This window comes from Streptomyces sp. NPDC041108, assembly GCF_055592645.1.
In genome coordinates this window covers 1-57671 of sequence record NZ_JBVIYK010000024.1, presented here as the reverse complement: position 1 = coordinate 57671, position 57671 = coordinate 1, and the positions used below count along the sequence as shown (strand labels likewise).

The 57671-nt window shown below is 71.7% G+C and carries 45 protein-coding genes and 2 pseudogenes (1 of these 47 running past the window's edge); 20 read left to right on the top strand and 27 right to left on the bottom strand.

Features of this window, described 5'->3' with window-relative positions:
• A protein-coding gene (locus tag ACZ6BB_RS38490; protein ID WP_471619758.1) for an ABC transporter ATP-binding protein crosses the window boundary here: on the bottom strand, positions 1 to 1782 show its 5' portion. Its footprint begins 141 nt before the window's first position; 1782 of the gene's 1923 nt are visible here — the first part of the coding sequence; it begins with the start codon at positions 1780 to 1782; the stop codon falls past the left edge of the window.
• A complete protein-coding gene (locus tag ACZ6BB_RS38485) occupies positions 1779 to 3764 on the bottom strand; it encodes an ABC transporter ATP-binding protein (RefSeq protein WP_471619757.1) in 1986 nt (661 codons plus the stop codon). Before ACZ6BB_RS38485 ends, ACZ6BB_RS38490 begins: the two co-directional genes overlap by 4 nt.
• A 206-nt stretch (positions 3765 to 3970) precedes the next feature.
• Here ACZ6BB_RS38485 and ACZ6BB_RS38480 point away from each other — a divergent pair.
• Both ACZ6BB_RS38480 and ACZ6BB_RS38475 read left to right on the top strand, forming a co-directional pair.
• A pseudogene (locus ACZ6BB_RS38480) lies at positions 3971 to 4243 on the top strand (ATP-binding cassette domain-containing protein); the annotation flags it as partial.
• A 242-nt stretch (positions 4244 to 4485) separates the two neighbouring features.
• Positions 4486 to 4788, top strand: a pseudogene (locus tag ACZ6BB_RS38475) (response regulator transcription factor); the annotation flags it as partial.
• Positions 4789 to 4806: 18 nt separating this feature from the next.
• On the opposite strand, the gene glgX reads toward ACZ6BB_RS38475, so the two are convergent.
• The gene (glgX, locus tag ACZ6BB_RS38470) at positions 4807 to 7071 is read right to left on the bottom strand and encodes a glycogen debranching protein GlgX (protein ID WP_471619756.1); all 2265 of its coding nucleotides are present in this window, start codon (positions 7069 to 7071) and stop codon (positions 4807 to 4809) included.
• A gap of 149 nt (positions 7072 to 7220) precedes the next feature.
• Between glgX and ACZ6BB_RS38465 the strand changes: the two genes are divergently transcribed.
• The 6 genes from ACZ6BB_RS38465 to ACZ6BB_RS38440 all read left to right on the top strand — a co-directional run bounded on the left by ACZ6BB_RS38465 (position 7221) and on the right by ACZ6BB_RS38440 (position 13681).
• Entirely contained in the window at positions 7221 to 8447 is a 1227-nt protein-coding gene (locus ACZ6BB_RS38465) for a L,D-transpeptidase (protein ID WP_471619755.1), read from the top strand.
• Positions 8448 to 8619: 172 nt separating this feature from the next.
• Positions 8620 to 9876 (top strand): L,D-transpeptidase, encoded by a 1257-nt coding sequence (locus ACZ6BB_RS38460; protein WP_471619754.1) that lies wholly within the window; start codon positions 8620 to 8622, stop codon positions 9874 to 9876.
• A 95-nt stretch (positions 9877 to 9971) separates the two neighbouring features.
• A complete protein-coding gene (locus ACZ6BB_RS38455; RefSeq protein WP_471619753.1) occupies positions 9972 to 10739 on the top strand; it encodes an enoyl-CoA hydratase/isomerase family protein in 768 nt (255 codons plus the stop codon).
• A gap of 355 nt (positions 10740 to 11094) precedes the next feature.
• Positions 11095 to 11598 carry an ATP-binding protein gene (locus ACZ6BB_RS38450; protein WP_471619752.1) on the top strand — a complete coding sequence of 168 codons (504 nt, stop codon included), beginning with the start codon at positions 11095 to 11097 and terminating at the stop codon, positions 11596 to 11598.
• A gap of 122 nt (positions 11599 to 11720) precedes the next feature.
• Positions 11721 to 12947, top strand: a complete 1227-nt coding sequence (locus tag ACZ6BB_RS38445) for a YncE family protein (protein WP_471619751.1) — start codon at positions 11721 to 11723, stop codon at positions 12945 to 12947.
• 122 nt (positions 12948 to 13069) lie between these two features.
• Positions 13070 to 13681, top strand: coding sequence for an ADP-ribosyltransferase (locus ACZ6BB_RS38440; RefSeq protein ID WP_471619750.1), 612 nt, complete (start codon positions 13070 to 13072; stop codon positions 13679 to 13681).
• Between the two features lie 36 nt (positions 13682 to 13717).
• Here the strand turns inward: ACZ6BB_RS38440 and ACZ6BB_RS38435 are convergent, their stop codons facing one another.
• Complete coding sequence (locus ACZ6BB_RS38435) at positions 13718 to 14353, bottom strand: GNAT family N-acetyltransferase (protein ID WP_471619749.1); 636 nt, start codon at positions 14351 to 14353, stop codon at positions 13718 to 13720.
• Positions 14354 to 14412: 59 nt separating this feature from the next.
• Here ACZ6BB_RS38435 and ACZ6BB_RS38430 point away from each other — a divergent pair, with 59 nt between their 5' ends.
• The 4 genes from ACZ6BB_RS38430 to ACZ6BB_RS38415 all read left to right on the top strand — a co-directional run bounded on the left by ACZ6BB_RS38430 (position 14413) and on the right by ACZ6BB_RS38415 (position 16132).
• Positions 14413 to 14505: a MerR family DNA-binding transcriptional regulator gene (locus tag ACZ6BB_RS38430; RefSeq protein ID WP_471619748.1), complete on the top strand. Its 93-nt coding sequence runs from the start codon at positions 14413 to 14415 to the stop codon at positions 14503 to 14505.
• An 11-nt stretch (positions 14506 to 14516) separates the two neighbouring features.
• Complete coding sequence (locus ACZ6BB_RS38425) at positions 14517 to 14939, top strand: hypothetical protein (protein WP_471619747.1); 423 nt, start codon at positions 14517 to 14519, stop codon at positions 14937 to 14939.
• Positions 14940 to 15070: 131 nt separating this feature from the next.
• A complete protein-coding gene (locus tag ACZ6BB_RS38420) occupies positions 15071 to 15283 on the top strand; it encodes an EF-hand domain-containing protein (RefSeq protein ID WP_013000557.1) in 213 nt (70 codons plus the stop codon).
• A 186-nt stretch (positions 15284 to 15469) separates the two neighbouring features.
• Entirely contained in the window at positions 15470 to 16132 is a 663-nt protein-coding gene (locus ACZ6BB_RS38415; RefSeq protein WP_471619746.1) for an NADPH-dependent F420 reductase, read from the top strand.
• A gap of 28 nt (positions 16133 to 16160) precedes the next feature.
• Here ACZ6BB_RS38415 and ACZ6BB_RS38410 read toward each other — a convergent pair whose 3' ends face one another.
• The 13 genes from ACZ6BB_RS38410 to ACZ6BB_RS38350 all read right to left on the bottom strand — a co-directional run bounded on the left by ACZ6BB_RS38410 (position 16161) and on the right by ACZ6BB_RS38350 (position 31099).
• The gene (locus ACZ6BB_RS38410; protein ID WP_471619745.1) at positions 16161 to 16718 is read right to left on the bottom strand and encodes a GH25 family lysozyme; all 558 of its coding nucleotides are present in this window, start codon (positions 16716 to 16718) and stop codon (positions 16161 to 16163) included.
• 96 nt (positions 16719 to 16814) lie between these two features.
• Positions 16815 to 18287: an NADase-type glycan-binding domain-containing protein gene (locus ACZ6BB_RS38405; RefSeq protein WP_471619744.1), complete on the bottom strand. Its 1473-nt coding sequence runs from the start codon at positions 18285 to 18287 to the stop codon at positions 16815 to 16817.
• Positions 18284 to 18841, bottom strand: a complete 558-nt coding sequence (locus ACZ6BB_RS38400; protein WP_005480077.1) for a phage tail protein — start codon at positions 18839 to 18841, stop codon at positions 18284 to 18286. The genes ACZ6BB_RS38405 and ACZ6BB_RS38400 overlap by 4 nt, the downstream gene beginning before the upstream one ends.
• Before the next feature lie 34 nt (positions 18842 to 18875).
• Positions 18876 to 20834: a putative baseplate assembly protein gene (locus ACZ6BB_RS38395; protein WP_471619743.1), complete on the bottom strand. Its 1959-nt coding sequence runs from the start codon at positions 20832 to 20834 to the stop codon at positions 18876 to 18878.
• Positions 20834 to 21277 (bottom strand): GPW/gp25 family protein, encoded by a 444-nt coding sequence (locus tag ACZ6BB_RS38390; RefSeq protein WP_046916642.1) that lies wholly within the window; start codon positions 21275 to 21277, stop codon positions 20834 to 20836. Before ACZ6BB_RS38390 ends, ACZ6BB_RS38395 begins: the two co-directional genes overlap by 1 nt.
• A gap of 199 nt (positions 21278 to 21476) precedes the next feature.
• On the bottom strand, positions 21477 to 23393 hold the full coding sequence (locus ACZ6BB_RS38385; protein ID WP_471619742.1) for a VgrG-related protein: 1917 nt from the start codon (positions 23391 to 23393) through the stop codon (positions 21477 to 21479).
• The gene (locus tag ACZ6BB_RS38380) at positions 23393 to 24121 is read right to left on the bottom strand and encodes a CIS tube protein (protein WP_471619741.1); all 729 of its coding nucleotides are present in this window, start codon (positions 24119 to 24121) and stop codon (positions 23393 to 23395) included. The genes ACZ6BB_RS38385 and ACZ6BB_RS38380 overlap by 1 nt, the downstream gene beginning before the upstream one ends.
• Before the next feature lie 16 nt (positions 24122 to 24137).
• A complete protein-coding gene (locus ACZ6BB_RS38375; RefSeq protein ID WP_046916645.1) occupies positions 24138 to 24563 on the bottom strand; it encodes a phage tail protein in 426 nt (141 codons plus the stop codon).
• Between the two features lie 42 nt (positions 24564 to 24605).
• The gene (locus ACZ6BB_RS38370) at positions 24606 to 26987 is read right to left on the bottom strand and encodes a DNA polymerase III subunit gamma/tau domain-containing protein (RefSeq protein WP_471619740.1); all 2382 of its coding nucleotides are present in this window, start codon (positions 26985 to 26987) and stop codon (positions 24606 to 24608) included.
• A gap of 1296 nt (positions 26988 to 28283) precedes the next feature.
• A complete protein-coding gene (locus ACZ6BB_RS38365; RefSeq protein ID WP_471619739.1) occupies positions 28284 to 28442 on the bottom strand; it encodes a DUF6760 family protein in 159 nt (52 codons plus the stop codon).
• On the bottom strand, positions 28439 to 28987 hold the full coding sequence (locus tag ACZ6BB_RS38360) for a hypothetical protein (protein WP_471619738.1): 549 nt from the start codon (positions 28985 to 28987) through the stop codon (positions 28439 to 28441). The genes ACZ6BB_RS38365 and ACZ6BB_RS38360 overlap by 4 nt, the downstream gene beginning before the upstream one ends.
• The gene (locus ACZ6BB_RS38355; RefSeq protein WP_005480063.1) at positions 28987 to 29430 is read right to left on the bottom strand and encodes a phage tail protein; all 444 of its coding nucleotides are present in this window, start codon (positions 29428 to 29430) and stop codon (positions 28987 to 28989) included. Before ACZ6BB_RS38355 ends, ACZ6BB_RS38360 begins: the two co-directional genes overlap by 1 nt.
• A gap of 91 nt (positions 29431 to 29521) precedes the next feature.
• On the bottom strand, positions 29522 to 31099 hold the full coding sequence (locus ACZ6BB_RS38350) for a phage tail sheath family protein (protein WP_471619737.1): 1578 nt from the start codon (positions 31097 to 31099) through the stop codon (positions 29522 to 29524).
• A 279-nt stretch (positions 31100 to 31378) separates the two neighbouring features.
• Here ACZ6BB_RS38350 and ACZ6BB_RS38345 point away from each other — a divergent pair, with 279 nt between their 5' ends.
• Positions 31379 to 32839, top strand: a complete 1461-nt coding sequence (locus ACZ6BB_RS38345) for a hydrolase (protein WP_471619736.1) — start codon at positions 31379 to 31381, stop codon at positions 32837 to 32839.
• Between the two features lie 95 nt (positions 32840 to 32934).
• Entirely contained in the window at positions 32935 to 34335 is a 1401-nt protein-coding gene (locus ACZ6BB_RS38340; RefSeq protein ID WP_471619735.1) for a ricin-type beta-trefoil lectin domain protein, read from the top strand.
• 69 nt (positions 34336 to 34404) lie between these two features.
• Here ACZ6BB_RS38340 and ACZ6BB_RS38335 read toward each other — a convergent pair whose 3' ends face one another.
• From ACZ6BB_RS38335 to ACZ6BB_RS38325, 3 genes are all read right to left on the bottom strand, one after another.
• On the bottom strand, positions 34405 to 36543 hold the full coding sequence (locus tag ACZ6BB_RS38335) for an ATP-binding protein (protein ID WP_471619734.1): 2139 nt from the start codon (positions 36541 to 36543) through the stop codon (positions 34405 to 34407).
• Positions 36540 to 37196 (bottom strand): Pvc16 family protein, encoded by a 657-nt coding sequence (locus ACZ6BB_RS38330; protein WP_471619733.1) that lies wholly within the window; start codon positions 37194 to 37196, stop codon positions 36540 to 36542. The genes ACZ6BB_RS38335 and ACZ6BB_RS38330 overlap by 4 nt, the downstream gene beginning before the upstream one ends.
• 134 nt (positions 37197 to 37330) lie before the next feature.
• On the bottom strand, positions 37331 to 38056 hold the full coding sequence (locus ACZ6BB_RS38325) for a helix-turn-helix transcriptional regulator (RefSeq protein ID WP_471619732.1): 726 nt from the start codon (positions 38054 to 38056) through the stop codon (positions 37331 to 37333).
• 329 nt (positions 38057 to 38385) lie between these two features.
• Between ACZ6BB_RS38325 and ACZ6BB_RS38320 the strand changes: the two genes are divergently transcribed.
• The 4 genes from ACZ6BB_RS38320 to ACZ6BB_RS38305 all read left to right on the top strand — a co-directional run bounded on the left by ACZ6BB_RS38320 (position 38386) and on the right by ACZ6BB_RS38305 (position 44501).
• Positions 38386 to 41478, top strand: coding sequence for a helix-turn-helix transcriptional regulator (locus ACZ6BB_RS38320; RefSeq protein ID WP_471619731.1), 3093 nt, complete (start codon positions 38386 to 38388; stop codon positions 41476 to 41478).
• A 91-nt stretch (positions 41479 to 41569) separates the two neighbouring features.
• A complete protein-coding gene (locus ACZ6BB_RS38315) occupies positions 41570 to 42007 on the top strand; it encodes a DoxX family protein (RefSeq protein ID WP_471619730.1) in 438 nt (145 codons plus the stop codon).
• A 91-nt stretch (positions 42008 to 42098) separates the two neighbouring features.
• Positions 42099 to 44282 (top strand): AIPR family protein, encoded by a 2184-nt coding sequence (locus tag ACZ6BB_RS38310; RefSeq protein ID WP_471619729.1) that lies wholly within the window; start codon positions 42099 to 42101, stop codon positions 44280 to 44282.
• Positions 44283 to 44306: 24 nt separating this feature from the next.
• Complete coding sequence (locus tag ACZ6BB_RS38305) at positions 44307 to 44501, top strand: hypothetical protein (protein WP_471619728.1); 195 nt, start codon at positions 44307 to 44309, stop codon at positions 44499 to 44501.
• Positions 44502 to 44678: 177 nt separating this feature from the next.
• On the opposite strand, the gene ACZ6BB_RS38300 is transcribed toward ACZ6BB_RS38305, so the two are convergent.
• Together ACZ6BB_RS38300 and ACZ6BB_RS38295 are read right to left on the bottom strand one after the other, a co-directional pair.
• Positions 44679 to 44882 (bottom strand): DUF397 domain-containing protein, encoded by a 204-nt coding sequence (locus ACZ6BB_RS38300; protein ID WP_471619727.1) that lies wholly within the window; start codon positions 44880 to 44882, stop codon positions 44679 to 44681.
• Positions 44879 to 45751 (bottom strand): helix-turn-helix domain-containing protein, encoded by an 873-nt coding sequence (locus ACZ6BB_RS38295; protein WP_471619726.1) that lies wholly within the window; start codon positions 45749 to 45751, stop codon positions 44879 to 44881. The genes ACZ6BB_RS38300 and ACZ6BB_RS38295 overlap by 4 nt, the downstream gene beginning before the upstream one ends.
• Before the next feature lie 187 nt (positions 45752 to 45938).
• On the opposite strand from ACZ6BB_RS38295, the gene ACZ6BB_RS38290 reads away from it, so the two are divergent.
• A complete protein-coding gene (locus tag ACZ6BB_RS38290) occupies positions 45939 to 46571 on the top strand; it encodes an ATP-binding protein (protein ID WP_471619725.1) in 633 nt (210 codons plus the stop codon).
• A 72-nt stretch (positions 46572 to 46643) separates the two neighbouring features.
• Entirely contained in the window at positions 46644 to 47291 is a 648-nt protein-coding gene (locus ACZ6BB_RS38285) for a Uma2 family endonuclease (protein ID WP_471619724.1), read from the top strand.
• Between the two features lie 141 nt (positions 47292 to 47432).
• Here ACZ6BB_RS38285 and ACZ6BB_RS38280 read toward each other — a convergent pair whose 3' ends face one another.
• The 5 genes from ACZ6BB_RS38280 to ACZ6BB_RS38260 form a co-directional block, all read right to left on the bottom strand.
• Positions 47433 to 48962 carry an HsdM family class I SAM-dependent methyltransferase gene (locus tag ACZ6BB_RS38280; protein WP_471619723.1) on the bottom strand — a complete coding sequence of 510 codons (1530 nt, stop codon included), beginning with the start codon at positions 48960 to 48962 and terminating at the stop codon, positions 47433 to 47435.
• A gap of 158 nt (positions 48963 to 49120) precedes the next feature.
• Positions 49121 to 50737 (bottom strand): type I restriction-modification system subunit M, encoded by a 1617-nt coding sequence (locus ACZ6BB_RS38275; RefSeq protein ID WP_471619722.1) that lies wholly within the window; start codon positions 50735 to 50737, stop codon positions 49121 to 49123.
• Positions 50734 to 52149: a restriction endonuclease subunit S gene (locus ACZ6BB_RS38270; protein WP_471619721.1), complete on the bottom strand. Its 1416-nt coding sequence runs from the start codon at positions 52147 to 52149 to the stop codon at positions 50734 to 50736. Before ACZ6BB_RS38270 ends, ACZ6BB_RS38275 begins: the two co-directional genes overlap by 4 nt.
• Positions 52146 to 55826, bottom strand: a complete 3681-nt coding sequence (locus ACZ6BB_RS38265; RefSeq protein ID WP_471619720.1) for a type I restriction endonuclease subunit R — start codon at positions 55824 to 55826, stop codon at positions 52146 to 52148. Before ACZ6BB_RS38265 ends, ACZ6BB_RS38270 begins: the two co-directional genes overlap by 4 nt.
• A 249-nt stretch (positions 55827 to 56075) precedes the next feature.
• The gene (locus tag ACZ6BB_RS38260; protein WP_471619719.1) at positions 56076 to 57443 is read right to left on the bottom strand and encodes an L-serine ammonia-lyase; all 1368 of its coding nucleotides are present in this window, start codon (positions 57441 to 57443) and stop codon (positions 56076 to 56078) included.
• Positions 57444 to 57671 lie beyond the last annotated feature (228 nt).

Below are 57671 nucleotides of genomic sequence, written 5' to 3'. Positions count from 1 at the left end.
CCGGTGGGCGATCACCACGGCCGTACGGCCGCGCAGGACCGTGGACATGGCCCGCTGGACCGCCCGCTCGCCCGGGACGTCGAGCGAGCTGGTCGCCTCGTCCAGGATGAGGACGGCCGGGTCGGCCAGCAACGCCCGTGCGAACGCCACGAGCTGGCGCTGTCCGGCGGAGATTCGGCCACCGCGCTTGCGTACGTCGGTGTCGTAGCCGTCGGGCAGGGCGGCGATGAAGTCATGGGCGCCGATGGCCTTGGCCGCCCGCTCGATGTCCTCGCGGCCGGCGTCGGGGCGGCCGAGGGAGATGTTCTCGGCGACCGTGCCGGAGAACAGGAACGACTCCTGCGTCACCATGATCACCCCGCGCCGCAGCTCGGGCACCGAGAGGTCGCGCAGGTCGACGCCGTCGAGGAGGACCCGCCCCGAGGAGGGGTCGTAGAACCGGGCCACCAGTTTGGCCAGGGTCGACTTGCCGGCGCCGGTGGACCCGACGACCGCCACCGTGCTGCCCGCCGCGAGCGTGAGGTCGAAGCGGGGCAGGATCTCGCCGCCGGTGCGGTAGGCGAACCGCACGTCGTCGAACACGACCTCGCGGCCCGGCATGTCGCGGGCCGCCGTCGGCAGCTCCTTCGGTGCGGCGGGCTCGGGCACCGACGGGGCCTGGGCCAGCAGACCGGCGATCTTCTCCAGCGAGGCCGCCGCCGACTGGTAGGAGTTGAGGAACATGCCGAGCCGGTCGATCGGGTCGTACAGCCGCCGCAGATACAGCACGGCCGCCGCCAGCACACCCAGCGCCAGCGTCTGCGAGGCCACCCGGTACGCGCCCCACAGCACGATCGCCGCGACCGTGATGTTGGCGACGACACGGGAGCAGACCACATAGCGGGCCATCTCCAGGATGGCGTCGCCGTTCCTGCGCTCGTGGAGCCGGTTCAGGGCGGCGAACTCCGTGTCGTTCGCGGCCTCGCGGCGGAACGCCCGCACCGGCCTGATGCCGTTCATCGTCTCCGCGAACTTCACGATCACCGCGGCGATCGCGGTGGACCGGGCCGTGTAGACGCCGGCCGCGCGCCGCCGGTACGTCCGCACGAACCCGTACAGCGGCACGAACGACGCCAGCGCGGCCGCGCCCAGCCCGAGGTCCAGCCAGAGCAGCATGGCCGAGATGTAGACGAAGGCGAGGATCACGCCGATGAGTTCCTGCAGACCCTCGTCGAGGAGTTCGCGCAGCGACTCGACGTCCGTGGTGGAGCGGGAGATGAGCCGGCCCGAGGTGTACCGCTCGTGGAAGTCGATGCTCAGGGCCTGCGCGTGGCGGAAGATCCGGCCGCGCAGATCCAGCAGCACGTCCTGGTTGACCCGCGCGGACGCCCCGATGAACGCGAACTGCAGCCCGCCGGCCGCCAGCGCGCACGCCAGATACCCGGCCGCCACCGCGATCAGCGGCCCGTGCCGGCCGTCCCGGAGCGCGGGTACGGCACTGTCGATGGCGTACGCCACCAGCAGCGGGCCCGCCTGCACCGCCGCCTGCTGGAGCAGGAGCAGCACGCTCGCGACGACCACCCGGGTGCGCATCGGCGCGAGCAGGGAGCGCAGCAGCGCGAGGGTGGCGCCCGGGGGAGTGGGCAGATCGTCGTGGTCGAACGGGTCGTCGGCGGACGCCTCGCGAGGGGCGGCGGACAGGCCGCCGCCGGCCGGCTTCTCCGGGGCGGCGGCCTGGACGGCCGTGCCCTCGGGTTCCTCGTTCGGTTCCTTGTCCGGCGCGGTGGTCATGGGCGCCGTCATCGCTCGTCCTCCTCGGTCCCGGACATCAGATGGGCGTACTCGGCGTTCGTGCGCAGCAGTTCCTGGTGGGTGCCCACCGCGGCGATCCGGCCCCCGGAGAGCAGGGCCACGCGGTCGGCGAGCAGCACCGTCGACGGGCGGTGCGCCACGATCAGCGCGGTCGTCTCCGCGAGCACGCGGCGCAGCGCCGCCTCCACCGCGGCCTCCGTGTGCACGTCGAGCGCCGACAACGGGTCGTCCAGCACCAGGAAGCGGGGACGGCCGACCACGGCCCGCGCCAGCGCGAGGCGCTGCCGCTGGCCGCCCGAGAGGCTCAGGCCCTGCTCGCCGACCTGCGTGGCGGTGCCCTGGGGGAGCGCGTGCGCGAACTCCGCCTGGGCGATGGCGAGGGCGCGGTCCAGCTCGGCCTCGCCCGCGTCCGGCCGGGCACCCATCAGGACGTTCTCACCGACGGTCGCCGAGAAGAGGGTGGGCTCCTCGAAGGCGACGGCGACCTTCGCGCGCAGTTCCTCGCGGGACATCCCGGTGATGTCCTCGCCGTCCAGCGTGATGCGGCCGGAGGTGACCTCGTGGAGGCGGGGGACGAGCGCGGTCAGGGTGGTCTTGCCGGAGCCGGTGGCGCCGACCAGGGCCATCGACTCGCCGGGGCGGATGTGGAGGTCGACGCGGTCGAGGGTCGGGGTGGTGCCGGGGGCGGCGTCGGGATACCGGAAGGTGACGTGGTGGAACCGCAGCCCGCCGCCGCCCCCGGATCCGGCGGTGACAGCGATGTCGGCGGAGGCGGAGGTGGCGGCGGAAGCGGAAGCGGAGTTGGAGACGGAGGCTGAGTTGGAGACGGACGTGGAGTTGGAGACGGACGTGGAGTTGGAGACGGACGTGGAGGCGTTACGCGCGGCGTCGGCCGACGACTCCGGCTCCTCGTCCATCACCTCGAAATACCGTTCCGTCGCCGTCGCCGCCTCCTGGCTCATCGCCAGCAGGAAGCCGATCGAGTCGACGGGCCAGCGCAGCGCGAGGGCGGTCGACAGGAACGCCACCAGCGTGCCCGCCGACAGGACACCGTCCGCGACCTGCACGACACCGAGGACGAGGGCCGCCCCGATCGCCAGCTCGGGGAGCGTGATGATGACGCCCCAGATCACCGACAGCAGACGGGCCTTGCGCAGCTCGGTGCCGCGCAGGGTCCGGGACAGCTCCCGGAAGGCCAGGGCCTGGCTGCGATGGCGTCCGAACCCCTTGATGATGCGGATCCCGAGGACGCTCTCCTCGACGACCGTGGTCAGGTCGCCCACCTGGTCCTGGGCCAGACGCGCGACCTTGGCGTACTTCCGCTCGAAGATCACGCAGGTGACCATCACGGGAATCGCCGGACCCAGGATGACCAGCCCGAGCGTCCAGTCCTGGAGCAGCATGATGATGACGCCGACCACGATGGTCACCGCGTTGACCAGCAGGAACGTCAGCGGGAAGGCGAGGAACATCCGCAGCAGCATCAGATCCGTCGTGCCGCGCGAGAGCAGCTGCCCGGAGGCCCAGCGGTCGTGGAACGCGACCGGCAGGCGCTGCAGATGACGGTAGAGATCCGCGCGCATGGACGCCTCCACCCCGGCGAGGGGCCGCGCCACCAGCCAGCGCCGTAACCCGAACAGCAGCGCCTCGGCCAGACCGAGCAGCAACAGGTACAGCGCCCCGAGCCACACACCCGCCGGGTCCCGGTCCGCGACCGGCCCGTCGACCATCCACTTCAGCACCAGCGGGATGAACAGGCCCACGCAGGAGGCGACTATCGCGACGAGCGCGGCCACGGACAGCCGCGCCCGCACGGGCCGCACATACGGCCACAACCGCAGCAGCGTGCGTACGGCGGACCGGCCCTCGGCCTTCTCGGGCGCCTGCGCCCTGTCGCAGTCCTCGGGCTCGGGGGCCGTCTCGGGTTCCAGGGTCCGGTCGGGTTCCTCGGGGGTTGCACGTGTCGTGGCCATCAGCAGCGAGCCTACGGATCGCCACTGACAACGCCCACCGAGTTTTGGCCGGACCGCTCTCGGCCGTCAGTCCTACGACCTCGCGCGGCCACGGACGCGTACGGAGAGACCGGCGAGGTCGTACCGGCACATCGACCGATCGGCTGATGCCCGTTCGAGCGCGATGGACGATGTGCGCACCCGCGCGCGGCCGGGATTCTCGACACATGCCACACACGTCGTCCGCATCCGTCATCGAGGTCACCGGCCTGACCAAGGCCTACGGCGGCCGCAACGTCGTCGACGGTGTCTCCTTCAGCGTCGCGGAGGGCGAGATCTTCGGGATCCTCGGCCCCAACGGCGCCGGCAAGACCACCACCGTCGAATGCGTCGAGGGCCTCCGGGTGCCCGACGCGGGCCGGGTCCGGATCGTCGGCCTCGACCCCGTAGCCGAGCACGAGGCCACCCGCCGGGTGCTCGGCGCGCAGCTCCAGTCCTCGCCCGCACGCACATCACCGCCCACCAACTCCGCGTCGCCGACGCCACGTTGGACGACGCGTTCCTCGACCTGACGAAGGCGGACCCGAAGGCCGCCGCGCAGGCCGACAGCAAGCCGGGCACCCAGGAGGCCGCCGCATGAGCACCACCCTCGTCAACACCGCCGTCCTGCGGACCGAGGCCCGCCTCCTCCGCAGGGAACCCGGCAGCCTCTTCTGGATGCTGGGATTCCCTACCCTCCTGCTGGTGCTTCACGGCGGTCCGCGCGGCGGCCGAGGGCCGCACCGTGCTCTCCCCGGCCGTCGCCTCCCGGCTGGTGACGGCCGTCCGCACCCCGCGCGCCCCCGGCGGCGAACCCCTCTCCGCCCGCGAGCGCGAAGTCCTCGCCCTGGTGGCCAGGGGCACCGCCAACCGCGAGATCGCCCGTGAACTCTTCATCAGCGAGGCGACGGTCAAGACCCCTCTCACCCATCTCTACGCCGAGCTGGGGGTCAAGGACCGGGCCGCCGCGGTGGCCACCGCCTACGAACGGGGCATCCTCGGCTGACCCGGGACACCGGACCGCTCACCCCAGCACCCGCAGCAGCAGCACACACCGTGCCGGGACGATCACCTCCGCCCCCGCCTCGTGCACCTCCCCCACCGGCTCCCCCTGCTCCTCCCGCGAGGTGTCGACCACCACCTCGTACCGCTGCGCCCACGGCGTGCCCGGCAGGACGAAGCCGGCCGGCCGGTCGCCGGCGTGCAGGACGATGAGGAAGCTGTCGTCGAGGATCGGTGCGCCCCGGGCGTCGCGGCCGGGGATGTCGCGGCCGGAGAGGTACATACCGAGGGTCGCGGCCGGCGCGTACCAGTCCCGTTCGGTCATCTCGGCGCCGCGTGCCGTGAACCAGGCCAGGTCCCGCAGCCCGTCCGCCGAGTGGGCCCGGCCGGAGAAGAACGCCCGGCGGCGCAGCACCGGATGCGCGTGGCGCAGCGCGATCAGCCGGGCCGTCAGATCGAAGAGGCCCTTCCAGGCCGGGTCCTCCAGCAGCCCCCAGTCGACCCAGCTGATCTCGTTGTCCTGGCAGTAGGCGTTGTTGTTGCCCCCCTGCGTGCGGCCCAGCTCGTCGCCGGCGACCAGCATCGGCACGCCCGTGGACAGCAGCAGCGTCGTCAGCAGGTTCCGCAACTGCCGTCGCCGCAGGGCCCGTACGCCCTCGTCGTCCGTCTCGCCCTCGGCTCCGCAGTTCCAGGACCGGTTGTCGTCCGAGCCGTCCCGGTTCCCCTCCCCGTTCGCCTCGTTGTGCTTGCGCTCGTACGACACCAGGTCGCGGAGCGTGAAACCGTCGTGCGCGGTGATGAAGTTGACCGAGGCGTAGGGCCGGCGGCCGCCCCACGCGTACAGGTCGCTCGACCCCGACAGCCGGTAGCCGAGATCCCGTACGTCCGGCAGCGCGCCCCGCCAGAAGTCCCGTACCGCGCCCCGGTAGCGGTCGTTCCACTCCGTCCACAGGGGCGGGAAGGCGCCCACCTGGTAGCCGCCCGAGCCCACGTCCCACGGCTCGGCGATCAGCTTCACCCGTCGCAGGACCGGGTCCTGGGCGATGACGGCGAGGAACGGGGAGAGCATGTCGACGTCGTGCATGGAGCGGGCGAGGGCCGCCGCCAGATCGAAACGGAAGCCGTCCACCCCCATCTCCGTCACCCAGTACCGCAGCGAGTCGGTGATCAGCCGCAGGACGTGCGGCTGGACCACGTGCAGCGTGTTCCCGCAGCCCGTGTAGTCCGCGTAGCGCCGCGCGTCGCTCTGCAGGCGGTAGTAGCCCCGGTTGTCGATGCCGCGCAGCGACAGGCTCGGACCGCGCTCGTCGGCCTCGGCCGTGTGGTTGTAGACCACGTCGAGGACGACCTCGATACCGGCGGCGTGCAGCGCCCGCACCATCCGCCGGAACTCCCCGACCTGCTGCCCGGCCGTGCCCGACGAGGAGTACGCCGCGTGCGGGGCGAAGTAGCCGACCGAGTTGTAGCCCCAGTAGTTGCGCATGCCCCGGCGCAGCAGATGGTCCTCGTGGGCGAACTGGTGCACGGGCAGCAGCTCCACCGCCGTCACCCCCAGCTTCACCAGGTGCTCGATCGCGGCGGGGTGGGCCAGACCGGCGTACGTGCCGCGCAGCTCCTCGGGGACGCCCGGGTGGGTCATGGTGAAGCCGCGTACGTGCAGTTCGTAGATGACCGAGTCCGCCCAGGGCGTCTTCGGTCGTCGGTCGTCGGTCCATTCGTCGTCGGGGGCGTCGTCGTGCACGACGACGCCCTTCGGGACGTGCGGCGCCGAGTCCCGTTCGTCGCGCACGGTGTCGGCGACGTGCTGCTCGGGCCAGTCCCGGACGTGTGCGTACACCTCCGGCGGCAGACCGAACTCGCCGTCCACGGCACGCGCGTACGGGTCCAGGAGGAGCTTCGCCGGGTTCCAGCGGGCGCCGGTCCACGGGTCCCAGCGGCCGTGCACGCGGTAGCCGTACCGCTGCCCGGGCAGGACACCGGGCACGAAGCCGTGCCAGATCTCGTGCGTCAGCTCGGTCAGCCGCAGCCGGGTCTCCTCGCCCGCCGCGGAGAACAGACACAGCTCGACGGCCTCCGCCCCGCCGGCCCACAGCGCGAAGTTGGTGCCCGCGACCCCGTCGGGGCCCACCCGGAACCGCGCTCCGAGCGGCGTCGGCGTCCCCGGCCACACGGGCCTCGTCCCCGGCGACGGCTCCTCGCGCCGGCCCCCGTTCAGCACGACGGCCGGACGCGCGGCCGGCACCCCGCGCGTCCCCGTCACTTCCTCCTGCTCGGCTGCGCTCGACACCTCAGGCCTCCCGCGGCTCGGTGGGCGACGGGAAGGGGGAGCCGGCCGTCCCCGCGCCGCTCCCCATCACGTCGTCCTCCCAAGTGTTCTGCCCAGAGCACGCCTCGCACTCACGTTTCCCGGGGGCGTGCGCCGTCGTTGGGCCGCACGTGAACCACGCACAGACGCACGCGCGCCGCGCCGTGGCCGCCCTGGCCGCCGCGCTCACCTGGGCGGCCCTGCTGGCCGGAGCCGCAGGATGCACCACCGGGCCGCCGCTGACCAGCGGAAAGGCACCCGACGACACGATCAGGGTCACTCCGGAGGACGGCAGCAAGGGCGTGCGCCCGGAGCGTCGTCTCGAAGTGCGGGTGCCCAGCGGGCGCCTGGAGTCCGTCAAGGTGGTGAAGTCGCAGGACGCGCAGGAGTCACCCGTGCCGGGCCGAATGTCCGCCGACGGGCTGACCTGGCGCCCCACCGGCTCACCGAAGCTCGCGCTGGCCGCCCGGTACACCGTCGACGCGGTCGCTCTCGACGGCCACGGCCGCCGCTCGGCCCGGCACGTCACCTTCACCACCTACGTCCCCGACGAGCGCTTCATCGCCTACGTGACGCCCGAGAACCGGGCCACCGTCGGCACCGGCATGATCGTCTCCCTGGAGTTCAACCGGGAGATCGAGGACCGCGCGGCCGTCGAACGCGCCGTCGACGTGACCGCCGAACCCGCCGTCGAGGTCCGCCCGCACTGGTTCGGCGCCGGGCGCCTCGACTTCCGTCCCGAGACGTACTGGAGGCCCGGCACCCGGGTCACCGTCGGTCTGCGGCTGCGGGACGTCGAGGGCGCGCCCGGCGTCTACGGCCAGCAGTACAAGACGTTCTCCTTCACCGTCGGCCGGCACCAGGTCAGCGTGGTCGACGCGGCGCGGCACACCATGCGCGTGGAACGCGGCGACGGCGTGCTCGCCACGCTCCCCATCACGGCCGGGGCGCCGAGGACGACGACGTACAACGGGAAGATGGTCGTCACCGAGATGCTGGAGGTGACCCGGATGAACGGCGCCACCGTCGGCTTCCGCAAGGCCGACGGCAAGGGCGAGTACGACATCCCCGACGTCCCGCACGCCATGCGCCTCACCACCTCGGGCACCTTCCTGCACGGCAACTACTGGGCCCCGGACGCCTTCGGCAGGGCCAACGTCAGCCATGGCTGCGTCGGCCTGCGCGATGTGAAGGGCGGCGATTCGGGCACGCCCGCGGGCTGGTTCTTCGACCGCAGTCTCGTCGGGGACGTCGTCGAGGTCGTCAACAGCACTGACAAAAAGGTCTCTCCGGACAATGGTCTCGGAGGGTGGAACATGGGGTGGAAGGAATGGAAAGCGGGTGCTGCGGTGAAGTAGACGGACATAGCCCGGACATGGGGGGTGCGCGCGTGATCATCGAAGTTGGGACTGAACGGTGACATACGCCGAGGCCAATTCATCCCGATCATCTGGTTAATGTTCGTGCGTACGCGCGCTCTGCGCGTAGGGGTGCGGGCCTGATCAGGCCGTGCGAGGGGAGAACAGAGAGTTGAACGGGCGACCGATATCGGGGGCGTCGGTTGGCGCGCGGACGCGGCGGCGCAAGGGGGCCCTGGCCGTGCTGCCGGTCCTGATGCTGCTCGCGGTCACCGCGTGCGGCGGGGGCGGGGGTTCGGGCACCGGCTCCGACGGCGACAAGGGGAAGGGCTCCGACAGGACCGCCTCCGACAAGACGGCCACCAAGGCATCGGAGGCCGTGGTCTCCATCGCGCCGAAGAACGGCGCCGACTCCGTGGCCACCAGCGGTGCCCTCGAGGTGAACGCCACCAAGGGCAAGCTGTCCGAGGTCACGGTCGAGAACGACAAGGGCGCGAAGATCGCCGGCGAGATATCCGCCGACGGCGCCAGCTGGACGCCGTCGACCCACCTCAACTCGGCCACCGAGTACAAGGTGCACGCCGTCGCGAAGGACTCCGAGGGGCGTGAGGCGGCCGAGGACTCGTCGTTCACCACGCTGACCCCGAAGAACACCTTCGTCGGCATCTTCACCCCCGAGGACGGCTCGAAGGTCGGCGTCGGCATGCCGTTCTCGATCCGCTTCACCCGGGGCATCACGGCCCCCGACGCCGTCGAGAAGGCCATCACCGTCAAGACCGAGCCGCCCGTCGACGTCGAGGGCCACTGGTTCGGCAACGACCGCCTCGACTTCCGTCCGGAGAAGTACTGGAAGGCCGGCACCAAGGTCACCGTCGACCTCAACCTCGACGGCGTCGAGGGCCGCGACGGCGTCTACGGCGAGCAGAGCAAGAAGGTCTCCTTCACCATCGGCCGCAGCCAGGTCTCCGTGGTCGACGTCAAGAAGCTCACCATGAAGGTGAAGCGCGACGGCAAGGTCATCAAGACCATCCCGGTCACCACCGGCCAGCCCGGCATGGAGACCTGGAACGGCCAGATGGTCATCAGCGAGCGCCTGCGCGTGACCCGGATGAACGGCGAGACCGTCGGCTACGGCGGCGAGTACGACATCAAGGACGTGCCGGACGCGATGCGCCTGACCAACTCGGGCACCTTCATCCACGGCAACTACTGGGGTGGCGGCGCCTTCGGCAACTACAACGCCAGCCACGGCTGCATCGGACTGCGCGACACCCGCGGCGGCTACGACCGCAAGGCGCCGGGCGCCTGGTTCTTCGACCACTCCATGGTCGGCGACGTCGTGGTCGTGAAGAACTCCAACGACCGGATCGTGGACCCGGACAACGGCTACAACGGCTGGAACATGGACTGGGACAAGTGGAAGGCGTAGGCGCCACCGCCTGACGGCCCGAATCCGCGACGCACGGCCCCGGTGTGATGTACGGCACCGGGGCCGTTGCCGTTAGTCGCCGTTAACCTGCCCTCATGACAGTGCATCTCGAAGTCGCCGAGGGCGTCGGCACCATCCGCCTCGACCGGCCGCCCATGAACGCCCTGGACATCGCCACCCAGGACCGCCTCAAGGAACTCGCCGAGGAGGCCACGCGCCGCGACGACGTCCGCGCGGTGGTGATCTACGGCGGCGAGAAGGTCTTCGCGGCCGGCGCCGACATCAAGGAGATGCAGGACATGGACCACGCGGCGATGGTCGCGAGGTCCCGCCCCCTGCAGGACTCCTTCAGCGCCGTGGCCCGTATCCCCAAGCCGGTCGTCGCGGCCGTCACCGGCTACGCGCTGGGCGGCGGCTGCGAGCTGGCGCTGTGCGCGGACTACCGGATCGCCGGGGAGAACGCCAAGCTCGGCCAGCCGGAGATCCTGCTCGGCGTGATCCCGGGCGCGGGCGGCACCCAGCGCCTCGCCCGCCTCGTCGGCCCCTCCAAGGCCAAGGACCTCATCTTCACCGGCCGGATGGTCAAGGCGGACGAGGCCCTCACCCTCGGCCTGGTCGACCGGGTCGTCCCGGCCGGCGAGGTGTACACCGCCGCGCACGAGTGGGCCGCCCGGCTGGCGAAGGGGCCGGCCATCGCGCTGCGGGCCGCCAAGGAGTCGATCGACGCGGGTCTGGAGACCGACCTGGAGACCGGGCTCGCCATCGAGCGGAACTGGTTCGCGGGGCTGTTCGCCACGGAGGACCGGGAGCGCGGGATGCGCAGCTTCGTGGAGGAGGGGCCGGGCAAGGCCAAGTTCGTCTGAGGGCGAGGGCGAGGGCGAGGGCGAGGGTGAGGGCGAGGGGCGAGCGGGCCGGGTCCGGGGGCTTCCGGAATTCGGCCCGCAAGTTCTGCTGACGGACTTGCAGTTGACGCGATGTATGACCCGTGTCCCCCGAAGGGGCGGTGTCTCCGAGCCTTAAGGCAGCCTTAAGAGAGCCTTGCCCAACGCTCGTGCCGTTGACCGAAGTTCAGAGCGTTCGCGCAGGTCGGACGGACTTTCGTGGGCGGTTCGCTGCCTCTGGCATATGTCACCCGAAAGTCCCGGAATGGTTGGTTCCGGGGGTTGTATTCCTGCGGAACGGCCCCGAAAGGGGCCCGGGGCGGCCATGATGGAGGGCATGGCGGGGCTGGAGGGTATCGAACAGCCGCGGCGGCACGGGAGTGCGACCGCGGCGCGTTGGTCACCTGCGATCGAGGACGAACGGGCGCAGAAGGCACTGGAGTTGTTCGGCAACCCGACCGAGGCGGAGGTCCCGCTGCCGTCCCGTCCCGAGTCCGCGGCCACGGCCCGGCGGCTCGCCCAGGTCGTCGTACTCCGCCAGTGGCGGCTGTCGCCGAAGATGACCGAGGACACGGTCCTGCTCGTCTCCGAACTCGTGGGCAACGCCGTACGGCACACCGGCGCCCGTGTCTTCGGGCTCCGCATGCGCCGCCGGCCCGGCTGGATCCGGGTCGAGGTCCGCGACCCCTCGCGCGGCCTGCCCTGTCTGATGCCGGTGCAGGAGATGGACACCAGCGGGCGGGGCCTGTTCCTGGTGGACAAGCTCTCGGACCGCTGGGGGGTCGACCTGCTGCCGAGGGGCAAGACGACCTGGTTCGAGATGCGGGTCGCCGACCGATGACACCGGTCGCCGACCGGTGACGGGGCCGAGGCGGGCGCGGGGCCCGGCGGCCGCCGCCACGCGCATCTCCGTCGATCGGGCCAATCGCCGGAATTCGGGGTGAACCTCCCTATAAAGGTCGCGTGACCACGCCCCGCAGCTCCCTCATGCAGTGCACCCTCGTGCAGCGCGCCCTTCTCGCGGCCACCGTTCTCGCCGCCGTGGCCGCGTGCGGCGCCGGCGCCGGGAACACGGAGCACGAGCAGCGGACCCGGGCCGACCGGGCCGCCGCCGAGGCCGAGGCCGCCGAGCGGAAGAAGCGACAGCGGACGGCGGCCCGGGGTCTGCACGGCATGCCGCCCGTGCTGGATCCCAAGGACGTCTACGCCGCCGACCGCCCGGGCCGGCTCTCCCCGGTCGTCAAGGACTTCCCGTCCCGGGTGTACGTCCCCAACAGCGAGTCCGACACCGTCTCCGTGATCGACCCGGAGACGTACGAGATCGTCGAGACGATCCCGGTGGGCCGCCAGCCCCAGCACGTGGTGCCCTCCTGGGACCTGAAGACCCTGTGGGTCAACAACAACCGGGGCCACACCCTCACCCCCATCGACCCGGCGACGGGGAAGGCGGGCGAGCCGGTCGAGGTGCACGACCCCTACAACCTGTACTTCACCCCGAACGGCGAGTACGCCGTCGTCATGGCCTCGCTCGACCGTGAACTCGTCTTCCGCGACCCGCACACCATGAAGCGGGTCAAGACCGAGCCGGTCAGCTGCTACGGCGTCAACCACGCCGACTTCTCCGCCGACGGCACGTACTTCATCGTCTCGTGCGAGTTCAGCGGCGAACTGCTCAAGGTCGACACCGCGAGGATGAAGGTGATCGGACAGCGGAAACTGCCGTTCGAGGGGGCCATGCCGCAGGATGTGAAGATCTCCCCGGACGGCAAGCGGTTCTACATCGCCGACATGATGGCCGACGGCATGTGGGTCCTCGACGGCGACACGTTCGACGAACCGAAGCTGCTGCCCACCGGCAAGGGCACCCACGGGCTGTACGTCGGCCGCGACTCCCGCGAGATGTACGTCTCCAACCGGGGCGAGGGCACGGTCTCCGTCTTCGACTTCACCGAGAACAAGCTGACCGAGAAGTGGCACCTGCCCGACGGCGGCAGCCCCGACATGGGCGGCGTCTCCGCCGACGGCAAGGTCCTGTGGCTCTCCGGCCGCTACGACTCCGAGGTGTACGCCCTCGACACCCGCACCGGGGAGCAGCTCGCCCGCATCCCCGTCGGCAGCGGCCCGCACGGCCTCGCCGTGTACCCGCAGCCCGGCCGCTACTCGCTCGGCCACACCGGCATCTTCCGCTGACGCCCCGAGGCCCGCAGCTTCCGCCGGTCTTCCGCCGACACATGACAACCGGGCGGGCTGACACGCCTCCGTACGAGTGAGGGTCCCCGGCCCGGCGCCGCGCGGCCGGGATCGTGCTGAGCATGATCACCGCCACTCTGCGGCGCCGGGCCGCCGCCGTCGTCCTGTCCCTCTCCGCCGTCCTCACGGCCTCCGCCGCGACCGCTCCGGCACAGACGCCCGCCGCGGCCCCGGCCAAGGCCGCCGCCCCCGCCTGCCCCCGCTTCGACGACCCGGTCCACGCCGCCGCGGACCGCCGCGTGGACGTCGACCGCATCACCCCCGAGCCGGTCTGGCGCACCACCTGCGCCACCCTGTACCGCAGCGACAGCCGGGGCCCGGCGACCGTCTTCGAGCAGGGCTTCCACCCCAAGGACGTCATCGACGGGCAGTACGACATCGAGCGTTACGTCCTGGTCAACCAGCCCTCGCCGTACGTCTCCACGACCTACGACCACGACCTGTACAAGACCTGGTACAAGTCCGGCTACAACTACTACATCGACGCCCCCGGCGGTGTGGACGTCAACGGGACCATCGGCGACCAGCACAGGTGGGCCGACCAGGTCGAGGTCGCCTTCCCCGGCGGTATCCGGACGGAGTTCATCATCGGCGTCTGTCCGGTCGACAGGAAGACCAGGACCGAGAAGATGAGCGAGTGCGAGAGCAACCCGCACTACGTGCCCTGGCACTGACACCCACCGCACTCCCCGCCGGCTCGGCCGGTGGTCCTAGCGGGCGCTGAGCAGAAGCTCCGAGCCCACCGGCACATAGCCGGCCGACTGGAACGCCCGCACGCTGCGGGCGTTCCCCGGCGCGATCTGCGCCCACAGCGGCTCGTCGGCGAGATGCCGTGCGGCCGTCACCAGCGCCCGGCCCAGCCCCCGGTGCCGTAGGTCCTCGTCCACCTCCACCGACACCTCCAGCCGGCCGGCGATCCCGCGGCCCGTCGTCAGGACACCGCCGTCCGTCACGAAGACCCGGACGCCGTCACGGCGCCGCCGCGCGTACGCGACACGGGGGTGTCCGGCGTCCTCGATCTCCTTCAGCGGCAGCGGTGGCTCGCCCGGCAGGGGCGCGGCGACCAGCATCGTGTCGACGGTCTCGGTCGTACGGCCCGTGCGTTCCATCAGGGCCGCCAGGAACCGCGGGTTCAGGCTCGCGGACATCGGGTCGCACTCCGCGGCCGCCAGCCTCTCGTACACCCACCGGGGGTCCTCGTCCGTGAAGACCACGGAGTGCCCCGTGAAGCACAGGACACCCGCGTCCCGGGGGGAGACCTGTGCGACGACGGTCGTACGACCGTCCGCCGGGGGGAAGTCCCCCCGGGCCACCCCGTCCAGAACGTCCCGCAAGCTCTCCGCCACCGGACTCCTCCGCCCCGCTCCTCGAGTCTCCACCCACTGGAGGGCCCACACTCGCAGACATGATCGAAAACGGCACCGGCCTTTTCACCATCGGGCAGCTCGCCCGCACCTCCGGCCTGTCCGTCCGCACGATCCGCTACTGGTCGACTTGATGGAGGACAGCTTGGGGGGACTCGACACCGCCGACCCCGACATCCGCACGCGGCTCCGGTTCAGCCTCGCGGATCTGCCGGAGGACCCCACGCCCGGGCAGGTGGACGCCTGGGTGGAGCCGGCCGAGATGCTCCAGGACCCCGGGTTCCGGGCACGGATGCGGGAGACGGCCGAGTTCGACGCGGCGGACCGGGGGCCGGAGGGGCCGTCGGGCACCTCCCTGGGGTTCATGAGCCGCCTGGTGCAGCTCGCCGGGGAGGCGCTGCGCGGCGGTGTCGACCCCGCCTCGTCCGCCGCCGAGGAGGTCTTGGCCGGGCTGCTCGGCGACACCGACCGGGCCGTCCTGCTGGAGCGGGTCGCCTCGGCGGCCCACGCCGAGCCGGCCCGGTTCCGGGAGCCGGCCGCGCTGGTACGGGGCGTCGAGCCGCTGTAGGCGCACGCCGGGGAGTTCGCGTGGGTGGTCGCCGCACTCCGGGCTCGCCCGGCCGGTTAATCTGACCTGCGTCAGTAGGACCGTAGGCAGGACTGCCCGCAACGGGCAGGGCACCAAGAAGGGGCGGATCGGTGGCGGACATCGAGGCAGCGCGCAAGGAGTTCCAGCGGATCGACGCGGACGGTGACGGGTTCATCACCGCCGCCGAGTTCAAGACCGCCCTGGCCCAGGAAGGCGACTGGAACGTCACCGAGTCCGTGGCGGAGGTCATCATCCGCACCCGTGACCTCAACGGCGACAAGCTCCTGTCGTTCGACGAGTTCTGGGCCCACCTGGACAAGTGAGTCCGGGGGCCGAGGGGCGTCTTCCGTCGCGTGCGACGGGGGCGCCCCTTCGTCGTGCGGGGGCGGAATAGCGCGGGCCGCTCCGAGGTTGGCGAGTACTGCATGCACGTGCATGCATATGTGGAGCCCTCGGGACATGCGAACGTCCCGACTCCCGGAACTCCCGAACGCGAAGGGCGGCCTGACATGAAGATCGGCATCATCGGCGCGGGCAACATCGGCGGCAACCTCACCCGGCGGCTCACGGCCCTCGGCCACGAGGTCTCCGTCGCCAACTCCCGCGGCCCGCAGACCCTCACCGCACTGGCCGAGGAGACGGGCGCGACCCCGGTCACGGTGGAGGAGGCGGCCCGCGGCGCCGAGATCGTGGTGGTCACGATCCCGCTGAAGGCGGTGCCCGATCTGCCCTCCGGCCTCCTCGACGGGGCCGCGGACGGCGTCGCCGTCATCGACACCGGCAACTACTACCCCCGCCAGCGCGACGGCCGGATCGCCGCGATCGAGGACGACGGCCTCACCGAGAGCCGCTGGACCGCACAGCACCTGGGCCACCCCGTGGTCAAGGCCTTCAACGGCACCTACGCCCAGGACATCCTCGACCGCCCCCGCCCCGCCGGGGCCCCGGACCGCATCGCCCTCCCCGTCGCCGGCGACGACGAGGCGGCCAAGACGAAGATCCGCACCCTCATCGACGAACTCGGCTTCGACACCGTGGACGCCGGCGGCCTCGACGACTCCTGGCGCCAGCAGCCCGACACCCCCGTCTACGGCCTCCGGGGCGACGCCGAGGCCGTGGCCAAGGCCCTGGCCGAGGCTTCGCCGGAACGCACGCCGGACTTCCGGGGCTAGCCGCGGCGACCGGGCCGGCGGACGGCGGTCAGCCGCCGGCCCACTCCCGCAGCGCGGCCCTGCTCGCGAAGTCCGCCACGTTCTTGTCGACCGGGTGGTCCGTGTACTGGTGGAAGCGCCACCTGGCCTTGATGCGGGGCTTGCCCGCCGCGACGTAGTCGGCGATCCAGAGGCCGTCGCCGGCGTAGGACGTGGAATCGACGGTCAGCCAGTAGCTGCGGTCGCAGTAGAGGATCACCCGGTGATCCGGGCGGAGCTCCTTCACCTTGCGCAGCAAGCGGTCCTTCTCCGCGTTGCCCGCGTGCGTGCCCTCGCCCGTCGTCTCCCAGTCGACGGCGAGGATGTCGCCCGCCCGCTCCGGGGCCCTGTCGACGAAGTACTCGGCCTGGGCGGTCAGGTTGCCCGGCCAGAGGAAGTGGCAGAAGCCGACGACCAGGCCCGCCCCGCGGGCGGTCCTGGTCTGCGCGGCGAGTCTGGGGTTGGTGTAGGTACGCCCCTCGGTGGCCTTGATGAAGACGAAGGACAGGCCGGTGGTGACGCGCCGCACCGCTGCCACCACCTCGGTGCCGTCCGGCCTTCTCGCCACAGTCCCACCCGCCCCTCGTACATGCCGAATGCCCACCCTGGAAGGGGGGTTCGGGCACTCGTCACGACGAGGGACGGCAGGTTGCCGCAGGGCGTTCTAGCTGTTGCTGCTGGAGCGGCCGAAGAACTCGATCTCCGCTATCGCGACCTGCTTCTTGTCGTCGGCGCCGTAGGAGGAGCGGATGGTGAAGCGGACGGACTTGGCGTCTCCGACGCGGAACTTGCGGCTCTGGCCGCCGGCGGCCTGGTCGAGGGTGAGGATCTTGGTGGAGGTGGAGCCGTCGGCGGCGGTGACGGTCGCCTCGATGCGGTGCGGGCGGGCCGACTCCGAGCGCTGGTCCGCCTGCTTGGAGACGCCCGGGGTGATGACCACGTCCAACAGCCGGATCGGCTGCTCGAAGTGGGCCTCCAGCCACTCACCCTCGCCGGACTGCGTGACACCCGGACCCCACCACGTGTTGCTGTACGTGTCGAAGGCCAGGTCCGGCTTGTGCCCGGGGTACGAGCGGGACGCCTTGAAGCTGTCCGGGACGACCGACGCGCGCTTGGCGAAGTGGTCGCGGGCCGCCCGGTAGCCGTCGTCGGCCTGGAAGGCGAGGGTGACGACCAGGGTGAGGACCAGGGCGGCGACCACCCAGTTGAGGATCCGGCCGAAGCCACGGCGCAGACGCGGGCGGTCGCCGGCCCACGGGGTCTGCGTGCCGCGGCCGTTCAGCATCCGGCGCCACCACGGCAGCCGTCCCGGGGCCTGCGTACGGCCGGCCATCGGCATCGCGCAGCGCGCGCAGAAGTGACGGTCCGGCCGGGTCGGGGTCCCGCACCACGGGCAGGGCACACCGCCCTCCGTGCCGAACTCCGGGCCGGGGGTGCGCACCTGGGGCCGCTGCACGTCCGGGCGGCCCGGCAGTACGGGAGCTACGGCCGGCTCCGCCGGGGCACGGGGTTCGGGGTCGGCGACCGGGACGAGCAGGGACCTGGCCCGGTCGGTGTCGGAGGGGGAGGGCGCGGCAGGCGGTGCCGCGGGGGCCGGCAGGGGGGTGGTGGGGGCCTCGTCGTCGTGCCGGGGGCGGGGCGCGGGGACGGGCTCGGGTGTGGCCGCCGGGGACGGGGTCCGGGGCTCGGCCGGGGGAGCCGCCGCCGTCGTGCCGTCGGCGGGGGCCGGTGCGGTGGCGGGGGGTGCGTCCGTGCGTACCGTCGTGGCGGCCTCGGGGCCGCGGACGGGGGCCGCGACCGTCCCCGGCCGGCCGGTGTCCTGGCCGGCGTCGTGGCCGGTGCGGGCAGTGCCCGTGCCCGCGCCCGGGAGCGCGAAGGCGTCCCAGCCGGGCTCGCCGGGGGCCGCCGCACGACCGGCGGGCGCGCCCGCGGGGGCGGCGGCCGGAGCCGGGTCGCCCGGGCGGTCGGCAGCCGGGGCGGCGGTCGCCGGGGCCTCGCCCGTGGTCGTGCGGGCCGGGGTTCCGGTCCAGCCGAGCACCGCGCCGCAGGCGTCGCAGAAGGACTGGCCGGGCTCCCCGCGGGTTCCGCACTCGGCGCAGCTCCGGGCCTGGCCGGTGCCGGGGGTCGGGCTGGTCATCTCTCGGGGATCCTTTCGGCGGCGGTCACCTGGACCGTGTAGGGCATGTGGGCGGGACGGGCGGCGGCGACGAGGCTGTCCAGCCGGTGTTCGTCCGCGGGGGTGGGGTCGGGAAGGCGCAGAGTCACGTGCAGGCGCGGGCGGGTTTCCCCGGGGACCGGGCCGAGGGGACGGGCGTCCCAGGCGGCGGCGCCGCTCTCGGTGATCTCCGGGGTCACGCCGAACACCAGGCGTACGGCCTCGGACAGGCCGCGCCGGGTGCCGCGTACGCGGTGCAGATACGCGGCGGCGGCGACAGCGGCGCGCAGCCGGGCCTCCGGTTCCGTGCCGTCGGTCTCGGCGCCCACCCAGCCGGCGAGCCACTGGGTGAAGTCCACGGGGGCCAGGGACGGCCTGAAGTAGGAGTCCAGGCAGTCGAGGACGGACAGGATCGGGGCGATGACGTCGTCCAGACCGCCGACGAAGCGCTGGGCGAGGTCGTCGTCGGCGAAGACGGCGGGGAGCATCGCGCCGATGGGGTGCGAGGAGCCGAGACCGTCGATGGAGCCTCTCACCGGCGCTCGCCTCCCGTGCCCGGGAGCCCGGGGCTCACGGCTTGTCCCCGATCACGCGGACCCGGTGGTCGAAGGAGAACACCAGCGACGGGGGCGAGAGGTCGATGCGGTTGGTGGGGTCGCCCCGTTTGCCGGTGAGGGGGTCGGCGGGGTGCAGCTGGACGTCGTCGACGAGTTCGACGCCGGGCACCCGCTGGAGGACGGCGAAGACCTCGCCGGACTGGACCGGGCGGCCGAAGGGCCAGCCGCGGCCGTCGGCGCCGCCGGTCAGCGGGTCGAGGTGGCGGTAGAGCGCGTCGTGGGCCTGACGGCGCACCCGGTCGGTGTCGGCGCCCCGGAAGGCGTGCAGCGTCGCGACGACGGTGACGCCCTGGTAGAAGGGCGGGCCGACGGCCAACCGCGTGCCGATCAGGCGGCGTTCGTCCAGGTGACGGGTGATGCGGCGCAACAGCGCGTCGCCGGGCACCAGTTGCTCGAAGCGCAGTCGGCCGCCCGGGTCCGGCACCGCCTGGGGGACCACCAGCACCCGGACCGCGTACGCCCCGTGCTCGCCCTCCTCGCCCTCCAGGCAGGTGATGCGGGCGGTCTCGGGGGCCGCGCGGCGGGCGAGTTCCTCGTAGTCCCGCAGGGTCACCGCGCGTTCCTGGGCGCGCAGGGTGATCGGCGCCCGGACCTTCGCCTCCTCCACGGTCTCCGCGTCCACACCGCCGCGCGCCGCCTCCCGGTTGACGACCTCGGAGACGTACGGGACGGAGGTGCGCAGCACCCGGATGGCGCCCCGGGCCACGTTCCCGGCCCGGCCGCCGCCGGTGCGATAGCGCACCGCGCGGATGACGGCGCCCTTGGGGGCGACGGCCCCGTACGAGCGCAGGGTGCCGTCGGGCTCCCGTACGGCCGGGCCGAAGGCGATCTCGCCGGTGGCGGAGTCCAGGGTGATGTGGCGGTCGTAGGAGGTGGACGCGGCGAAGGACGGGACGACGTCCCAGTCGGTCCAGCCGTCGTGCTCGGCGGTCTGCAGCAGCACGGGCGGGGTGTCGCCCACCACCGGGAAGTGGGCGAGGCGCAGCCGCTGACCGGGCAGGCCGGTGGACTCGCCGAGGGCCTCGTCGTACACGGTCTCGGCGTGGACGGCGGTCGTGGTGCCGCCGATGGTGAAGGCCTCGGCGGCGCGGACGGTCGGCGAGGTGGTGTAGAAGGGCTGGCCGGGCAGGGGTTCGGTGACCCGGCAGCGCAGCCAGCCGGCCTCCTGTCCGCCGGTGCGGGACAGGGTGTGCCCGCCGGGCATGTGCAGGACCACCTCGCCCGGCCGGTTCAGGCCGCCCGTGCCGTCACGGTCGACCTCGCACTCCGTCCAGCCGTCCTCGGTCCACGCCTCCCAGACCAGCGGCGGCTGCCGCGGGTCCACGCCGACGCCGTCGACCACGCTGTCCAGCTCCAGCACGATCGCGCAGTACGGGACGGCGGCGGTGAGCCCGAACAGCACACCGTCGCCGGGCCGCGGGGACTCGGCGAAGCACATCAGGTCCTTGCCCTCGGCGAGGTCGGCCGTCCGGTCGGTGACCGGCTCACCGGGCCGCTGGGTCACCAGGTGGCGCAACGCGCAGGGCACGACGGACAGTTCGCGCTCGGTGGCGAAGACGACCGCCTCCTCGCTCTCGGTGCGCAGCGTGGCGACCTCGGTGCCCACCGGCAGCGGCACCGGCTCCTCCTGCGGCGCCGACAGCCAGAACGTCACGTCCGTACGGGCGGCCGAGGGCGGGAAGAGGGTGATGCCCACCAGGTCGAGGAACGCCAGATGGTTCTTCTCCGGCACCCGGTTGAGCCGGTAGACGATCTGGTCGGCCATGTGGGCGACCGTCTCCACCAGGGTGACACCGGGGTCGGAGACGTTGTGGTCGGTCCACTCCGGCGCCCGCTGCTGGATGTAGCGCTTGGCGTCGTCCACGAACTGCTGGAAACGCCGGTCGTCGAGGTTCGGGGAGGGCAGGGCCATCAGCGGTCGCTTTCGGGACGGTCGGAGCCTTCGGGAGCGAGGTCCGGCTCGTCGTGGGAGGGGATGACGTAGAACGGGAAGACCAGGCTGCGCGGGTTGTTGGTGCCGCGGATCGCGTAGCGGACGTCGATGAAGAGGACGCCCTGGTCGGCGCCCGCCGTCACCTCGACGTCGGTCACCTCGATCCGCGGCTCCCAGCGGTCGAGGCTCGTGTACACCTCGTGCTGGATACGGCCGGCGGTGGCCTCGTTGACCGGCGCGAACACCAGGTCGTGGATGGCGCAGCCGAACTCGGGGCGCATCGGCCGCTCGCCCGGCGCGGTGGCCAGGACGAGCCGGATGGCCTCCTCGACCTCGCGCTCCCCGCTGACCAGGGCGATGCCCCCGGTGGGCCCGATGCGCAGCGGGAACGCCCAGCCGGATCCGACGAACTGCTCGGCCATCAGCGGGCCACCCCTCTTTCTGGGACGTACGACTTCTCGGCCGACGTGTGGACGTGTGGGCAAGTGGGGCGTGTGGACGTGCGGGGCATGCGGGGTGTGCGGGGCAGGTAAGTCATGTGGGCTGTGCGGGGCGTGCGGGGCATGTAAGTCACGTCGGCTGTGCGGGGCGTGTGCACGGTGGGCGTGCGTGCGGTGGGCGTCACGGGATCGGATACGGCTTCTTGTTGACGAGCACGATGCCCGTGATGTCGACATTGGCCGCCCGCAGCGCCGCCTGGCCGACCGCGTTGATCTGCACGGTTCCGGCCGCGCTGATCGTCGCGGCCCCGGCCGCGCTCATGGTGAGGGCGCCCACGGCGTTCACGTTGACCGCGCCGCCGAGCGACCGGAGGCCGACGATGCCCTGGCCCTGGAGGTTGAGGGGGCCGCCGCTGCGGATGGTCACGGACCGGCGCGCGCTCAGCGTCAGATCGGTCCCGGCCTTGACCGAGACCGAGGTGCCGCCGGTGATGGAGACGGCACCCTTGCTGTCCACGGTGATCTCGGTCTTCGTCCGGTCGAGGTTGATGATCAGCCGGTCGTTGCCGGTGGCGAGGCGCACGCCCTGCTTGCGCAGGCCGGTCTGCTGGCTGAGCAGGTCGACCCGGTTGCCCTCCCGGTCGGACAGGGTGTGGCGGATCGCCTTCTTCTTGACCGGGTCGTGCAGGTGCACGTCCTTCACGGGGGTCGGCTTGTCGACGCCGTTGTAGAGGCCGCCGATGACGAACGGGTGGTCGAGCGCACCCCGGTCGAAGGCGACCAGCACCTCGTCGCCGACGTCCAGCGGGAAGATTCCGCCGCCGGCCTTGCCGCCCAGCTGCACGGTCCGCGTCCAGTCACTGACGTACGCGTCGTCCAGCCACGGGAACTGCAGCTTCACCCTGCCCTGCTTCAGCGGATCCTGGACGTCGGTGACGAGGGCGTTGGCGACACTGGGCAGCCGCGGGGCCGCCGTACCGCCGCCCGAGGTCAGCCCGAACAGCGAGCGCCACTGCCGGCCGCTGACGGTCACCCACGTCTCGTAGTGGCTGCCGTCGCCGAAGGTGTGCCGTACGGACGTGCAGGTGTACTTGCCCTCGAACGGGGCGCCCACGTCGGAGAGCGTGATCGGCACACCGGGGCGCAGCAGCGGGTTGCCGCGCACCATGACCTCCAGCTCGGCGAAGGCGGAGGTGATGTCGTCGGCGAGGGAGCCGGCGGCGTGCGTGACCTCGCTCTGCAGGTCGTACGGCGTGTCCGTCTCGACCAGCTTGGCGGCCTTGAAGGGGGTCGCCGCCTTCTGCGGGGTGGTGCCGATGGCGATACCGGGGTTGGCGTCGGCCTTCGTCGTCGCGGTGAGCTTCTTCTTCGTCGTGACGTTCCAGCCGCGCGCCTCGACCTTGCCGACCTGGTCGGCGGCGGTGACGGCGGCCCGGCAGCGCAGGATGTCGACGCCGGCCTTCAGCTCGTAGGGGTTCTTCCGGCCGGGGGCGCTCGACGCGGGCGCGCCGGACGCCGGCTTCGGCTCGACGAACTGGAACTTCCCCTTGGCGTCCAGCGACATCACCATCTCGTTCTCGTCGGCGAGCCGCGCGAGGAAGTCCCAGTCCGTCACGTTGGACTGGCTGATGAAGTCGTAGACGGTCTTGGTGGACTGCACCTGACCGATCGGGACGCCGTTCATCGCGGCCAGCTTGCGGGCGATGTCGGCGGCCGTCTGGTTGCGGTACGCCGCCACCCTGCGCACCCGCATCAGCCGGTGGCCGGCGTCGTAGCCGCGCACGACGGTGAAGGTGCCGGTGCCGTCGTAGTCGGTCTCCATCCCGGTGACCTCGCCGGTGAACACCGGGCTGCCCGCGCCCTGTCCGCCGGCCACGGGCGAGATGACGACCAGGGAGCCGAACCTGACGTTCAGTTTGCCCAGCAGCAGCCCGTGCGGGTCCCGGAAGGTGACCCGGAACGCGCCGGGCACCCCGGCCCCGAGGTCGACCCAGCCGCCGACCAGCAGGTCGGCGTAGTCGGTCGGCAGCTCCCTGCCGTCGATGGTGACCCGGATGATGTTGGAGAAGGACGGATTTCCCGCCTCGGCCCCGCCCATCAGCGGCCCACCTCTCCGGCCGCCGGGAGGACGAGTTCGGTGCCGGTGGGCAGATGGGTGGGGTCGTCGATGCCGTTGGCCTCCGCGATCGCCCGCCACGCGGACGCGTTCCCGTACTCCCGCCACGCCAGCGACTGCAACGAGTCGCCCGCCACGACCCGGTGCACACTGCGCGCGGTGAGCGCGCCCGAGGTCGGGTTCTGCCCCTCGGTCCGGCTGGGGATCTCGTGCAGCGTCATCCGGCAGGCGGCCCGGATCGGCACACCGGTCGTCCCGAACAGGGAGTACGTGACGTCCACGGAGCTGACGTACGCCGTGAAACGCGCGGTCGAGAACGACCCCCACTGGAACACCACCCACGGCGGCGACGGCTGCTTCGCGGCGAGGCTCTTGGCCGTCACCTCGCAGCACGACAGCAGCGACTCGACCTTCTTCAGCACGGTGGTGCCGCTCGGCTTGTCGGAGGAGTCGAGGAAGATCTCGACGTTCATCTCCCGGGGGTCGGGCCCCATGAACTCCGGCAGCGCGCCGTCGCGCACCGCCGCGCTCGTCGTCCGCTTCCACTGGGCGCCCTGGCGCAGCGTCAGTTCGGAGGGGTTGAACTCGAAGTTGAACGTCTTCTTCAGCCCGCCCGGTGTGGTGCTCGTCCCCACCGGCGGCTCGTGAATGGCCAGGGTGGCCCGCACGAGACTCTTGCCCGCGCCGCTGCCCTTGCTGCCCTTCGCCATGGTCTGTCCCCGCCCCTCAGTCCGTGAACCCGTGGTGCGCGATCTCCAGCACCTCGGTCGCCACGCTCGGGTTGGACGGGTCCAGGGACGGCCCTTGCCAGCTCACCGGCAGGACGTCGATGAGCCCCCAGTGCGCCACCTCCGAGCCGTCCGCGCGCAGCGCCGCGATCTGGGCCGTCGGCCGCTTCACGCCCGTCGCGACGGACGAGATCCACGCGGCGACCTTCGCCGTGTCCGGCGTCAGCGGCCTCGTCAGCCGGATGTTCGAGAAGGTCACCCGCGACGGGAACTGCCAGACGAACCCGTTGTTCCCGCCCTCCTGGCGGTGCTCGATCTCCACGGTCGAGGACAGCCCTTCGCACCCGTTGAAGTAACCGAGGCTCTCGCCGTCGATCGTCAGCGTGAAGAAGATGGTGGAGCCCGGGTCGAGATCGCGGGACATCTGGGAAGGGCCTTTCTGGTGGTGCGGGGCGTTCGGGGGCGGTCAGTGGCGGGGGTCGCGGAGTCTGCCGACGCGTTCGCGGTCGAGGCGGAGTTCGGTGCGGACGAGGCGGGTGATGCGGCCGATGAGCTTGTGGGTCAGTTCGTCGAGCTGGAAGTCGGTGAGGGAGCGAGGGTCGAACGGGGGGCTGGGGGAGTCGTTCTCCGCCGCGGGGGAGGGGGATGCGGGGGAGGTGGTGGGGGCGGTGGTTGTGGGGGTGGGGCGGAGGGGGGCTTCCGGGGCTCGCTGGATCGGTGCGGGTGCGGGTGCGGGTGTGGGCGCTGGCGCTGGCGCTGGCGCGGGTGACGGTGTGGGCGCGAGTGCGCGGGGGGTGACGGGCGGGGTGGCGGGGGCCTTGGGGGCGACGGTGAGGGGACGCGCGGTGGGGGGCGGGGTGGTGGGCTGGGCGGGTTTGGCGGGCTGGTGGGCCTTGAGGCGTTGTACGGCGGGGCCGGTGCCCGGGGTCGCGGGGCGGCGCAGGGGTACGGCGGGCCGGGGGGTCTGACGCTGGATCACGGGGGGTGCCGTGGGCGTGGGCAGGGCCGAGGTGAGGGCGCGGGTGGGGGTGAGGGGGCGCGCGGGGAGGGGCGCGGTGGCGAAAGAGGTCAGGGGCGTGGCCGTGGGGGCGGAAGAGGGCAGGGCGGCAGGGGTTCTGGAGCCGGAGCCGGGCGCCGGGGCAGCGCCCGGTCGCCCGAGGGGTTGCCGGGTGGGGGTGATGGGCGACTGCGGGGTGGGGGTGACGGGTCGCGCCGTTCCCCGCGCCCCTTCAGGGCGCTGTTCCTGGCCGGGGGGTCTCAGGGGGACGGCCGGCTGCTGTGTCGTCGTCGCCCGCTGCAGGGGGAGGGGCGAGGCGGGGCCCGCGCCGCCGGAGGGCTTGCGGGGGGAGAGGGGCTGCGCGTCCTGGGGCGGGGTGGAGAGCGGGGCGCCCAGGAGGGGGCGCTGACGGGGGGTGGGTGCTGGTACCGACGGTGTGAGGGGGGTCGGTGCGGGGGGTGTGGGGGCGGGGACGGCCGACGGGACGGGGCCGGAGGTGGGGGCGCCGAGACCCAGGCGCTTTGCCGCGCCGGGGGTGCGGGAGCCGGTCGGGGCGGGGGAGGAACGACGGGGGCCTGCGGCCGCGGCGGGCGTGGTGTCCGTACCGCCCGGGGCGAATGCCGCGTGGGCGGCCGTCCCCTGACCGCCGGCCGCTGTGCTGGTGGTGGTCGGTGCGGCGGGGGGTCCGGCGGGCGCGGCTGCCGTACGGCCGGTGCCGGTTGTCGCCCGCTGGACGTCCACGGCTCCGAAGGCGGGGGCGGTCGAGGTGGGGCGGCCGGAACTGCCCGCAGCCCTGCTGGCGCCGGTGGTGGCGGTCGTGCCGGAGGGAGAGGTACGGGCTGTGCTCGGCGTGGCACCGCCCGTGCCGGATGCCTCGGCCGGGACGCGGCCGCGTCCCGCCACGGGCTGTTGGGCATCGCCGGGAGCAGGGGCAGTGCTCGTGCTCGCGTACGGGGCGGTCGGTGGGGTGACGGTCACGTCGGGGTGGGCGGGCGTACCGCTGGACCCCGTCGCCGCGCGCTGGACGGTGTCGGCGGTGGTGGGTCCGGGGGCGGCAGAGGCGCCGTGCGGGCCGGTGCCCGTACCGGTTGAGAGGGTTGCCGGGGTGGCAGGGGCCGTGCTGCGGGTGTCCGCTGCCGTACGGCCCGGGTGGGCCGCCGCCCGCTGGACGGTGCCTTCGGTGCGTCCAGGTGCGGCGGGGGTGCCCGCGCCGGTCGCTGCGGCCGGGGTAGCGCTACCGCCGGGGTGCGCTGCCGTACGGCCGGGGTGGGTCGCGGTCGGCTGGACGGTGGCCTCGGTGTGTCCGGGGGTGGGCGGGGGGCCCTGGGGGTTGGTGGGCGTGGGGCCGGGGTGTGCCGGCGTGCGCCCCGGGTGGGCTGTCGCCCGCTGGACGGTGCCTTGGGTGTGTCCGGGGGCGGAGCGGGTGGGTTGCGGGCTCGTGCCCGCGCTGCCCGAGTCGGTTGCCGTCGGCCGGACGGTGGCCTCGGACTGTCCAAGGGGGGCGGGGAGGTTCTGGGGGTTGGTTGGAGTGGGGCTGGGGTTCGCTGCTGTGCGGCCCGGGTGGGCCGTCGCCCGCTGAACGGGGTCTTCGATGCGTCCGGGGGCGGTGGGGGTGCGATGCGGGCTCGTGGCCGGGCGGCCCGAGCCGGTTGCCGTCGGCTGGGCGGTGACCTCGGACCGTCCCGTGACCCGGGGCGATCCGGAGGACACGGGGGAACCCTGGGGCGAGTCCACCGCCGTACGGCCCGCAGGGGACGCAGGGGTCGCCGCCCGCTGGATGTCGAGCCTCGCGCGACCGACGTCGGCCGCCGCGTCGGCGGAGCCGCTGGACGTGTTGTCATTGCTGCCCACGGCGGTGTCGCTGCCAACTGCCGCCGTCGGCTGGACCGTTGCCCTCAGAGGGGCACCGGAAGCGTCGACCTGACTCACACCCGAGGCCGCCGACCCCGACGCGCCGGACCCCGACGCGCCGGACCCGGACGCCGTACGCCTCGACGCCGTACCCCTCGGTGCGGCGTCGCCCGGCACCGACCGTTGCAACGAGACATCGCCGGAGGCGGCCCGGGGCCCGGACGAGGCAGCACCAGGGCTCTTGTGGTCGGACGGGGCCGCCGCATGGACGGTGGGGCGGCCGGACGGCTCGGCACGGACGACCGGGCGGCCGGACGGTGCCCCACCGACCACCTCGTGGCCGGATGAGGCGGCACTGCCGACCGTGGGCCCGGACGTCGGGCCGTCGGCGATCGCCGCGTGGCCTCCCGTGGTACCGCCCGATGCCGTGGGCCCACCAGGGGATCGGCCCGGGGCACTGCTCGGTGCCGCGGGCCCACGCGAAGCGTCGCCCGACGTCCCGCCCGGCACCACCGGCCCGGACGACACATCGCCCGCTGCCGTGGGCCCCGTTGAGCCACCCCCCGCGCCCCCGCCCCCCATGTCCCCGGCAGCCTGCGGCCGCACCGTCGGCAGCACGCGACGCTGGACGGCCGGTGAGGCGGTGGGGACCTTGGTCAAGGGCGCCCGGCGGGTGGTGCGGGGCGGTACGGGAGTCACCCGGGGGCCGGCCGGGCGGGACGGCGTGACCTGGTACGGCGCGCGCTGCACCGGCCGTACGTCGCCGGGCGCGTCGGGCTGGGGGGCGGGCTCGTCGAGCGCCACCGGGAGGGTGCGTACGGGCAGTTCGAGGCCGGCCACCGGTGCGGCCGAAGTGGTGAGGACGTCCCTGACCAGTCCGCCCGGCGCTCCTGGCAGGACGGCGTGGGACAGGGTCCCGGTGAAGGAAGGGTTCTGCCAGGTGCTCAACCGCCCGCTGAACCCGGCGTCCGCGACGGCGGCCCGCCCTCCGAGGGCACGCTGGATCGGAGCGAGCCCCTCCCAGCCACGCCCCGCGGCCGAGCCACCGCCCGCACCGGCGGCCGGAGCCGGACTCCCCTCCGAACCCGAACCCGCGCCCGAACCCGCGCCCGAACCCGCGCCCGAATCCGAACCCGAATGCGACGGCGAACCCGACGCCGAGCCCGCACCCCCGGCGGCAGACGTCACCGCACCGACGGCACCGACGGCACCGACGGCACCGACCGAGCCGACCCCACGTCCTGCCGCCCCTGCCGCGCCCGCGACACCCCGTAGCCGATCCAGGAACCCCACGTGTCAGCCCTCCGACCCGCCCCGTGTCACGAGGGACGCGATCTGTTCGGTGTAGCGGCGGCGGTCGCGGTGTTCGAGGTCGAGGATCTCCTCGAAGCCCCAGTGGAAGTGGTAGGCGACGTACGCGATCTCCTCGTGCAGCCGGTCGGTCGCGTACGTCACGATTCCCCCAGGCGGCTCCCGCCGAGTTCGACCTCGAACGGCTCGGAGCAGTGGGGGCACTCCACGGCCGCGCGGGTGTGGCCCTCCGCGTTGACCTGCCGGTAGAAGTCCTGGAGGAACGCGAGGTCGGACGCGAACATGTTCTCCACGATCCCGTCGTGGACCATCGGGAGGTTGCCCAGCCGGGTGATGACCCGGCCGAGCAGCACGACCGACAGATACGCCGGGTTCTCCTGGACGCGGACGTCCCGCAGCGGGATCAGCTCGTCCCGGGCGGTGGCGAGACGCATCACGCCCTCCCGGTGGACGTTCCCCGCCTCGTCGACGTACCCGCGCGGCAGCTCGAACGGGAACTCCGTCCGCAGCCGCTGCGCCACCGGCGCGACCGCCGGGGCGGCGGCGGGAGGGACGGCGGTGGTGGGGAAGGGGGACGCGACCGAAGCCGCCTCGTCCCCGGCTCCCGCCACCACGCCCACCGCACCCGCACCGGGGACGTCCACGATCGAGCCGGCGCCCGCGCCCGCCCTGCCAGCCGTGCGCCGCATTACTCGATGACCAGTTCTTCGAAGACGATGGTCACGGTCTCGGTGAGCGCGGACGCCTCACCGGCCTTCAGGGTGCTCGCGTCGATCTTGCTGCACCAGGCGTTGCGCATGTTGTACCGCTTCACCGGGTTGTTCTGATAATCCATCATGATGATCGACGCGTTCTTGCGCGCCGAGCTCATCTGGCCGTTGATGGAATCGTTGATCCACGTGTTGAACGCGGCCGACTGGGTCATACCGCGGACCACGGTGCACTGCCCGTTCTTCTGCACACCGGGCAGCAGATTGACCTCGGGCCGGCCCTGCGCGGAGTTCTGCTGGTAGGTGATGACGTCCTGTTCGAGGGTGAGGCCGCTGACCTCCGCGAGGTACTCGACCATCACCCCGTCGATCTGCAGGCCGAAATTGTGTGAGGTAAGGGCGTCACCCGGCGCGAGACTCATCTGTTCTGTGTCCTTCTAAGGGAGCGGGCAGGGGCTGGGGCGTGGGAAAGGGCTGGTGCGCGAACGCTGGTGGGCGCGGGCCGGCGACGGCCTACTCCTCCAGCTCCCCGCTGCCGCTGGAGAACTGCGCCAGCCGGAAGATCACGAACTCGGCGGGCTTGACCGGGGCGATACCGATCTCGCAGATGACCCGGCCGAGGTCGACCGACTCCGGAGGGTTGGTCTCCTCGTCGCACTTGACGTAGTACGCGTCCTCGGGCCGCTGGCCGAAGAGGGCGCCGCTGCGCCATTCGTTGACCAGGAAGGCGGAGACGTTGCGCCGGATCCGGGCCCACAGGGCGTGGTCGTTCGGTTCGAACACCACCCACTGGGTGCCGATCAGGATCGACTCCTCCAGGTAGTTGAAGTACCGGCGGATGTTGAGGTAGCGCCAGGCCGGGTCGGACGACATGGTGCGGGCGCCCCAGACGCGGATGCCGCGGCCGGGGAAGGCACGGATGCAGTTGACGCCGATGGGGTTGAGCAGGTCCTGCTCGCCGCGGGTGATCTGGAGTTCGAGATCCACCGCACCGCGTACGACCTCGTTGGCGGGCGCCTTGTGGACACCGCGCTCGAAGTCGTTGCGGGCCCAGACGCCGGCGACATGGCCGCTCGGCGGGATGACGCGGGACTGGCCGCTGGCCGGGTCGAAGACCTTGATCCAGGGGTAGTAGAGCGCCGCGTACTTGGAGTCGTACCCTGCGGTCTCCTGGCGCCAGACCCGGATCTGCCGGGCGTTGAGGCCGGGCGGCGGGTCGATGACGGCGACCCGGTCGCCCATCAGCTCGCAGTGGGCGATCAGACCGAGCTGGACCGCCTTGACGGCCTCCAGGTCGATCGCGCCGCGCTGGTAGGCGGCCATCAGGTCGGGCACGGCGACCATGGAGATCTCGTCCACGGCCTCCAGCCCGCCGAAGCCGGTGCGGTCGGCGGAGTCGCCGAGGTACTGGGCCGGGCCGGGGTGGCCGTCGTCCGCCGCGACCGGCGTGACGGGCGCGGGCGCGGCGGGGGCCGCCAGTGCCACGGTCTGGTTGTCGGGGCGCGCGAGCTGCGCGGCCGGTGCCGTCTCCTGGACCGTGATGAGCTTGGAGCGCTCCTTGACCTGCGTGACGACGTAGTTGCGGCCGCCCTTCTTGGCGGTCACGTCGAAGGTCTCGACCGGCTTGTCGCCGTCCTTGACGATCAGGCGGAACCGTTCGGCCGGACCCTCGCCCTCGGGGTCGGCGACCTCGACGCTCAGCGAACCGCCCGCGATGGCGGTCACGCTGAAGGTGCCCAGCTGCTTCGGCTCGCCCGGCGGCAGCGCGGCCGGCGCGGCGGTACCCGTCACCGCGGCCGGACCGCCCGCGGACGCGCCGCCCTGGCCGGTGCCGCCGACCCGGACGACGTACGCGGCGCTGCCGCCGTTGTTGAAGAACCCGTACACCGAGTGCGCGAGGTAGTAGCCGTCGGTGAACTCGCCGAAGGCGGCGACGTACTGGGACCAGTTGGTCACCAGCGTCGGCTCGTTCAGCGGACCGGTCGGGGCCAGGCCGACGAAGGCGGCCACCGAGGTGCCCACACCCTCGATGGGACGCGAGCCGCTGGCCACCTCCTCGACGTAGACGCCCGGCGACAGGTAGGACGGCATGCTCTGCTCTCCTTGGGGTACGAGACAGGTCGCCTCTCACCCTCACGCGCGAAGCGCGTCCGTCGAAACGTCCTCGGGGACCTGATCGGGGGCATGTCCGTTGCCCCGAGGGGCAGTCGGGCCGATCGGCGCGGACACACCCGGGCCGCCCCCCGGCACCGGCCCGGCGGCAGCGCCCCCGTGAGCGCCCCCGAGCCCGCGCACGCTGCCCTTTCGGGCACCGCGACCGTGCACCTTCTCCTCCTGACCCGGCTCCCGCGCTCCCGGTAGCGTCCTGACGTGAGCCTGTGGACTTCCCTCGAACCCGCCTCCGCGACTGTGGACCCCGGGAGCAGTACGACGGTGCGGCTGCGTCTGCGCAACACCGGTGACGTCGTCGACGAGTACCGTTTCGAGCCGGTGGGTGACGTCGCGCCGTGGACGACCGTGGAGCCGCAGACGCTGCGGCTGTATCCGGGGACGACGGGGTCGGTGGATCTGACGTTCGCCCCGCCCCGCACCCCGGACGCGGTGGCCGGCCCGAACGCCTACGCGGTGCGGATCACGCCGACCGAGCATCCGGAGGCGACGACGGTTCCCGAGGGGAACCTGACGATCACCCCGTTCACGGAGGTGCGGACGGAACTCGTCCCGCCGACGGTGAAGGGACGCTTCCGGGGGCGGCCGAAGCTGGCCATCGACAATGTGGGCAACACCAAGGTCACCGCGTCGATCAGCGGCAGTGACAACGGCGACCAGCTGTCGTACGACATCCATCCGAGCAATGTGCAGATCGAGCCCGGCCGTGCCGCGTTCGTGAAGGCCACGCTGAAGCCGCGCCAGATCACCTGGTTCGGGTCGAAGGAGGAGCGGCCGTACACCCTCGCGGTGAAGCGGTCGGGGGTCACACCGCTCGACGTCGAGGGCACCTACGTCCAGCGCAGCTTCCTGCCCGGCTGGCTCGCCACCTGCCTCGCGATCTGCCTGGCCCTCGCGATCACCTTCGTGACCCTCTGGCTCGCCTACAAGCCCAGGGTCGTCAGCGCCGCCACCGAACTCCAGAAGGCCGGGGTCAGCACGCTGGCGCCCAGCCCCTCGGCGCCGGCGTCGACCCCGCCGCCGCCCACACCCTCCGCCCCGCCCGCCTCCTCGCCGCCCCCGCAGGCCACGGAGACGGAGGCCGCGACCGCCGGTGGCGGAGGAGGCGGCGGCGACGGCAGTGGCGGCGGGTCCGGTGGCGGATCGGAGGAGAAGAAGAAGCGCGCGCCCACGGCCGCGACCGCCGTACGGCAGCTGGCCGCGGCGGACCCGGGCGGCCGGCACATCTGCTACCGCGCGTTCGTGACCGGCAAGGGCTGGACGGCCCCGGAGTGCGACGGCGACACGGCCGGCACGGTGGGCCAGGGCCGGTCGCTCAAGGCCCTCAACATCGCGGTCTCCGGCGTCAACGGCACGGCCAGTGCCGCGTTCGTCCACAACCCCGACTCCACCAACGGTCAGGGCCACTACCCGAAGCCCTGGTCGAGCGCGAAGGACGGCTTCGACAACTACTTCGGCAGCTCCAAGGCGGGCGCCCCGGACCTGCTGGGCTTCACCATCAACGTCGACAACGGCGGCAAGGGGGTCTGCCAGGCGGTCCACCAGAAGGACCGCGGCTGGCAGAACCTGGCCTGCGACAAGCCCGGTGAGGGAGAGCACTTCATCTTCGGCGGCACCCTCGACAACGGCATCTGGCTCGAAGCCGTCAAGTTCACGGTGTGACAAGGCCGTCGGGGCGGGATCCGGTGGCCGTCGGGGCAGCCGGGCCTGCCCCGACGGCTCCTGACCGGACGCCGTCCGCCGCGTAGCGTCCTGACGTGAGCCTGTGGACTTCCCTCGAACCCGCCTCCGCGACCGTGGACCCGGGGAGCAGTACGACGGTGCGGCTGCGGCTGCGCAACACCGGTGACGTGGTCGACGAGTACCGTTTCGAGCCCGTCGGTGACGTCGCGCCGTGGACCAGGGTGGAGCCGCAGACGCTGCGGCTGTACCCGGGGACGACGGGGTCGGTGGAGCTGACCTTCGCCCCGCCCCGCACCCCCGACGCGACGGCGGGGCCGAACCCGTACGCGGTGCGGATCACGCCGACCCAGCATCCGGAGGCGACGACGGTTCCCGAGGGGAACCTGACGATCACGCCGTTCACGGAGGTGCGGGCGGAGCTGGTCCCGCCGACGGTGAAGGGGCGCTTCCGGGGACGCCCGAAGCTGGCCATCGACAACCTGGGCAACACCAAGGTCACCGCCGCCGTCAGCGGCAGCGACAACGGCGATCAGCTGTCGTACGACATCCATCCGAGCAATGTGCAGATCGAGCCCGGCCGTGCCGCCTTCGTCAAGGCCACCCTGAAGCCGAGACAGATCATCTGGTTCGGGTCCAGGGAGGAGCGGCCGTACGCGCTCGCCGTCCAGCGGGCCGGGGTCGCACCGCATCCGGTCGACGGCACCTATGTCCAGCGGGGGTTCCTGCCGGGCTGGCTCGCCACCTGCCTCGGGGTGGCCGTGGTCCTGGCGGTCACCTTCGTGACCCTGTGGTTCGCCTACCAGCCCAAGGTCACCAGCGCCGCGACCGATCTCCAGCAGGCGGGTACGACGGCCCTGCCGAGCGGCAGCCCGTCCGCCATGGCACCGGCGCCGAGCATCTCGGCGGCGCCGCTCCCGTCACAGACGCCCGAGGCTCCCCCGCAGGAGAAGCAGGAGAAGCAGGAGGAACAGCCCGAGAACCCGGGTTCGGGATCGGGCTCCGGATCGGGCTCCGGGGGCTCCGGCTCCGGGTCGCAGCAGGAACCGGACACGAAGCCCACGACGAAGAAGCCCGCCGCCGCCAAAGGCTTCGCCATCATCGGCAAGGGCTCGAACCGCTGCGTCGACGTCACGGACGCGAAGAACGGCAAGGGCAAGGACGGCACCCCCCTCCAGATCTGGGACTGCGCCGGCACCGCCAACCAGAAGTGGGACTTCCGGGGCGACGGCACCGTGCGCTCCCTCGGGCTGTGCATGGACGTCGCGTGGGGTTCCCGCGACGACGGCGCCGTCATCCAGCTGGCCCGGTGCAGCGGCAACCCGGCCCAGCAGTTCGTGCTCAGCACCGCCGGCGACCTGGTCAACCCGCAGGCCGACAAGTGCGTCGACGTGAAGGACAACGCCACCGGCGACGGTGCCAGGCTCCAGCTGTGGACGTGCGCGGGCACGCCCAACCAGAAGTGGCGCGTGAAGTAGCCCCGCTCCGGGACGGGGGGCGCGCCACCAGCGACGCGCCCCCGTCGGCCACCGGGCCCGACACAACGGCTACCAGTTGCCCTCGCCCGGCACCAGCCGCCCGGCCTTGCGGTACTCGCGCTCGGCGCCCTCCCGCAGGTCGGCCGTGGTCACCGGACCGCCGCGCCCGGCGGCTGCGTAGGCGGCGGTGACGACCGCGCTGCGGATGGAACCGCCGGCCAGCTCGAAGTCCCGGGCGACCGCCGCCGGGTCGGTGTCGTCCGCGCCGGGCACCGCGGCGAGACTGTGCCGCCACAGGGCCAGCCGCTGGGCGGTGTCCGGGAACGGGAAGTCGACCACCAGATCCAGCCGCCGGGTGAACGCCTCGTCGATGTTGGCCCGCAGATTGGTGGTCAGCAGGGCGATGCCGTCGAAGGACTCCAGACGCTGGAGCAGATAGGCGCTCTCCATGTTGGCGTACTTGTCGTGGGAGTCCTTGACCTCCGAGCGCTTGCCGAACACGGCGTCCGCCTCGTCGAAGAGCAGCACGGCGTCCGTGCGGTCCGCCTCCGTGAAGATCCGTTCGAGGTTCTTCTCGGTCTCGCCCACGAACTTGTCGACGATCGAGGAGAGCTGCACCACATAGAGGTCCAGGCCGAGTTCGGCGGCCACGACCTCCGCCGACAGCGTCTTGCCGGTACCCGACTCGCCCGCGAAGAGCCCCAGGACCCCACGGCCCCGGCCGCCCCCGGCGCTCAGCCGCCAGTCGCCGAGCACCCGGTCGCGATGACGGGCGCGCAGGGCCAGCTCCCGCAGCTCGGCCAGGGGCTTGTCCGGCAGGACGAGGTCGTCCCAGCCGACGTCCGGGCGGATCCGGCGGGCGTGCTGCTCCAGACCGGAGGCCGACTGCAGCCGCGCGGCCAGCCGCAGATGGTCCGCGGTCATCCGAGTGCCGTCGAACGCCGCGAGACCGGCGGCCGCGCGCGCCGCCCGCTCGATCCGGTCACCGCCGAGCCGGTACGGGGCGACCGTGGCCGCCAGGTCGAACCCCGGCCCGTCCGCCCCGGCACCGAGCGCCGCCGCCCAGGCGTCCACGGCACCCGAGGGCGGCCGGGGCACGTCGAGGACCAGCGGATCACGGTCGCACCACTGCGGGTCGTACGGCTGCGGCCCCGTGAACAGCACGGACACGTCGGGCGCCGTCAGCCCCCGGAACAACGGCCCCGGCTTCTGCGGGAGCGGCGCCACCACGACCGCGCACCCGCGCAGCCGGGCCTCGCGCAACAGCGGGGGCAGGAGCCGGGCCGCCTCGTCGCCGGCCGCCGGGGGCGTGAAGTGCAGCGCGTCCATTCCGGCCGCGCCCAGGGCGGCCGAGGCCCGCACCAGCCCGTCGCCCTCCCGCCGCTCCCGCAGATGCACGGTGACCGGGGCGGCGGCCAGCCGGCCGGCCAGCCGCTCGGTGAACCCACCGTCCTCCGCGGACGCGGACGCGGCAGCCGACGCCCCCGCCCCTGCCCCCGCCGACGGTGCCGACGGCGAGAGCGGACGCACGTGGCCGACCAGCGCCGCGTCCATCGTGTCGTCGCCGAGGAGATGCGCGACCAGTCGGTCCGGCACCCGCAGTTCCCGCCCGAGGAACGGCCGCTCGGGCTCCTCGACGGTCAGCAGCCCGAGCGCGCACAACGGCGCCGAGGGCAGGAACCGGGCCCGCGCCGGGGCGAGATGCACCGGCAGCCCGCACAGATCGAGCGTGAGTCCGACGGTGGCCCGACGCCTGCTGACGTCGTCGTTCAGATATCCGTACAACTGCTCGTAGGAACGGTCCAGATCGGGCGCCAGGGCGATCAGCAGGATGCGAGTGTCCAGCTCGGTCAGCCCGAGCCGCCCCGTGAGCCGCTCCAGCGGACCGCTCGGGGCCGTCCGGGCGCCCCGGGTGTCCTCGTCGCCCTCCACGTCCGCGAACACGGGGGCGGACGGCCCCGTCGACGGCTCCAGCAGACGACGTACGCCCTCCTCGGACACGTACAGCCCGCGCAGTGGATCACCGGCCGTCGGGTCACCGGCACCTCGCTGGGCCACCAGCTCGGCCACCCGGTCGCGCAGCCGGGCGAGCCGGAGAAGGAGCGCGTCGGCGGCGGGGGAGCCGAGGGGGACGGAAGAGACGGCGGAGGCGGAGGAAGCGGGGGAGGTGGGGGAGGTGGAGGAAGCGGGGGAGGTGGAAGTGGTCAACGCCGTCCCTCCCCGGTGTCCGGTGCGGACGCCAGCCGGTCCGGCCGGTGCGCGCGCTCCTCCGAGCCCTCCAGGGAGCCGTCCATGCCGCGCACGCGGATCGCCGCCCCCTCGGTGACCGGGGGACCGGCGTCGTACTCGGGGAAGGCCGGGAAGGGGGCGGTGACGACGAGGTCCAGGGACGGCTTCAGCTCGCCGCCCAGCGCGGACCAGATCTCGGCGAGGGACCGCGACTCCGAGTGCAGGCCCGCCACGGACAGCGGCACGGTCAGGCCCAGCGCCCCGAGCGCGCCCGGGAGTCGGTCGGCGGGCAGTAGCTCGTGCGGCAACAGCGTGGCCAGCACCGCCGAGAGCAGCCGGTGCTCGTCCTGGGGCTGCTTGGTCCAGGCGGTGACCAGGTACGACAGCCGGAACCAGCGGGGCGGCTGCCGGCGGCGCACCACGATGTCACGCTCGTCACGGACCGGCATGTGGCCGCGCTGGCGACGGGAGACGTCCTCCCGGATGTCGTACAGATAGGCGTTGACGGCGGGCGCGTTGCGCCGGGCCGCCCAGTCGCGGGTCGGTGCCTCGAAGGAGACGTCGATGCCGGAGCCGGCCAGGGCACCACCGCCGATCAGTCCCTTGAGGACCTCGTCCACCTCGTGGATCACGGTCGTGCTCCTGCTGTGTGTCGTGTGCCTGTCCGTCGATCCTGTCCGCCGGGGCGTCCCCCTTCCAGACATACCGGGGACGACGAGGGGGCACGGTGGGCTGCCCAACAGGCCCGGTCCGACTGCCCGTTCGATCAGATGTAGCCTTCCCGGAGGGCATAGGCCACCGCGTGCGCCCGGTTGCGCAGATGCAGCCGGGTGGTGAGTCCGTGCATCACGTTCTTGACGGTGCGTTCGGAGTAGGAGAGTTTGCTCGCGATCTCGCCGGTGTCCATCCCCTCGGCGACGAGCCGGAGGACGTCGATCTCACGCGGCACCAGGCCGGACAGCGGCGCCCCGGTGCGGCCTGCCACGGAACGCTGCAACGTCCCCACCTGGTTGATCAGCCGGCCGAGCAGATCGGCGGGCAGGTCGCCGTCCCCGCGCGAGGCCGCGAGCACGGCCTGCGCCAGCCGGTGCGGGGTGGCCTCGTGGCGCCACACGATGGCCCCGACCCCGCACTCGATGACCTCCAGCAACTCGGTCTCGCGGATCAGGCTCACCACCAGGACGGCCCGCGCCCCCTCGCTGCGCACCATCCGGCGCAGCGTCGACAGCAGCGGCTCGTCCGGGGTCTCCCCGACCAGTACGGCCACGGTGCCCGGCCGTACCGCGGCGTCGTCCCTGAGGTCGATCACCGGATGCCCGCGCAGCTGGCTGAGCACCCCGGCGCGGGAGAGCGGGTCGAGGGTGTGGACGACGACGGGGACACGGCGCCGGGGCTCCTGGTGCTCCGCCGTGGCGGGGACCGGGGCGACGACCGTGCCGGCGACCGCGGCCGTGGCCGTCGCCGTGTCCGCGGTCCGGAATGTGCTGCGCAACCGTTTCTCCCGTATGCACGAAATCGCCGCTCCTGTGAGGGGAGTGGCGGAGGGGCTCGATTCACCCTTCTGTGTGTCGTGTGCGCCGCGCAATCGTGGAGGACCACGAGACACACCACGAGATTCACCACGGGCCCGGCCGCGGAACTTTCCCGCCGGCTCTCCACGAGCGGTGCACCCGGACGGCCCCTGCCCCGTCTACGGAAGCGGAGAACGACGCTCCACGACAGCCACGACAGCCACGACAGCCACGACAGCCACCACGGCCACCACGGCCATGACGGTCACCACAGCGACGACAGCCACGACAGCCACGACAGGAGACAGCGATGTGCGCGCCGGAACCGCTTCTCGAACGCCGTGAACCCCTGGAGCTGCTGGCCGCCGAGGCGGCCCGCGCCCGGACCGGCTCCGGCCGCCTGGTCCTCCTCCGGGGCGCCACCGGCACCGGCCGCACCGCGCTCCTGGAGGCCGCGGCCGGCCACGCGGCGGCGAACGGCATGCGCGTCCTGCGGGCCCGCTGCTCACCCGAGCACCGCTCCGTCCCCTTCGACACCGTCTTCCAACTCCTCGCCCATGGGCCGGAGTTCGACCAGGCCGCGGGCGAGGCGCCGGACCCGCCGGGCACCCAGCCGCACCGGGGCAGGCCCGCGCGCCTGTGGCGGCTGCTGCGCTCCTACGCGGCCGAGTCCCCGCTGCTCGTCGCCGTGGACGACGCGCACCTCGCCGACCCCCCGTCCCGCCGCTGGCTCGTCGAGGCCGTCCGCCGCATCGACCGCCTGCCGGTGCTCCTGGTGGTCACCGAGCGCAGCCAGTACGACATCGACCCCCCGGCGGACGGCTTCGCGCACGCCCTTTCCCCCGCCCTCGTGCACACCCGCACCCTGGCCCCGCTGAGCCCGGACGCCGGTGCGCGGCTGGTCCGTTCGGTCCACGGCGACGCCCCGCCGGACTGGGTCGACGCCTGCTTACGGGCGGGCGCGGGCAGCCCCCTGCTGCTGCGCGCCCTGCTGGCCGACCTCCGTGACTCCGCCCCCGGGGCCCTCCCGGCTGCCCTTCCGGACACCTGCGCCGCGCTCTATCCGGGCACCTACGCCGCCGCCGTGTCCTGGTGGCTGGACAGCGCCGGGCCCGCGACCACGGGCGTCGCCCGCGCGCTCGCCGCCCTCGACGACGAGGGCGCCCCCGTGCCGGCCGACGCGGACCTGCTCGCGCGTACGGCCGACGCGGACCCCGCACGCGTACCGGGCTGGCTGACCGCGATGACCCGCCTCGGCCTGCTCCGCCCCGACTCCGAGGGACGCCCCCGGTACGCCCACCCGCTGCTGCGGGACGCCGTGCTCGGCGGCTGGGCCGGCGCCGACCGCCAGGGCGCGCACCGCCGGGCGGCCGAGGCGATGCTGCACCGCGGCGACCCGGCCGAGGCCGTCGCCGGACAACTGCTGCGCTCCGGCCCCGTCGGCGAGGCCTGGGCGACCGGCGCGCTCCTGGACGCCGCCGACCTCGCCGTCCGCGCCGACCGCAGCGACGACGCCCTCGCCCACCTCCGGCGCGCCCTCGACGAACCCATGCCGGCCGCCCGCCGCACCGTGGTCCTCACCGAACTGGGCTCCCTGGAGTACGCCACCGTGCGGTCCACCGCCGGCATCCCCCGGCTCGCGGAGGCGATGCGGCTGCCCGGGCCGCCCCGGGAGCGTGTCCACGCGGCGGTCGCCCTCGGCACGGCCCTGGCCCGGCGGGGCGAGGCCCGTGCCGCCGTCGACGTGCTGCGCGGACTGCGCGACGAGCACCTGACGGGCCATCCGGACCTGATCCGCACCGTCCAGACCGCCTCCGCCCTGCTCGCCGACCACGACCAGGGCGTACGGCAGGAGGTGTACCGCTGGCTGCGCGAGACCGCCGAGCGCTCACCCCACCTGGTCGGCACCGCCGGACAGGCCCTCCTCGTGCGCTACGAGGCCACCGCCGGCCTGACCTCGGCGGCCTCGGCGATGCACCGCGTCCGGGCCCTGCTCGCCCAGCCGGCCGATCCGCTGTCCGAGGTCTTCCTGCTGGGCACCGCCGCCGCCGTCGCCCAGTGGGCCGACCAGTTGGAGGAGGCCGAGCGTCTCGTCGACCGCGGCCTCAGCGGCCAGCGCACCTCCCTGCTGCACCCCATGCACCTGGCCCTGCTCAACGTCCGGATCGACATCGCCGCCGCCCGGGGCGCCCACGCGGAGGTCCTCGCCGATCCCGAGGTCGCCCGCGCGGTCACCGGCGGCCCCGAGTCCGCCAACGCGCTGGCCCACGCGGTCGTCGCCCTCGTGGAGACCGGGCGTACGGAGGAGGCCGCCCGCCTCGCCGACGGCTTCGACGTCCGGCACGCCCACGACTCCTGGGAGGCGAACCGCTTCCTCCACGCCCGCGGCCGTCTCCGCGCCGCCACCGGCGACCCGGCCGCCGCACTCGACGACTTCCTGGAGTGCGGCCGCCGCCAGTCCGCCCGGGACGTCACCAGCCCCGTCGTCACCCCCTGGCGCTCCGCCGCCGCCGCGTGCCACCTGGCTCTCGGCCGCCCCCAGGAGGCCCTCGCCCTCGCCGAACAGGAACTGCGTCTCGCCACCGTCTGGAACACCCCCCGCGTCCTCGGCCGGGCCCTGTCCGCGCTCGGCACGGCGACGGGCGGCCGCCGGGGCCTGGAGCTGGCGGACCGGGCGGTACGGGCCTTGCGGCAGGGCGTCGACGGGGTACCGGAGGAGGCCGTGGGGACCGGCGCGGCCGCTGTCGTCGCGCTGGGCAGCGTCGCCTCGGCGGGCGGGGGGCGGCTGTCGGCCAGGGGGCCCGCGACGGCCAAGGGCGGCTGGAAGCAGGGCGGCACCCGCGTGACGGCGGCCTCCGCACGCGGCTGGGCGCCGGGCGGAGCCCCGGCACGGGCCGTGGGCGGCGGCCCGGCGGTCGGCGAGGTGTCCGCGGTGCCGTCGGGCGGCGCCTGGGCGGCGCTCGCCGCGCCGGACGCCGGACGGGCCGGGGCGCCGGGCGGCTCCCCGGTGATCTCGGAGCTGATACCGGCCCTCGTGGCGCAGGGGCGGGCGCTCGCCGCCGCCGGGGAGCGGGCGCGGGCCCGCGACGCCTTCCGGGAGGCGGCCGGACACGCCGAACGCCTCGGCGCGCTCCGCCTGCGCGCGGTCGCGGAGGAAGCCCTGCGCGAGGGCGGCGCCCGCCGCCCGGCGACGGCCCTGACGGGCCCGTCCGCGCTCACGGCGGCCGAACGCCGGATCGCGGAACTCGCCGCGCAGAGCCACACGAACACCGAGATAGCCCAGCTCCTCCACCTCGCCCGCCGCACCGTGGAGACCCATCTGACCAGCACCTACCGCAAGCTCGGCATCCGCCGCCGCGCGGAACTCGGCGCGGCCCTCGCGACATCCGCCGAGACCACGTGACCGGCCACGGACCGACTGAACCGAAGGGCGGGCGCATGCGTAGGGAGAACCGGGACCACCCACGCACAGCCACCGCACCCGAGGAGCAACCATGAGCAGCACCCCGCCCCTGCACGCCTGGCTCGACACGCGCCGGCCCCTCGTGCTGGGCCTGTTCCGCATCGTCCTGGGGCTGCTGTTCGCCAGCGAGGGAGCCGCCACGGTCTTCGGCGTCCTGGACCGGAAGGCGAGCCCGGTCGGCGACTGGCCCTTCTGGTACGCCGGAGTCATCGAGCTGGCCTGCGGCGTCCTGGTCCTCCTCGGCGTCGCCACGCGCGGCGCCGCGTTCCTCAGCTCGGGCATCATGGCGTTCGCCTACTTCACGGAACACCAGAAGGACGGCCTCTTCCCCCTCCAGAACGGCGGCCTCGCCCCCGTCCTCTTCTGCTGGGGCTTCCTCCTGCTGGTCTTCGCCGGCCCGGGCGCCCTGTCCCTGGCGGGCCTGATCCGCCGCGAGACCGGCACCCGCCCCGTACGGAGAACCACGTAGCCCGCCACGGAGCTTCACCGTGACCGGGCAAGTCTCACCTCGCTTCGATAGGTTGAAGAGTTCGATGAGGAGCGGGAGTTGGGGGTTCGGCATGAGCAAAGGCCAGCAGGGCATGCCTCTTGAGGTGCAGCACATCAGGAGGGCGCTGCTGCGGGAGTTCCAGAACCGGATCTCCATGGACGACTTCGAGAAGAAAGATCCCAAGGAGCGCGAGACCGCCCTGCTGTCGAGGGCCGTTTCTGCGAAGGCCGCCCGTATCCTCGCGGACTGTACCCCGGACGAGGCAGCGGCCTGGGTGATCGACGGCCGGGACGATTTCGGCATCGACTGTGTCGCGTTCTCCGCCTCGGGATCCGAACTCTGGCTGATCCAGGCCAAGTGGAAGGACAAAGGGACGGCCGGCTTCGACACGGAGGCGGCACTCAAGCTCGTACACGGACTGAAGAAGCTCGACAATCGAGATCTCGACCACTTCAACGAACGGCTTCAACTGCTCGCGGACCGTGTGCACGGGGTACTCCGGCTGCCCACGTGCAAGGTGAACCTGGTCGTCGCGCTCATGGGCGACGGCCGGCTCTCTCCCGAGACCCGCAACATCCTGGACGAGGCGGCCAACGAGTTCGGCGGACGCGGAAGGAGCGTGGAGTACCGGGTCCTGGACCAGAGGGACTTCCACCGGGCGATCCGGGAGGACCTGGAGCCGCAGCCGATCACTCTCAAAGCAACCATGGACCGGGAGTGGTATAGCCGGGAGAACCCGTACAAGGCGGTGATCGGTGAGGTCAGCGCCGATCAACTGGCGCGCTGGTACGGCGGTGGAGGTGATGACGAGGGTCACGAGAAGGGGCACGGCGAGCGTCTCTACGACCGCAACGTCCGGAAGTCGCTGGGGCTCACCGGAGTCAACCAGACCATGGTGGAGTCGATGCTTGAGGACCCGGAGGGCTTTCTCTACCGCCACAACGGCATCACCGTGCAGTGTGACAGGATCGAGCAGGACTGGCACGCTAAGAGAGCGGTAGGCCAGCCCACCACCCTCACACTGCACAATGCCAGCGTGGTCAACGGCGCCCAGACGGTGTCCTCCGCCTTCCGGGCGTACGAGAGAGATCCCGAGGCCGTCGCGGACGCCTATGTCCTGGTGCGGATCATCTCCCTGGACGGAGCACCGGAGGGCTTCGGATACTCCATCACCAAGGCCACGAACACGCAGAACCACATGGAGCGCCGGGACTTCATCGCGATCGACACGGTCCAGAGTGAGATCCAGAAGGACTTCCGTCTCTCGCTCGACAAGGAGTACGTCTTCCGACGAGGCGAACTGGACCCGGCACCCGAGTCGGGCTGTTCGGTGACGGAAGCGGCTACGGCTCTGGCTTGCATGCACCGGGACTCGTCGCTCGCCGTGCGAGTCAAAGGCTCCACGAACGCGCTGTGGGCTGAGGGCCCGGGGGGCGCCTACACGAGGCTGTTCGGCCAGCAGCCGACCGCCCAGCAGATCTGGCGCGCGGTGCAGGTCTTCAGGCAGGTGCGGGACCAACTGACCGAACTGAGAGCCAAGTTCGCCGGACGTCCTGCCGCGATTGTGGACAGCGGGTCACTGCTGGTGGCCCACCTGGTGTTCCAGCGCATCGGCAGGGACCGGTTCGACGAGCCGGACGACGAGTGGGCCGCGGTGCTGGCCGAGGTGCCAAAGCACGTCAGCTCCGTGCTCCTTTGCCTTATCGCCATGGTCGACACTCTCTTCACGAAGAAGAGTTACGTCACCAGCACCTTCGCCAACGAGGAGCGCTGCGCGCGACTGGTCTCCGCGGTCCTGGGGGTTCTCGAACGCGGCACCGGCCCGGACTCCCCCATGAACCTCAAGGCCCTCATGGAGGACACGGCCCCCAAGCGGCAGCGTCGGCCCCAGACCGTCCGTCTGCTCGTGGACCACGACGCCATCAGCGACGGTACTCCTCTCGTCTACGCTCCGAGTACGGTGGAAGAACTGGCCATCGGCGCGTGGCTCGACGAGGATCCCCGGCGTCGCAGGGCGAGCTGGGTGAACGACCGGAAGACGCCCATCCTCTGGGAGGCCGACGGCAAGCGGTACTCGCCGACCGGACTGGTCTCCCAGATGTGGAACGCGGCCGACTGGAAGGAACAGTGGAGCGCGGTCCAGGGGCCCAAGCAGTGGATGGTTCAGGGTGAGGGGACGCTGGTGGAGATCGCCGAGCGGCTCTGGCGGGAGATCGCGGGCGAGGACGAGTCGGGGGAGGACCGGTTGGGGTAGTGCCCGGCTCGGGGCCTGGCTGCCATGGGCCGTGGCTCACCCGTCGCCGCCTGCCACCCCCTGGCGGCCTGCACTCTGGCCGACCGGGAGATGCGGCTGGTCACCGAGACCTGCCGGCGACGCTTCGGCCCCGACTACCCGATCGCACCCTCGGCCCAGCAGCTCCTCTCCCGCATCCAGGCCGAGCTCGGTCATGTGGACGTGCGGGGGCAGAGCTGATGACGGACGTCGCGGCCGGACGGGAACGCAGCCTGGGTTCCGACCACCCGCTCACGGTTGCCGGACGGGATCTGTTGAACGCGTTCATGTCGGGGCGGTGGCGCCCGCCCGGCGCGGAGGGGTGACGGGCAGATATACGGCTGCCAGGGCTGACCTCGGCGCGTTGGCGGGCCGTTCTCAGCGGAGGTGATCGACGAAGGCGCCCCAGGCGCGCGGGGAGAAGGCGAGTGCGGGGCCGCTGGGGCGCTTGCTGTCGCGGACGGGGACGAGGGCTGGGAGGTTGTCGGCGACCTCGACGCACTCGCCCTGCCCGCCGCTGTAGCTGCTGACGCGCCATATCGCTTCTGCGTAGACGTGTGAGGGGCGGCGGTCCTGGCTCATGGTGTGCTCTCCTTGGCGATGTGACGGATCAGTCCGAGAGACTCCGTGGGCGGCAACGCGGACGTGCGGGCGTCATCGAAGAGTTCGCGGTAGTGGGCCACCTCGGACTCCTGCTCCATCCAGATGTTGCCGATCGGGGTCTCCGTCAGGACGAGGTCCAGTGCTGACACCCGCGGGAAGCTCAGCAGTAGGTATGGGCCGAACATACCCGAGTGCGCACCGCGCGAGAACGGCAGTACCTGGACGGTGATGTTGGGCTGTTCGGCCATTGCCGCCAGGTGTTCAAGCTGGTCACGCATCACGGCTGGCCCTCCGACCTGCTGACGGAGAACGCCTTCGGCGAGTACGGCCCAGAGCTCCAAAGGGGCCTCGCCGGTGAGCCGTTCCTGCCGGGCGATCCGCACCTGCACGAACTGGTCGATCTCCTCCGCTGTCTGCCATGCCCGAGAGGCCACAGTGACCGCCCGTCCGTATTCCGGTGTTTGGAGGAGTCCCGGGATCAGCTGAGCCTGGAACGTCTTGATGCCGTCACAGATGTTCTCCATCTCGATGTAGTCGCGGTAGGTGTCAGCGAGGACGGCACCGTACTGGTGCCACCAGCCCTCACGGCGACGCCGGTTGGCTCTGCGAGCGAGGGAGCCGAGACGCTCGCGTGTCTCCGAGTCCTCCACCCCGTACGTCTGCATGAGAGCGATCAGGTCCGGGGTACGCACGGGCACGTGACCGTTCTCGATGCGGCTGATCTTCCCCTTGGTGCAGTCGAGGGCATCGGCCGCCTGCATGGTGGTCAAGCCTGTGGCTTCTCGCAAGCGCCTTAGCTCATCGCCCAGTTGGCGCCCAAGTACGGTGGATGGTTTGACATTTGGCATACGTAACTCCCTACCAGGGATGTTGCGGGGCTGCCCGCAGATTACCCGAAAGGGTGAATTGAGGCCCCTCCTTCCCTTCAACGTTGCGCCCTACTGCTGTTTCGCGGCACCCTCGTCATGGCGGGAGTCGGAATTCCTCTCGGCTCGCGGGGACTTGATCACCAGCTATCGACCCTCAGGGGGCGTCATGGCAGAGAAATCCAGCTCGAACGAAGTCACCTTCCGCCTGCCCCGGTCCCGTCAGAGCGTGCCGAGGTCCCGGGCCGCCTTACACGCCGTGCTCGGAGGCTGGGGCGTAGGCCAAGGCACCCTGGAGTCGGCGGAGTTGGTGCTCTCCGAGCTGGTGACCAACGCGCTGCGCGTGCCCGTGCCCCGTGACCGACAGGTGGGCGTCCGGATCGCACGGGCGCCGATGGACGGGCTGCTGCGGCTGGAGGTCAGCGACGCGGGTTCCGGCACGCCTGAGGTACGGGCGCCCGGCGACGAGGAGACCGGCGGGCGCGGGCTGCTGCTCGTGGAGGCGTTGGCTGACCGTTGGGGTGTCGAGGAGCGCGCGGGCGGGATCGGGAAGACGGTCTGGGCCGAGCTGAAGGCGCCGGACACCGTGGTCGAACCCGTCGGGCGAGAGATCGCGGCGGCCACTGTGCGGCCCGGGCAGCACGTGAGGGTGCGGGGTGAGTGGCGCACTGTCCGCACAGTACGCACCGAGCCGTATGCGACGGGTGGTCTCGCCGTCCTGCTCGGACTGGACGAGGGCCCGGCGCTCCGCGTGCCTGCGGCGGATCCACTGGCCGTCCGGGACAAGGGGGTGCTGCGATGAGCCATTACCGCCGCCCGGAGTGGAGAACCCCGTCCTCGACCCCTGCCGTACAGTGAAAACCATGTCGCGTGAGTGCTGAGATGCTCCCGGCAGGAGTGCCAGTCAGGCAACGAGAGAGGTGATGCTTTGAGCACTGCGGCTCATCACCCCATTCCCGTCCGTCGTGGGCACCTGCGCGAAGCCGCGGAGAGCATCGAGCAGGCCACGGGCATGAGTGTTGAGATCATCGGAGGAACACTCGTGATGTCCCCCAGCCCGAGCGGTAGGCACGCCGGGATCATCATCGACCTGCGCGATGCCGTCCGCCCCGGGCTCTCGGCCCCCTACGAGGCGTTCGAGAACGTGTCCGTCCCGATGCCCGGTGATCCGGACGACTACGCGACCCCGGATCTGACCATCGGCCCTCGTGCGTTCAAGGACGACGACGGCTGGCTCCTGGACGCGGACGCGGTCGAGCTGGCGGTGGAGGTCATCTCTCCGACCGAGCGGCTCAAGGGCATCAACGAGAAGACCGCATGGTACGCGGCGGCGGGTGTCGCACTCCTGCTGCAGGTCGACCCCCGGACGGGTACGTGGTCGCTGTTCGGCCGCCCCGGTGAAGGCGAGTACAGGAGCGTCGTCCACGGCAAGTACGGGGAAGAGGTGCCGTTGCCCGCCGAGCTCGGCGGCGATCTGTCCACGGCCGGCCTGGGCCTGTACGGGACGCGGCCGGGTCGCTGACCGGCAACGTGCTCTCCGCGCGGGACAGCGGGCAGGGCACGCGGAAGTGGCCGGCCCCTGGCTGGGTTCACTGGGGTCGTGAGCCGGGCGGGTCGTCGTCGGTCGGACCGAGTCCTTACCTGCGGCGACCCGCCTTCGCGGTCACTGGCCCGGCAGCGCCTCCGCTACTTGGCGGAAGTGGGCGGCGGCCTCGTCGAGCCGGTCCGCCACCTCTGAGGCGATCTCCTTGGGGGAGCCGAAGTCGCCTAGTTCCGGGGCCAGATGGGCCTTGAGGTCGAGGCTCGTCTTCGGGTGGGCGAGGAGCTCCGCCACCGGGTAACGACGGAAACGTTTCGACGCCGACTCGGTCCGTGCGGTGAAGCCGCCCTCGGGGAGGCAGGAGGCGATGAAGTCCTCGAAGTCGGCCTCGGTGACGGGGTTGCCGGTGTCGGTGTGGTGGTTGCCCGTCCGGGCGTCGTACACCCACAGGTCCCTCGTGGCGGGCTCACCGCTTGGCTTGGGAGCGGACTTCGTGAAGAAGAGGATGTTCGTCTTCACACCCTTGCGGTGGAACAGCCCGGTAGGGAGCCGTAGGAGGGTGTGCACATCGCAGTTCCTCAGCAGGTTGTGACGTACGGTGGCCGCCGCGCCGCCGCCGAAGAGGACTCCGTCCGGGACGAACACGGCCGCCCGCGCGCCCTGGGGCAGGGTGATCGCCAGGTGCTGGAGGAAGTTGGTGGGGAAGTCCCCGTAGGCCCAGAAGTCGTCGCGCATGGTGGCGTCGGGCTGGACGCCGTTGCTCTTGAACGGCGGGTTGCAGATCGCCACGGTGGGCACGACACCAGGCACGGAGCGGACCACCGGGCTCCTGCGCTTGAGCGTGTCCGCGAGTTGGACAGGGGCGGGGGCGGCGAACGGACGGCCCGTGTGCAGCAGGATGTTCAGCATGGCCAGTCGACACATCTGCGCGTCCAGGTCGGCGCCCGCGAGGGCGGTCGATGGCAGCTGGCGGTTCGCGGCGAGCATGGCGTTGTAGGCGGCGATGAGCGTTGTGCCCGTGCCGCACGCCGGGTCGATCACGATGTCCTCGGGGCCCACGCCGAGCACCTTCGTGATGGCGTTCAGGATGGGCAGGGGTGTGAGGGTCTGGCCGGTGTCGATCTTGAGGTCGATGTCGTCGCGGCAGTCGCGCAGCATCCGTGAGAAGGCGCCGCCCAACTCGGCCTGGCGGACCGCCAGCCACTGGTAGGGGTCGATCTGCTCGACGATCAGCTTGTTCAGCTCGGCCATGCGGTCGAGGTCCCAGGGCTGGGAGTCGCGGAAGACGACGCTCGCGGTCTGCCGGTCGGGGCGGTCGGTGAGGCTCTGGTCGCCGAGATCGTCCATGAGCCTGGTCAATCCGGTGTGCAGTGCGTCACCGCTGAGCAGGGCGAGGTTCGGCCAGGCATCGGCGGGCGCGACGGGCGGGTGCGCGAAGCGGGCGGAGCGCTGGGCGCGCTCGTGGTCCAGCTTGAGGAACAGCAGATAGCCGACGTGCTCCACGAACTGGAGGCGGGTGATGGCCCGGGTGCTGGTCTCCTCGCGGTAGAACTTCCAGAAGCGGTTTGCTATCTCGTCGCCGTCCCAGAGCCTCTCCGGTCGCCCGCCTGCCGCTGCTGGCGCGCTGTTGCCTCGGCCGAACCCGTTGGCCATGTGTCACCCAGTCCCTGTGTGAAGTCCCTGGCCTGGCTGTCCGTGTCCGTACCGTCCGCACGGATACAGGGGCCATGCCTCCCGTTACCGGGAGCGGGCTCCGGCAGACCCTCGGGCCACCGGAGCCCGAGTGAGGCTCGGCAGGGAGGAAGACCGGGTTACCGCTCCTGGGATGTGCTGTCGTCCGTGGTGCCGTCTTCGGAAGTGCTGGTGGTGGTGCCGGTGGAGCCTTCGGTCGCCCTGGCGTTCGCGGCCTTCTTCAACGCCTGTGCCACGGCGGTGAACTCGGCCAGGGCCGTCTCCAGGTCCTCCACGATCTCCTGTGCGATCACGTCTGGGGGAGCGAGCGCGGCGGAGGAGGCGGAGGCCGACTGAAGGACCGTCAGGTCGAGGTTGACCTTGTCACGGGCGATCAGTTCATCGTACTCGTATGCACGGAAGCGCTCACTTGGCTTTCGGGCCGAGTAGTCCGTGCCCCCCGAGTGGAAGGCGGCCACGAACTCGTCGAGGTGCTCGCGGCGCAGGGCACGTTGCTTGAGTGTGAAGCGCTGGTCGGTGCGGAAGTCGTAGACCCAGAGCTGCTTGGTCGCGGGCTTGCCGCCGGGGCGGGGTGGGCGCTTGTCGAAGAACAGCACGTTCGCCTTGACGCCGTTGGCGTAGAAGATGCCGGTGGGCAGGCGCAGCAGGGTGTGGACGTTGGTCAGGTCCAGCAGACGGCGGCGGATTTCGGCGCCCGCCCCGCCCTCGAACAGCACGTTGTCGGGCAGGACCAGGGCGGCCCGGCCGTTCGTCTTCAGCAGGGTGTAGATGTGCTGGACGAAGTTGAGCTGCTTGTTCGTGGTCTGCGTCCAGAAGTCCTTGCGGGAGGTGTACGCCTCGCCGGTGACCGAGCCGACGCCGAAGGGCGGGTTGGCGAGCACGATGTCGTAGAACTTGTGCGGCGCCTTCGCCAGAGAGTCCTGAATGGTGATCAGCGGGCGGGCTTCGGAGGTGCCGATGCCGTGCAGCAGCATGTTCATCAGGGCCAGCCGGGCTGTCTCCCGGACCAGTTCGTAGCCTGTGATGGCACCCGTCTGGAGCTTGCGTGCCTCGTCGCCGTACAGCTGCTCCTCGTAGTGCTCGACGATGTGCGCGTGTGCGGCGATGAGGAAGCCGCCGGTGCCGCAGGCGGGGTCGGTGATCGACTCGCCGGGGCGCGGCTGTAGGCAGTCGACCATGGCGTCGATGAGCGGACGGGGCGTGAAGTACTGGCCGGCGCCAGTCTTGCGGTCCTCGGCGCCGCGCTGGAGCAGGCCCTCGTAGGCGTCGCCCTTGAGGTCCTGGTTCTCGCGGGTCCAGGTGTAGGGGTCGATCAGGTCCTTGATGAGGCGTTCCAGGACGGCGGGCTCGTGGATCTTGTTCTGCGCCTTGGTGAACACCTCACCGAGCATCGTGCCGCCGTTGCGGCCCAGCTGCCGCAGGACGTGTTCGTAGTGGTCCACGAGGTCTTCGGCCGAGCGGCTGGTGAGGCTCTGCCAGTCCAGGCCCGGTGGGACTAGCGGCTCCTCCGGCATGTTCTTGCGGAACCTGGCCGGCCGGTTGGCGCGCTCGTCCGCCATCTTCAGGAAGAGGAGGTACGTCAACTGCTCGACGTAGTCGAGGGTGGAGACGCCGGAGTGGCGCAGCAGCTCGCAGTACGACCAGAGGCGGTTGATGAGGGTGGAGGTCGTCTCGCCTGCGGAGCGGCGGGGGCCTGGGGTGGTGGCGCTGTTCATGAGGGCGGGGGTGGTGCTCATTCGGGCAGTTCTCCCTGACCGGGCGGGGCGGGGCGCGGCTTGCGGGGGGCACGCTTGCGGGGTGTCTTCTTGGCGGTCGCGCGTTGGGCGCGGATCCGGTCGAGCAGGACTGAAGCGGGCTCGTCGGCGGGGTCCTGGGGGACGAGGGTGCCGGTGAAGGCAGCGTGGAGGAGAGTGGCGCGGAGTTTCGAAGAAGCGAGGCGGATCCTCACGATTTCATCGGCGAGTGGTGCATAGGTAGCTTGGGCCTGCGTCACTTCCTCGACGATTCGCTTCTGATCGCTTAGAGATGCGTACGGTACTTTTATGCCTCCGAGGATCGACTGGTTGATCTTGTAGATTCCTGCTGTTGTTCGAGCTTGGCGCTCAATCTGTTGCCTGACCTCTCTGGAATCCCAAACCAGGCTAAGGTAATTCGGCGTTGTGAATTCCGTGTCGACTCGCACTCTGATTAGTGTGTCAGGATAGGCGATCGGATCATCAAGGTCTGGAACCAGTGCTCCGCGTCCCACGAGTGCGAGTGTGCCGTTCCCGCGTGCGACTAGGAAATCGCCCGGTGAAACGAGGTAAGCGTTGGGATCGACATCCCCCCAGTCACCCCCCTTTTTAGCGGAAATGTCGACAATGCGTCCGTGGATTGCGTTCAATCTCAGGACGGGGAAACCGTCGAGAAGTGTGCGTACCGATTTCCCATTCGTCAATGGCTGTGAAATCAGGTTTTTGAGGGGGCGCTTCGAATCTGCTGTATTGGCCAAGGTGGATTCGAGGATGGCTGAATTTAGTTGGTTCACGGCGTGAATAGCTTGATCGACAGCGAGATCTCCTGCCTCGATATGGCTGATCTGCTCCTCGACTTCGGCGACAATGCGGTGCTGTTCTGCCAGGGGAGGGATCACAAGTCTGGTGGCCAGGAGCGATTTTGAAGCCACGCTTGCCTGATTGACGTGATTGTTCAGTACGGTCTTGAAGTAGCCAGTGGCCCACAGCCAGTGAAGCTGAATGGCCAGAAACTTGCTGTCCAGGCCCTCCGGCCCCCGCAACCGCGTCATGTGATTCGAGTACGCGACCGGCTCAAGAGAGTCGATCCAAGCTGTCTTCCCCACAAGTGCAGGACTGTTCGTGTTGTTGAAGAGGACGTCGCCGTACTCGACTCGCCGGTCCGACTCGTCATTTACGTACCGTGCGTCCGACAAGTCGATGACACCGTTGCGCGTGATGTTCATCGGCCGAAGATGCACGATGCCGTCACCGTCGCGGTTGTGTTTACCACTCGCGAAGCCTGGCTGGACTTCCACGCCGAGTTCCCCCAGCGTCGCCCGAACCCACCCCCCAGGCAACTTCCCACCAACCCCGCCCGGAAGCTCCTGGCCGCCGTCACCGGAATCCGAACCAAGCCCCAGCCCCAGCGTCACGCGCCCAGCTCCCTTTCCAGTTCGTCGAGGATCTCTTCCGCCCGCTCCTCGCCGAACTCCGCGAGGAATCCGTCCGTTCCGTTCATCCTCGTGAACGGGGCGTAATCGAGGTCGGCGGTGTCGAAGCGTACACGCTGGATCGTGGCCTCGGCGATGCGGTCGAGCCACCACCGCTCGGTGTCCGTGAAGGTCACGCCGGTCTGTTCCTGCCTGGTCAGCCAGGCCGTGTACCGCTCCTCCACCGCCTCCGCGTGCGGGCGCGGCGGGGTGGCGCCCTCGTTCGCGCCGCCCTCCAGCTCGTACCGCAGCAGGGCCAGCAGGTCGGCCGCTGTACGGGCAGCGGAACGGTTCGCCGTCACGGCCTCGCCCACCTGCTCGTACGACCGCCACAGCCTGTCCGCCGTCCAGGCGCGCGGCGGGCGGGCCACGGCCCGCGCCAGATCCTTCAGGCGCCGCAGAGCCTCGTGGGGCGGCACCGCCGAATCGGCTGAGAAGGCGATGGCGAGCGCCGCCATCTCGTCCCGGTGCTCCTTGACGTACGCCTGCCAGTCGCGGACGGTCTCACGTGCCGTCGACTCGTCCTCCGGGACGGCGCCGGCCGACACGAGGGCGTCGCGGCTCGTCTCGTCGTAAAGGATGTCCTTCGCGCGGCGCATCTCCAGCAGCCGGGTGCGCAGCTCGGGGTTGGAGGCCAACGGGCGCAGCGCCCGTTCGGTCACGTCCTTGACCGCCTGGTCGGGGTCGAGGCCGAGACGTTCGGCTGCCTCGCGGGTCTTGCCCTGCTCGTCGATCGAGACGGCGTCCACCATGTTGTGCACGATGTGCTTCAGCGGTACGCCCCCGGTGAGGCCCTCGATCTCGGCGCGCTCGTCGTCGGTCATCTGGATGTCGAGCTTGGCCAGACGGGAGGCGAGAGTGGAGATGTGGGTGTCCTCCGCTACACCCCGGGCGGTGAGGCGGAGGAGTTTCTCCAGGTTGAGGTCCTTCTCCGTGTGCTGCTCCAGCGGACCGGCGTCCACCTTCGGCTTCCGGGTCACGCCGACCGCGTCGACGATCACGAAGTGCGTCTTGGGGCCGACCCCCGGAGTGACGCGCTCGAACTCGGTGAGGGAGAGAGTGCGGGCGCCGCGGCCCTTCATCTGCTCGAAGTAGGCCCAGCTCTTGACGTCCCTCAGGAAGAGCAGGCATTCGAGGGGCTTGACGTCCGTGCCGGTGGCGATCATGTCCACGGTGACCGCGATGCGCAGCTGCGGCAGGTTGCGGAAGTCCGAGAGGCGCTCCGCGGGCTTCTTCGCCGCGTGGGTGATCTTCGCGCAGAAGTCGTTGCCCTTGCCGAAGACGTCCCGGACGACCTCGACGATCTCCTCGGCGTGGTTGTCGTTCTTGGCGAAGATCAAGGTCTTGGGAACGTACATGTCGTCCCACAGCAGTTCGCCGGTCTCTCCGTCGCGCTTGGCGCGCGCCGGGAAGATCTCGGTGAACAGACGCTCGCGGAAGGTCTGGATCACCGTCCGCAGCTGATCCTTGCTGATCACGCCGACGCCGACTTCCGTCGCGCCGTAGGAGACGTCCTCGTCGAAGTCCTCGTAGCGCTGGCGGCGGGTGCGGCGGTCGCGGACCGGGATGACGCCCCGCGCGATGACTCCGCCCTCGCCCGTTATCCGCGTCACGATCTCGTACACCTGGAAGTCGACGTTGACGCCGTCGGCGACCGCCTCCGGGTAGGTGTACTCGCTGACCAGGTTGCCGTTGAAGTAGCCGAAGGTCTGCGCGACGGGTGTCGCGGTGAGGCCGACGACGGGCGCGTCGAAGTACTCCAGGACGGAACGCCACTTGCCGTAGATGGAGCGGTGGCACTCGTCCACGACGATCAGGTCGAAGGACTCGGGCGGGATGCTGGGGTTGTAGCCGACGGAGATGTCGCCCGGGGTGTCGTACGAGTACTCCTCCTCGCCGTCCGCTCCCTGCGTGGCGGGGACGGTCGCCCCTGTCAGCTCCATGTACAGGCGCTGCACCGTGGAGACGACGACCTTCGCAGAGGGGTTCATGCCGTCCGCGCCGAGGCGCTGCACGTTGAACAGGTCGGCGAAGGTGCGGTTGGTGTCGGGCGTCGTGAAGTTCTCGAACTCGTTCTGCGCCTGGGCGCCCAGGTTGTTCCGGTCGACCAGGAACAGGACCCGCTCGGCCTGGGCGTACTTGAGCATCCGGTACGAGAAGGTGACCGCCGTGTACGTCTTGCCGGCGCCGGTCGCCATCTGTACGAGGGAGCGGGACTGGCCCGTGCCCTGCTGGCCCTTGCCCAGCGCCACGGACTTCTCCACGCCGAGCACCGCCTTGATCTGGGCGGGGCGCAGCGGGCGCTCGTCCAGGTCGGGCATGCGCAGACGCAGCCGGGCGCGGTAGGAGGGCGCCTGCGGGTCCTGTTCGGCCTGGCGGATCCAGCGGGACAGAGTGCGGGGCTGGTGGAAGGAGAAGATCCGCCTGCTGCGCGAGTCGGGGTCGAGGGTGTTGCGGAACCGGGTCTCGCCGCCGTCCGACACATAGCGGAACGGCAGCGGGGTGCGCCAGGCGATCAGGCGTTGCTGTGCCTCGGTGGGGTGGTCGGCGTACCGGTCGGCCTGGGCCTCGGCGGCCGTGAGGTCGGCTCCCTCGCGTTTGGCCTCGATCACGCCGACGAGCTTGCGCTCCACGTACAGGGCGTAGTCGGCGCGGCCGGTGGCGGTGGTCGTCTCGCGGACCGCGACGCCGCTGCCGCGCCGGTCGCCCTGCACGTACAGGTTGAGGCTGCCGCCCGCGTCCTGGACGCTCCAGCCCGCCTCGGTGAGCATCTGGTCGAGGCGGGTGCGTACCTGGGCCTCGGTGAGGGGCTCGCGGGCCGCCTGCTCGGCGTTCTCCAGGAGGCGGGCACGCTCGGCCACTGCCTCGGACGCGGCGGCGGGGCTGGTGACCTGCTCGCGCAGCAGCCGGGCGTCGGCCGCCGACTGGGCCTGCTGGAGAGCCGCGAGCTGGTCGTGCATGGCGGCGACCTGGCGGGCCAGTTCCTCGCGCTCCGCCGCCGCGTCGGAGAGTTCCCGCTCCGCCGCGAGGCGCGCGGCCTGCTCCGCCTGTGCCTGGGACGCCTGGCCCTCGTAGGTGAGACGGGCCTCCTCCAGCGCGCGCCGGGTCTCCTCCACCTGCGCGCGCAGGGTCATGTTCTGCGCTGCCGGGGTGCGTGCCGGGTCCGGCGGAACGAAGGTGCGCTGTTCGCGGGATCCCGTGATCAGGCGGTGGTACCAGACGCCGAGCCGGTGGCAGGTCCGCAACGCCGTGAAGGCGTCGTCCGGATCGTCGTGGCCGTCGTGGTTGGCCTTGTTGCCGAGTACGCGAACCTCGTGGAAGGCGGGGCCCACGTTGCCGTGCAGATAGCCCTCCCGATCGAGGGCGGCCAAGCGCTCGATCTGCTTGCTCCCGGAGAACTGGACACGCCCCCGACGCACCAGGTCGGAAGCGAGGGCCTCACCGAACTGCCGGGACTTGATCAGCGAGGTGTTCGGATCGGCGAAGACGTGGGCCTCGGCGCCCGAACCGTACGCGACGAGCAGCGGCAGATGCTCGTACAGGAAACCGAAGTTGCGTGATGTGCGGGCGAGTTCGGCGAGTCTGGGGTCCGGCGTCTGCGCCGCGCCACCTGCGCTCATCAGAGGGGTACCGCTCTTCCTGGGGTGCTGTACGGCGTGAGGTGCTCGGGCTGTTGAGGTGCAGTGAAGGGATCATCGAGCCTAGCGCCGGGGGTGTGCGGATGCCAGGAGTTTCGCCGTTGCCGACGGCTGAAGTCGTAGGACGCCTGCCCGGCGGTGGTGGTCCCGGCGGGTTCACGAGTGCCTGCAACCGCTGGTTCCGCCTGCTGGGTGTGGGGCCGCAGTGGGAGCAGTTCAGGGTCCACCCGCTCAGCACTCGATGATGTTCACCGCCAGCCCGCCCCGAGCCGTTTCCTTGTACTTGACGCTCATGTCGGCCCCCGTCTCCTTCATCGTCTTGATGACCTTGTCGAGGGACACCTTGTGGGTGCCGTCACCGCGCATCGCCATCCGGGCGGCCGTGACCGCCTTCACCGCGGCCATGCCGTTGCGTTCGATGCAGGGGATCTGGACGAGGCCGCCGACGGGGTCGCAGGTGAGGCCGAGGTTGTGCTCCATGCCGATCTCGGCGGCGTTCTCCACCTGTTCGGGGGAGCCGCCCAGCACCTCGGCCAGCGCTCCGGCCGCCATGGAGCAGGCGGAGCCGACCTCGCCCTGGCAGCCGACCTCGGCGCCGGAGATGGAGGCGTTCTCCTTGAAGAGCAGACCGATGGCACCGGCGGCCAGCAGGAACCGCACGACACCGTCCTCGTCGGCGCCCGGCACGAAGTTGATGTAGTAGTGCAGCACCGCGGGGATGATGCCGGCCGCGCCGTTCGTCGGGGCCGTGACGACCCGGCCACCGGCGGCGTTCTCCTCGTTCACGGCCATCGCGTAGAGCGTGATCCACTCCATGGAGCGGGCCAACGGGTCACCCTCCGCCCGGAGTTGCCGGGCCGACATGGCCGCGCGGCGGCGGACCTTCAGACCGCCGGGCAGGATGCCCTCGCGGGACATGCCGCGCGAGACGCAACGCTGCATCACCCCCCAGATGTCGAGGAGTCCGGAGCGGATCTCGTCCTCGGTGCGCCAGGCCCGCTCGTTCTCCAGCATCAGCGCGGAGATCGACAGACCCGTCTCCTTCGCCACCCGGAGCAGCTCGTCGCCCGTGCGGAAGGGGTACTTGAGAGGGGTGTCGTCGAGCTTGATGCGGTCCGCGCCGACCGCGTCCTCGTCGACCACGAAGCCGCCGCCGACGGAGTAGTACGTCTTCGTCAGCACCTCCGCGCCCGCCGCGTCATGGGCCCGGACGGTCATGCCGTTGGCGTGGTACGGCAGCGCCTTGCGGCGGTGCAGGACCAGGTCCTTGTCGAAGGAGAAGGGGATCTCGTGGTCGTCGAGGAGGCGGATGCGGCCCGATGTCCTGATCGCCTCCACGCGGTCGTCGGCCGACTCCACGTCGACGGTGCGCGGTGAGGCACCCTCCAGGCCGAGCAGCACCGCCTTGGGGGTGCCGTGGCCGTGGCCGGTCGCGCCCAGCGAGCCGTACAGCTCCACGCGGACCGACGCCACGTCGGTGAGCAGCTCCTCGTTGCGCAGTCGGCGCGCGAACATCCGGGCTGCGCGCATCGGGCCGACCGTGTGGGAGCTGGACGGGCCGATGCCGATCGAGAACAGGTCGAAGACCGAGATGGCCACGGTGACTCCTCAGAACGGGGGAGGGCGGTGCGAGGGACGGGGTACCGCGCTCACTCCCCAGTGTGCGCGGTACCCCGGAAACTGCGGGGTGTGGTCCGGTGAAGCCCGGGGTCACTTACCCAGCGTCGGGTACAGCGGGTGCTTGTCGGCGAGGGCCTTGACCCGGGCCTTGAGGGCTTCGGTGTCGTAGGAGGGCTTGAGGGCCTCGGCGATGACGTCGGCGACCTC

What these genes read in the sequence shown, in the direction of transcription:
- ACZ6BB_RS38485 (WP_471619757.1), bottom strand. Translation starts at nt 3,764, where the DNA reads ATGGCCACGACACGTGCAACCCCCGAGGAACCCGACCGGACCCTGGAA.
- ACZ6BB_RS38455 (WP_471619753.1), top strand. Translation starts at nt 9,972, where the DNA reads ATGACAGTGCATCTCGAAGTCGCCGAGGGCGTCGGCACCATCCGCCTC.
- ACZ6BB_RS38450 (WP_471619752.1), top strand. Translation starts at nt 11,095, where the DNA reads ATGGCGGGGCTGGAGGGTATCGAACAGCCGCGGCGGCACGGGAGTGCG.
- ACZ6BB_RS38440 (WP_471619750.1), top strand. Translation starts at nt 13,070, where the DNA reads ATGATCACCGCCACTCTGCGGCGCCGGGCCGCCGCCGTCGTCCTGTCC.
- ACZ6BB_RS38430 (WP_471619748.1), top strand. Translation starts at nt 14,413, where the DNA reads ATGATCGAAAACGGCACCGGCCTTTTCACCATCGGGCAGCTCGCCCGC.
- ACZ6BB_RS38415 (WP_471619746.1), top strand. Translation starts at nt 15,470, where the DNA reads ATGAAGATCGGCATCATCGGCGCGGGCAACATCGGCGGCAACCTCACC.
- ACZ6BB_RS38405 (WP_471619744.1), bottom strand. Translation starts at nt 18,287, where the DNA reads ATGACCAGCCCGACCCCCGGCACCGGCCAGGCCCGGAGCTGCGCCGAG.
- ACZ6BB_RS38395 (WP_471619743.1), bottom strand. Translation starts at nt 20,834, where the DNA reads ATGGCCCTGCCCTCCCCGAACCTCGACGACCGGCGTTTCCAGCAGTTC.
- ACZ6BB_RS38390 (WP_046916642.1), bottom strand. Translation starts at nt 21,277, where the DNA reads ATGGCCGAGCAGTTCGTCGGATCCGGCTGGGCGTTCCCGCTGCGCATC.
- ACZ6BB_RS38385 (WP_471619742.1), bottom strand. Translation starts at nt 23,393, where the DNA reads ATGGGCGGGGCCGAGGCGGGAAATCCGTCCTTCTCCAACATCATCCGG.
- ACZ6BB_RS38380 (WP_471619741.1), bottom strand. Translation starts at nt 24,121, where the DNA reads ATGGCGAAGGGCAGCAAGGGCAGCGGCGCGGGCAAGAGTCTCGTGCGG.
- ACZ6BB_RS38375 (WP_046916645.1), bottom strand. Translation starts at nt 24,563, where the DNA reads ATGTCCCGCGATCTCGACCCGGGCTCCACCATCTTCTTCACGCTGACG.
- ACZ6BB_RS38360 (WP_471619738.1), bottom strand. Translation starts at nt 28,987, where the DNA reads ATGCGGCGCACGGCTGGCAGGGCGGGCGCGGGCGCCGGCTCGATCGTG.
- ACZ6BB_RS38355 (WP_005480063.1), bottom strand. Translation starts at nt 29,430, where the DNA reads ATGAGTCTCGCGCCGGGTGACGCCCTTACCTCACACAATTTCGGCCTG.
- ACZ6BB_RS38350 (WP_471619737.1), bottom strand. Translation starts at nt 31,099, where the DNA reads ATGCCGTCCTACCTGTCGCCGGGCGTCTACGTCGAGGAGGTGGCCAGC.
- ACZ6BB_RS38320 (WP_471619731.1), top strand. Translation starts at nt 38,386, where the DNA reads ATGTGCGCGCCGGAACCGCTTCTCGAACGCCGTGAACCCCTGGAGCTG.
- ACZ6BB_RS38315 (WP_471619730.1), top strand. Translation starts at nt 41,570, where the DNA reads ATGAGCAGCACCCCGCCCCTGCACGCCTGGCTCGACACGCGCCGGCCC.
- ACZ6BB_RS38310 (WP_471619729.1), top strand. Translation starts at nt 42,099, where the DNA reads ATGAGCAAAGGCCAGCAGGGCATGCCTCTTGAGGTGCAGCACATCAGG.
- ACZ6BB_RS38305 (WP_471619728.1), top strand. Translation starts at nt 44,307, where the DNA reads ATGGGCCGTGGCTCACCCGTCGCCGCCTGCCACCCCCTGGCGGCCTGC.
- ACZ6BB_RS38300 (WP_471619727.1), bottom strand. Translation starts at nt 44,882, where the DNA reads ATGAGCCAGGACCGCCGCCCCTCACACGTCTACGCAGAAGCGATATGG.
- ACZ6BB_RS38295 (WP_471619726.1), bottom strand. Translation starts at nt 45,751, where the DNA reads ATGCCAAATGTCAAACCATCCACCGTACTTGGGCGCCAACTGGGCGAT.
- ACZ6BB_RS38290 (WP_471619725.1), top strand. Translation starts at nt 45,939, where the DNA reads ATGGCAGAGAAATCCAGCTCGAACGAAGTCACCTTCCGCCTGCCCCGG.
- ACZ6BB_RS38280 (WP_471619723.1), bottom strand. Translation starts at nt 48,962, where the DNA reads ATGGCCAACGGGTTCGGCCGAGGCAACAGCGCGCCAGCAGCGGCAGGC.
- ACZ6BB_RS38275 (WP_471619722.1), bottom strand. Translation starts at nt 50,737, where the DNA reads ATGAGCACCACCCCCGCCCTCATGAACAGCGCCACCACCCCAGGCCCC.
- ACZ6BB_RS38265 (WP_471619720.1), bottom strand. Translation starts at nt 55,826, where the DNA reads ATGAGCGCAGGTGGCGCGGCGCAGACGCCGGACCCCAGACTCGCCGAA.